Origin of the sequence: Butyricimonas sp. Marseille-P2440 (assembly GCF_900091675.1) — a bacterium.
GTDB lineage: Bacteria > Bacteroidota > Bacteroidia > Bacteroidales > Marinifilaceae > Butyricimonas > Butyricimonas synergistica.
Genome location: NZ_LT594610.1, coordinates 2,156,544 through 2,198,421 on the forward strand (window position 1 = coordinate 2,156,544; position 41,878 = coordinate 2,198,421).

General features: G+C 46.3%; 32 protein-coding genes and 1 rRNA gene. 10 read left to right on the top strand and 23 right to left on the bottom strand.

The genetic code is table 11. The features are described from left to right. Nucleotides 1–83: 83 nt before the first annotated feature. The 12 genes from BN8899_RS20130 to BN8899_RS20185 form a co-directional block, all read right to left on the bottom strand. Nucleotides 84–1,250: a FecR family protein gene (locus BN8899_RS20130; protein WP_018339139.1), complete on the bottom strand. Its 1,167-nt coding sequence runs from the start codon at nt 1,248–1,250 to the stop codon at nt 84–86. A gap of 119 nt (nt 1,251–1,369) precedes the next feature. Then, nucleotides 1,370–1,933: an RNA polymerase sigma-70 factor gene (locus BN8899_RS20135; protein WP_065220675.1), complete on the bottom strand. Its 564-nt coding sequence runs from the start codon at nt 1,931–1,933 to the stop codon at nt 1,370–1,372. A 388-nt stretch (nt 1,934–2,321) separates the two neighbouring features. Then, on the bottom strand, nt 2,322–2,696 hold the full coding sequence (locus tag BN8899_RS20140) for an HsmA family protein (RefSeq protein ID WP_065220676.1): 375 nt from the start codon (nt 2,694–2,696) through the stop codon (nt 2,322–2,324). A 4-nt stretch (nt 2,697–2,700) separates the two neighbouring features. Continuing rightward, nucleotides 2,701–3,831 carry a TlpA disulfide reductase family protein gene (locus tag BN8899_RS20145; protein WP_065220677.1) on the bottom strand — a complete coding sequence of 377 codons (1,131 nt, stop codon included), beginning with the start codon at nt 3,829–3,831 and terminating at the stop codon, nt 2,701–2,703. A 13-nt stretch (nt 3,832–3,844) separates the two neighbouring features. Beyond that, the gene (locus BN8899_RS20150; protein ID WP_065220678.1) at nt 3,845–6,172 is read right to left on the bottom strand and encodes a Gldg family protein; all 2,328 of its coding nucleotides are present in this window, start codon (nt 6,170–6,172) and stop codon (nt 3,845–3,847) included. After that, on the bottom strand, nt 6,172–7,113 hold the full coding sequence (locus BN8899_RS20155) for an ABC transporter ATP-binding protein (RefSeq protein WP_065220679.1): 942 nt from the start codon (nt 7,111–7,113) through the stop codon (nt 6,172–6,174). The genes BN8899_RS20150 and BN8899_RS20155 overlap by 1 nt, the downstream gene beginning before the upstream one ends. 30 nt (nt 7,114–7,143) lie before the next feature. Then, complete coding sequence (locus tag BN8899_RS20160) at nt 7,144–9,381, bottom strand: Gldg family protein (protein ID WP_065220680.1); 2,238 nt, start codon at nt 9,379–9,381, stop codon at nt 7,144–7,146. A gap of 28 nt (nt 9,382–9,409) precedes the next feature. Further along, nucleotides 9,410–10,333, bottom strand: a complete 924-nt coding sequence (locus tag BN8899_RS20165) for an ABC transporter ATP-binding protein (protein ID WP_065220681.1) — start codon at nt 10,331–10,333, stop codon at nt 9,410–9,412. A gap of 50 nt (nt 10,334–10,383) precedes the next feature. Then, nucleotides 10,384–11,379: a hypothetical protein gene (locus BN8899_RS20170; RefSeq protein ID WP_065220682.1), complete on the bottom strand. Its 996-nt coding sequence runs from the start codon at nt 11,377–11,379 to the stop codon at nt 10,384–10,386. Between the two features lie 18 nt (nt 11,380–11,397). Next, nucleotides 11,398–12,906, bottom strand: coding sequence for a RagB/SusD family nutrient uptake outer membrane protein (locus tag BN8899_RS20175; protein ID WP_065220683.1), 1,509 nt, complete (start codon nt 12,904–12,906; stop codon nt 11,398–11,400). Between the two features lie 10 nt (nt 12,907–12,916). Beyond that, the gene (locus BN8899_RS20180) at nt 12,917–16,453 is read right to left on the bottom strand and encodes a SusC/RagA family TonB-linked outer membrane protein (RefSeq protein WP_065220684.1); all 3,537 of its coding nucleotides are present in this window, start codon (nt 16,451–16,453) and stop codon (nt 12,917–12,919) included. 81 nt (nt 16,454–16,534) lie between these two features. Continuing rightward, nucleotides 16,535–17,761 carry a FecR family protein gene (locus tag BN8899_RS20185; protein WP_065220685.1) on the bottom strand — a complete coding sequence of 409 codons (1,227 nt, stop codon included), beginning with the start codon at nt 17,759–17,761 and terminating at the stop codon, nt 16,535–16,537. Between the two features lie 133 nt (nt 17,762–17,894). Between BN8899_RS20185 and BN8899_RS20190 the strand changes: the two genes are divergently transcribed. After that, nucleotides 17,895–18,392, top strand: coding sequence for an RNA polymerase sigma factor (locus tag BN8899_RS20190; protein ID WP_065220686.1), 498 nt, complete (start codon nt 17,895–17,897; stop codon nt 18,390–18,392). Nucleotides 18,393–18,444: 52 nt separating this feature from the next. Here the strand turns inward: BN8899_RS20190 and BN8899_RS20195 are convergent, their stop codons facing one another. Further along, complete coding sequence (locus BN8899_RS20195; RefSeq protein WP_187376979.1) at nt 18,445–20,589, bottom strand: Tex family protein; 2,145 nt, start codon at nt 20,587–20,589, stop codon at nt 18,445–18,447. Nucleotides 20,590–20,994: 405 nt separating this feature from the next. Between BN8899_RS20195 and BN8899_RS20200 the strand changes: the two genes are divergently transcribed. From BN8899_RS20200 to BN8899_RS20215, 4 genes are all read left to right on the top strand, one after another. Continuing rightward, complete coding sequence (locus tag BN8899_RS20200) at nt 20,995–21,642, top strand: ABC transporter ATP-binding protein (RefSeq protein ID WP_018339152.1); 648 nt, start codon at nt 20,995–20,997, stop codon at nt 21,640–21,642. Between the two features lie 69 nt (nt 21,643–21,711). Next, nucleotides 21,712–22,314 carry an FKBP-type peptidyl-prolyl cis-trans isomerase gene (locus tag BN8899_RS20205; protein ID WP_065220687.1) on the top strand — a complete coding sequence of 201 codons (603 nt, stop codon included), beginning with the start codon at nt 21,712–21,714 and terminating at the stop codon, nt 22,312–22,314. 17 nt (nt 22,315–22,331) lie between these two features. Beyond that, nucleotides 22,332–23,033, top strand: coding sequence for an FKBP-type peptidyl-prolyl cis-trans isomerase (locus BN8899_RS20210; protein WP_026207801.1), 702 nt, complete (start codon nt 22,332–22,334; stop codon nt 23,031–23,033). A 69-nt stretch (nt 23,034–23,102) separates the two neighbouring features. Beyond that, entirely contained in the window at nt 23,103–23,480 is a 378-nt protein-coding gene (locus tag BN8899_RS20215; RefSeq protein WP_018339155.1) for a DUF3127 domain-containing protein, read from the top strand. 48 nt (nt 23,481–23,528) lie between these two features. Here BN8899_RS20215 and menA read toward each other — a convergent pair whose 3' ends face one another. From menA to BN8899_RS20230, 3 genes are all read right to left on the bottom strand, one after another. Next, complete coding sequence (menA, locus tag BN8899_RS20220; RefSeq protein WP_231932448.1) at nt 23,529–24,398, bottom strand: 1,4-dihydroxy-2-naphthoate octaprenyltransferase; 870 nt, start codon at nt 24,396–24,398, stop codon at nt 23,529–23,531. Between the two features lie 63 nt (nt 24,399–24,461). Continuing rightward, complete coding sequence (locus BN8899_RS20225; protein ID WP_065220688.1) at nt 24,462–25,301, bottom strand: CvfB family protein; 840 nt, start codon at nt 25,299–25,301, stop codon at nt 24,462–24,464. A 54-nt stretch (nt 25,302–25,355) separates the two neighbouring features. Then, nucleotides 25,356–26,267 carry an AraC family transcriptional regulator gene (locus BN8899_RS20230; RefSeq protein WP_065220689.1) on the bottom strand — a complete coding sequence of 304 codons (912 nt, stop codon included), beginning with the start codon at nt 26,265–26,267 and terminating at the stop codon, nt 25,356–25,358. Nucleotides 26,268–26,423: 156 nt separating this feature from the next. Here BN8899_RS20230 and BN8899_RS20235 point away from each other — a divergent pair, with 156 nt between their 5' ends. Genes BN8899_RS20235 through BN8899_RS20245 form a run of 3 tightly spaced genes read left to right on the top strand, consistent with a single transcriptional unit; the run spans nt 26,424 to nt 31,807 of the window. Then, entirely contained in the window at nt 26,424–27,455 is a 1,032-nt protein-coding gene (locus BN8899_RS20235; RefSeq protein ID WP_065220690.1) for an efflux RND transporter periplasmic adaptor subunit, read from the top strand. After that, nucleotides 27,455–30,514, top strand: a complete 3,060-nt coding sequence (locus BN8899_RS20240) for an efflux RND transporter permease subunit (protein ID WP_065220691.1) — start codon at nt 27,455–27,457, stop codon at nt 30,512–30,514. The genes BN8899_RS20235 and BN8899_RS20240 overlap by 1 nt, the downstream gene beginning before the upstream one ends. Nucleotides 30,515–30,526: 12 nt before the next feature. After that, nucleotides 30,527–31,807 carry a TolC family protein gene (locus BN8899_RS20245; RefSeq protein ID WP_231932450.1) on the top strand — a complete coding sequence of 427 codons (1,281 nt, stop codon included), beginning with the start codon at nt 30,527–30,529 and terminating at the stop codon, nt 31,805–31,807. A 135-nt stretch (nt 31,808–31,942) separates the two neighbouring features. On the opposite strand, the gene BN8899_RS20250 is transcribed toward BN8899_RS20245, so the two are convergent. From BN8899_RS20250 to mazG, 3 genes are all read right to left on the bottom strand, one after another. Beyond that, entirely contained in the window at nt 31,943–35,173 is a 3,231-nt protein-coding gene (locus BN8899_RS20250) for an FAD-dependent oxidoreductase (protein WP_065220693.1), read from the bottom strand. A gap of 106 nt (nt 35,174–35,279) precedes the next feature. Further along, complete coding sequence (locus tag BN8899_RS20255) at nt 35,280–35,630, bottom strand: hypothetical protein (RefSeq protein ID WP_018339168.1); 351 nt, start codon at nt 35,628–35,630, stop codon at nt 35,280–35,282. Nucleotides 35,631–35,640: 10 nt separating this feature from the next. Further along, a complete protein-coding gene (gene mazG / locus BN8899_RS20260) occupies nt 35,641–36,432 on the bottom strand; it encodes a nucleoside triphosphate pyrophosphohydrolase (RefSeq protein WP_065220694.1) in 792 nt (263 codons plus the stop codon). 103 nt (nt 36,433–36,535) lie between these two features. Here mazG and BN8899_RS20265 point away from each other — a divergent pair, with 103 nt between their 5' ends. Beyond that, a complete protein-coding gene (locus BN8899_RS20265; RefSeq protein ID WP_026207804.1) occupies nt 36,536–37,483 on the top strand; it encodes a PhoH family protein in 948 nt (315 codons plus the stop codon). Nucleotides 37,484–37,503: 20 nt separating this feature from the next. Further along, nucleotides 37,504–38,454 carry a phosphoribosylaminoimidazolesuccinocarboxamide synthase gene (locus BN8899_RS20270; protein WP_018339171.1) on the top strand — a complete coding sequence of 317 codons (951 nt, stop codon included), beginning with the start codon at nt 37,504–37,506 and terminating at the stop codon, nt 38,452–38,454. A gap of 32 nt (nt 38,455–38,486) precedes the next feature. On the opposite strand, the gene BN8899_RS20275 is transcribed toward BN8899_RS20270, so the two are convergent. The 4 genes from BN8899_RS20275 to rrf form a co-directional block, all read right to left on the bottom strand. Continuing rightward, a complete protein-coding gene (locus BN8899_RS20275; protein WP_187376981.1) occupies nt 38,487–40,082 on the bottom strand; it encodes a S8 family serine peptidase in 1,596 nt (531 codons plus the stop codon). 55 nt (nt 40,083–40,137) lie between these two features. After that, a complete protein-coding gene (locus BN8899_RS20280) occupies nt 40,138–40,611 on the bottom strand; it encodes a low molecular weight protein-tyrosine-phosphatase (RefSeq protein WP_026207806.1) in 474 nt (157 codons plus the stop codon). A gap of 97 nt (nt 40,612–40,708) precedes the next feature. Further along, on the bottom strand, nt 40,709–41,659 hold the full coding sequence (gene ftsY / locus BN8899_RS20285) for a signal recognition particle-docking protein FtsY (protein ID WP_065220695.1): 951 nt from the start codon (nt 41,657–41,659) through the stop codon (nt 40,709–40,711). Nucleotides 41,660–41,787: 128 nt separating this feature from the next. After that, nucleotides 41,788–41,878, bottom strand: a 5S ribosomal RNA gene (rrf, locus tag BN8899_RS20290); the annotation flags it as partial.

Genomic DNA, 41,878 nt, shown 5'->3' on the forward strand with positions numbered 1-41,878 from the left:
AATTATCAACAAGCCTCGCTCCAATAAGGCTCAATGATGATTAAAAACAAACGGGAGGTGCTTCCAACGCCTTCCGTTTTTTATTATCGTGAAACTATTACAGTACGTCCCTTCACCGAGAACAACACACCCGTTGCATCGGTAATAACATCAAAAATATTTTGTATTTCTTTATACCTTCCCAAGTATCCCGAAAAATGCAATTGCTTCACGGACTCCGTCTGGTAAAACACCTCCACGTCATACCACAAAGAAAGGGTATTCATTATATTCTCCAGCGTTTCCTCCTCGAAAGCAAAAATACCCTTCACCCAAGCCAGATACTGCCGGGGATCAACCTCTCGAATCGCCATAGCACCATCTTTCGGGTCAAAACAAGCAAGCTCTCCCGGCTTCAGGACACATTCATCACCGGAACGAATAGCCTTAATCCCAATTTTCCCGCTTTCCAAAACCGTTTGCACCCCTTCCGGTCGCCGCGTATTCACGTTAAACGAAGTACCATACACCCGCACCTGCACCTCGTCAGTCATCACGTAAAACGGGCGGGCAGAATCCGTCGCCACCTCGAAATAAGCCTCCCCGGAAAGAAAAACCCGACGTTCCCTCTCGTCAAATATCTCCGGGTATCTCAAATCCGTGGCTGAATTCAAAGTAACCCGGGTTCCATCTGACAGAGTTAAATGAAACTCTCCTCCCCGGGGAATTTGCAATACATTATACTTCAACTCAAATTTATTCCCGTTCCCGTTATTCTCGTAAACCAACCCGTCACCCGTCCTGTGCGCCACTCTCCCCGCGTCCAATCTTATCTCGCTTTTCTCGAACTCCTCCAAAGACACTTTCACCCCATCGGAAAGAATCAACGTCGCCTTATTCATCCCGGGATGGATCACCTCACTGACCCGTTCCGGTCCCGAAGCAGTATCTTCACCCGCAAGCCAAACAGCAATCCCGATCGCAACCGGAATAATCGCCGCCGCCACATACCTCAACACACGTGTGAATAACTTAGGCTTTCTCGCTTGAGTCCGACTCAAGAAACAACTCCACCCCTTTTCCATATCGATATCACGGAATTCCGAAAACTCCGAAGCAAAACGTTCATCCCGCAACATCTCTTGGAAAAAACGACGATTTTCTTCCCGTTCTTCCACCCACCGCTCCAACACGACTTTCTCCTCGTCGGAAATCGTACCCGCCAAGTAAAGGCGAATCAATCGAACAACATTTTCATTATACACATTCATACTATATCTCCATTTTAGACATAATACGACAAGGGTATAAAAAAGAGGTAAAAGAAAAATTACTTTTTCACGAAAAAATATCAACGACTTGATTACAAAAAAGAAAAAAATACAAGAAGCTAAATCAACTTAAATAATAAAGCCAAAAACAACACAGTCCCTAAACGCTCTTTCAAAAAACACATAGCGTTCCTCTTGTGCGCTTTCACGGTTTGAACAGACAAGGACAATAATACGGCAATCTCGTCATTCTTTTTGCCTTGCAAATGCAACTCGAACACCTCCCGGCAACGATCAGGCAACTCACTTACGGCTATATACAACTCCCTGTAAATTTCCTCCTTCATCAAACCATACTCCCCATCTTCTCCCTCGTTTTGGTTCTCCATCATGTAAATAACATAACGCTCCTCCACGGCCTTGTGTTTCAAATAATCCAGGCACTTATTATTCACTAAATCATATAAATACGTACGGAATCCATGATAAGAATTAAACACTTTACTCCCCTCCCATATAGTGATAAAAACCTCCTGCACGATATCCTCGGCAACCTCCTTCTGTTGCACCCGACGCGTCGCGTACAACACCATATAACTATAAAATCGTTCAAACAACTCCCGGTAACCCGAAACCTGCTTCACGTTTATTTGCCGAATAAATTCACTATCAACATTACCCATACCAACAACTTATCCAGAATCAATCCGTACAAAAATAATACATAATTCTATTTTTTGGAAGAGAAGCATTAAAAAAACATCCACATACACGACAACTTCTACAAATACCGCTACATGAAAATATGGCGTACACCGCTGAAATTAACTTCCACTTCACACGCCATTGAATCTAAAACCTTACTTTCCCTACCTTCCCCGTCTACGCAACTAAATCACGAGAGCCACCCTTGGCATTAATTAGCTAATTCGGATATTTCCCCTGTTTTGACCGACAAACCTTATTTGTGGGGGAATATCTAAAGATACAAAAAAGCCAACTAATTCACAATAATTTAAGTATGAATTAGTTGACTAATTATATACTATTTACTGAATCTCCCTAAAATGATTAATGAGACATTCCTAATACGATACCTAAAACGTAAGGAATTAACCAAAAAGCCCAAACAAATACGCTAAACTTGCTAAAATTTTGTTTCGCTCGTTGACTTCCTTTCCAATAAGTCCAAATCGCCCACAACGCATGAATTGCCATAAGCAACAGAGCTAAAGCCCCTGTTGATGCATGCAACGAATTCATGTTTTCCCCCGCAATTTCAATCATCACAGTCGTTCCAAAACTATCGGCAAACAAACCAAGAACAAAAAATGTAATATGCCAAAGTTTCAATATCTTCTGAATACGTTCAGCCCAAGTTCCTATAGAATAGAACACCAAAGCCAATGTCATACTTACGATTGCTGTTCCTAAAAAAGTTGTCATCTCTTCACTCTTTGTTTAATAATTCTACTATTTTGTTCTCTAATTCCTCACCTCTTAAATCTCGTGCTACAATCCGATTGTTGATATCCAACAATATCGTGGCTGGAATAGCTCGCACCTTAAACAATTGAGCTGGTGTTGAATTCCACCCCTTCAAATCGGAGCCATGCACCCACGGCAATTGATCCTCTTGGATCGCTTTCATCCATTTTTCCTTATTATCATCCAAGGAAATGCCCAATATTGTCAAACCTCGGTCGTGATACTTATTGAAAACACTTAACACACGAGGATTCTCCAGCCTACAAGGTCCGCACCATGATGCCCAAAAATCAATCAATTTCACTTTTCCCTTCATTTCATAAAGCGTGATTTTCGTACCATCCGGGGTTTCTACTTCAAAATTCGGAGCAATACACCCTTCTGCCACCCGTTCCCGGGCGACAATGTATTCACTGACAAGCTTGCCGTAAGTAGTATTTTTCCCCGTTTCCCCCAACAACATAAACTTATTCCGCAAACACTCGTAGGTCGCATGCGCCCTCAAAGAAACAAGCATAAAATTCTCTACACTCAAAATTTCCAATGTCTTATACACGATATACCCCGACACATACGAATCCGGGTTCATCGTGATAAGTTCATTTTCCTTCGCGTGCATATCGAGAATGACATTATCAATATCTTCTAAAATTTGTTCCTGCAATTTCTCGTCATTCTCCTCTTGGGCACGGTAATATTTCTCTTCCAAATCAGCCTCGGTTTTGGCAGCCTCTTGGGAAAATTGCTGAAAACGCTCCAACAAACTTTGCGCATCCCCTCCTCTTACCTGCAAATTTTCTTTGGAACCGCTCACGGAGAAATGCCCGTTTTCCAACATAAACTCTACGCTCTTTTGTTTATCGAAGAGCAAGGTGGCAAAAACCACTTCTTTTCTCTCTCCTTTTATCTCGAATTTATTCCCTCGCATATCTACCGCAGCCAAGGTATCCCACGACTGTCCCGTTGACACTAAAAGGAACACGCGACCGTCTTGGAAACCTTCAACATTCCCCGTAATTTCAAAGCCTCCACGCGTGCATGAACTCAATAACCACAAGCATATGCAAAATACAAACAATAATCTTTTCATCATTTCTTCAATTTTCTCAACGTCCCCTACGACGAATCCAGATGACGGTCCCGATACTCAAAAAAAACAACGGGTAAATAAACATTAAACTCCATTTCAAGACATTATAGCCCATGCTATTGACATGTACCACCCGATCTTGCGTCATACTCCGCCTTGTGTCAACGGGCATCTCGTTACCTGACAGATAATGGAACACGGACAAAGCCAGCCAATGTCCCCCGGTCCGACCGACAGACAACTCCTGATTTGACAACCAATCGGCATCCCCAAATACCACCACTCGCTGTTCCTTCCCATTCACCTCTCGTGATAAAGCCAAAGCTGTATTGTACTCTTTAGCGACCTCCCCTTTTTCCGGGTTATACTCTAACGGCTTATCCGCGTAATCCAAAGTTCCCGTTTCATTCCATACGCGATAAGAGCGATCTTCTTTCTTTTCCAAATTTTGAGCCAATGTATCGGTTTTCAAAATAGGAGTCGCTTTGAATCCCCGGTCTTCGATAACTTCGACACCCGCAACCGTGGGAATACGCACAAAAGTCAATTGCTGGAAACGATAACTCAACGCGGATGCCTCCGGGGTAATCTCGCAATACAACACTTCCGGACGTTCCTCTATTTCCCGGTACTGTACTAACGTTCCTTCAGTTAGTTGCACGCCGAACAATTCCTGTAAGAAAGGATTTATCGCCTCTCCCCGGCCGGCTTCTCCCAAAATTAAAAAATTACCTCCCCGTTCCGAGTATCTTCTCAATACATCCATCTCTTCTTCCAAGAATACTTCTTTCGGTTCAGGAATCGTCAAAATCGTAATATCCTCCGGAATGTCTGTAGACAAGCCCACTTCTTCCACGTCAAAACCCTGGTTTACTAAAGCCAAGCGAGCGTACTTCACACTCGCGAAACGATTATATCCACCCAACGAACCGTCTTGTATCGAACGACACCCATGCCCTTTCACAAAACCCACCTTCGGCAACACCGTACCCACCTTCTTAAATGCCGCACTAATATCCGCTTCATGAGGAAAAATATCCAACGGGTCATCAAATGTCCGCAACCAAGTCTGCTGTCCATTTCCTCTCTCTATAGACCACACGAATGTACGTTCCCCCGTTAAATCAATCCTTTCCCGGATCTCTTCCGGGGTCTTTACGCTCGTGCTATCTAATCCGTTTTCTTCACACACCTCTTTTGCCAATTGCCGAAGAGTCTTTCCCTTTCCTTTCTCAAAGATACGTAAATACTCGGCTTCGCCTGGAGTAAGCGTGTCATAATAATACACGACCTTCAACTTGGTTTCCGGTTTAAAACGCTCGTAAAGTTTAAACACCCGCCTATTTCTCTGGATAAAATAAGGATAAGCATAACTCCCGTAATCTGGCGACATGATATTCACGTAAGCCGTGATCGTCAAATTTCCCTCCAACGTTTCCACGATCTCCTGACTCTGTGGAGTCAACGTGTTCGACTTCACAGAAGTTGCATCATAATAAGCCATCAACTTCGGTCGAGAAGAGAGATAACCCAAGCAACAAGCCCCCAAAATAAGTATCAAATTATAACGCAACGTGATTAAAAATTTAATCTTCTGCCGCACGGCATTTAAACGGATGATTGTCAATCCCAGGAATAATGCCGTCACCAGGGGAAAATACAACAGATCCTCGCTACAAATCATACCCCCGATAAACGTTTGTGCCCGTCCGTTAATACTTAACCAATAAGTTACATCCCGGACGAAATCATACTCCTGCCACCAGCCTCCGACCAAACTCAACAGCATCAACACGATAAAAGTCCCGATTGCAGCCACGAATTGGTAAGACGTCAAACTCGAAACAAAAATACCCACCGCCGCGTAAGTGCAAGTCAACAGGAACAATCCCAACAAGCCGGACAGAACCATGGGCAACTCGAAATTTTCCACCGTGCACCAGGCTATCACAATATACACGCACAACATTCCACTCATCACGAAAGCGTAACCCACCATAGAGCAGAATTTACCCAAGATAATCTGCGTATTGGTCACCGGTGCGGCATACAACATTTTGATCGAACCACTGCTCAACTCACGACTCACCAACCCCATGGTCAATAAAGGAATATAGAAATACAAATACGTCGATACCTGCCCCCATAATGTCCGCACGAATAAAGCAGACGATACCATAAATTGCAATCCGTCCCCATACTCGTTATCTTTCATGTAACCATGATACTGTCCCACGAACATTATTCCGGCTTGCAAGGTAAATACCAGTAATAAAAACCAGGCCACCGGAGAATAGAACAATAATTGCAACTCCTTCTTCGCTATCTTGAATATCATTTTCATCACTTTCCGTCTTTATGTTTATTTACCTTCGTCAGTTCCTCAAATATACTTTCCAACGAACTACGTTCTATCCGACACTCTGTCATGTTCCACTGACTCCGTGCGCTGGTCCGGATCAAGTTTTCCGTCACTCTCCGGCGATCATCGTAATGAATCCGAAACGAAGCCATACCGATCTCTTCTACCTTTTTCACACCCTCCACTTGTGCCAACTCGTCACTCGACGGTGCGTTTCGTAAGGTTACCCGCAAAGTGGTAGGTGTCACGTAATTATTAAACCGTTCCATTGTCCCCGAGAATACCAGTTCTCCCTGCTCTATCATCAATACCGCATCACACACGGCTTGTATCTCCCGCAGGATATGCGTCGAAAGAACCACGGTACACTCTTGGGCAATCTCCTTTATCAAACGGCGGATATCAAGTATTTGCGTCGGGTCCAAGCCGTTCGTCGGCTCATCCAACACGACTAAAGCAGGTCTATGTACCAACGTCTGCGCGATAGACACCCGTTGTTGATATCCCCCGGAAAGATGTTTGATCAAACGGTCGCGGAAATGCGTGATATTACACAATTCTAAAACCCGCTCCACCGCTCTTTTCACTTCCCGAGTCGGCACTTGGCGTAAATCCGCCGCGTAAGCCAAGTATTCCTCCACCGTGAAATCATCATACACCGGCGGTTGCTGGGGCATAAACCCGACATTACGCTTTGCCTTGATAATATTTTCCCGGGCATTCACCCCGTTAATAAATACTTCGCCTTTGGTTTGCCGAAGCACACCACACATAATATTCATTAACGTAGATTTGCCCGCCCCGTTAGAACCTAATAATCCATAAATACCCCTCGAGGGAATCTCGAAACTCACGTCTTTCACCGCCCACTGTACCGCGTAGCGATGAGATACATAGTCAAATTTTACTATATAATCGTTCATAATTTCCCTTTAAACCATAAACCATATCCTTTATCTTCTCCGCCTCTTCAGCCAGACGATCACCCCGCACACAAAAACAAACAACGGCAATCCCCAGTGAATACACCAGCGGATCACGGAATATCCCCGCTCCGACAAACAAATTTCATCATCCATCGACCGGGGACGGTACATTTCCAACGGAGCCTCCCCGTACGACATCCACGCACAACCTCCTAACAGCAGGTTTTCGTTATGTCCCCCGATTCCTCTTCTTTCCGTAAATTCATTATTAGCCAGACAATCCGCATCTCCGGCAATCATAACACGTTGTTCCTTATCACCCACCTTGCGGGTCAACCCCAATACCGTGGCAAACACTTTGGATATTTCACCCGCTTCGGTCCGGCATGTCAGGGCCGTATCGGTTTGCACCACGGAAAAGGTGGCATATTCTCTATTTTCCATCACCTCCACTCCTGCCACAGTAGGCATCACCACCACCCCGGACGACCGCAATCGGCGCATGGTTTCCCGTCCTACCCTTGTCGGTTCACACGCCAACACATCGGCAGGCAAACTACTCCTATTGCTGTCCACCGCCAACGTTGAAGTCAACTCCACACCGAACAACCGCTGCAACATCGGGTTCACGGCTTCCCGATGACGAGGTTCTCCCAAAAAGAACAGATGATCTCCCCTGTCGATATAGTTTTTCAACCTCTCCTCCTCTTCCGGCGTGAAAGCCTCGCGAGGATCGGCTATAATCAATATATGAATATCATCCGGTACCGTACTGTCCAAATTCACTTTTTCCACGTCGAACCCTTGATTCCAAACGGAAGTCTGCATCTTCTTGTTGCTCGCCACCAATTGATAGCCGTAAGGCGTCCTGTCTTCCATCCCTCTTTCCCCGTGCCCCGTCACGAAACCGATCTTGGGCAATTTCATAATCATACGCTTCAACGCCACGGAAACCTCCGCTTCCGTCGGCTGGACGGCTCCTCCTCGATTATACACCCGCAACCAGGTCTTCTGTCCGTTTTCCCGCTCAATCTGGCGAATAAAAGTGTAACCCTCTTCCGACAAATCAGGCACATCATCGATCGTCTTCAAAATTGTACTGTCCAAATCTTCCCGCTCGCACAATTTTCGGGTCTTCTCCCATGCCAAGCGTCCCGTGGGATCTTGAGCCCGTAAATCAGGGTCCGGCTCGGCATAATAGTACACTGTTTTCAACTCGATCTCGGGCTTGAAACGAACGTAATTACGGAAAAATCGGATATTCTCCATGATAAAGCCCGGGTACTTGTACTGCCAATAAGCCGGATCCAGGACATTCACGTAAGACGTGATCGTCATCCCGCCATCCAGCCGGGAAACAATATCCTGGCTCACCGGAGTCAACGTGTTGCTCTTCGTCGTCGTGGCATCATAATAAACCGTAAACATCGGTCGCGACGAGAAATAAGCCGCCGCTACCACACAAATCACGACCACGAGATTCTTACCGCAAGTGATCACGAAACGTTGCTTCTGCCGCACAGCATTCAAGCGAATGATTGAAAACAACAGAAAAGCGCCGCTCACCACCGGAAAATAAATCAAATCCTCGCTACAAATCATCCCGCTCATGAAAGTATCCGTCCGTCCGTCAAGCGACAACCAATACGTGATCTCCCTGACAAAATCATAATGTTGCCCGAATCGACCGACCATCCCCAACAGGAATAACACGATAAACGTTCCCACCGCTGCGATAATCTGGTACGATGTCAAACTCGAAACGAACAACCCGACTGCCAGGTAAGTGCATATCAACAGAAACACCCCCAAGAACCCCGTCCACACGAGACCCGTTTCCACGTTCTTGATCACGCAAAAACCAATCACGGCATACATCACAAGCACTGTCATCAACACCAAAGCATAGAACACCAACGCCAAATATTTACCTAATATAATTTGTGCGGTGCTCACCGGCGACGAGTACAGCAATTTTATCGATCCCCCGCTAAACTCCCTACTCACCATTCCCATCGTCAACAAGGGAATATAAAAATACATAAATCCTTGCACGTACACCCATATACCGTTCTGTTGAAAGAACAAATCCCGGGTAGCCCCCACTACACCCCCGTACTCTTTCATCTGGTACATCAGATAATCGAACACGTACGTGTATTGGTAGCCGGTTAAAACCACGAAACACAACAACAAAAGCCACGCTATCGGCGAATAAAACAACAGACGCAACTCCGCCCGGGCTATTTTATATATTGTCTTCATAACAATCTCTCTTTTACTGATTCTCGAATTATTTCTTTGACAACTCGGCAAAAATATCATCCAAAGAACTCTTCTCCGCGTACAATTCCGCCAAGGGCCACCCCCTTTCGGACGACAGCTCCACGATACGGTCACTCGCTTCCTGCTGGTCCGTGAACGACAACCGGTATTTATTTGCGCCCAGCGGCTCCACCTTACTCACGCCTTTGATTTTCCCCAACTCCCGTTCAGGGATCTCCCCGTCAAAAGCCACATAGAGGGTACTTGCCGAAATATAATTATCAAAATCTTCCACCTTGCCGGAGAACACCATTTGCCCTTGGTTCAACATGAACAACTGGTCACAAACCGCCTGTACCTCAGACAAAATATGCGTCGAGAGTATCACCGTGTGCTCCTCCGCTATATTTTTAATCAACCTCCGGATATCCAAAATCTGCGTCGGATCCAACCCGTTCGTCGGTTCATCGAATATCACGATGTCCGGGTCATGAATCATGGCTTGGGCAATCCCCACGCGCTGCTGGTACCCTCCGGAAAGATTCTTGATTAACCTTTTCCTGAAATGCGAGATGGAACACATCTCCAATACCCGACCTACCGCACTCTTCACCTCCTTGTCCGACACCCAGTGAATCTCTGCCGCATGTGTCAGGTATTCTTCCACGGTCAACTCCTCGTACAAGGGCGGTTTCTGGGGCAAAAAGCCAATATGTCGCTTCGCTTCAATGGGATTCTTCAACACGTCGATCCCCCGCACCCGCACCACTCCCCGCGTGGGCTTAATGATCCCGCAAATAATACTCATCATGGTAGATTTGCCCGCCCCGTTGGCTCCCAACAAACCATATATACCCCGGTTGGCAATCTCGTAATGAATATCTTTCACCACCCATTGTATATCATAACGGTGCGACAAATCTTTTATCTCAATAATTGGATTTTCTGGCATACATCAAATCTTTTTTTTACAATACACTCCCGCTGCGCAATCACACGATATCACCATTCGAATGTCGGGTTTTGGAAACGCTCCGTCTTTATCCCCAAACTCTTCAAATAACGAATCACGACCTGGTACTTCTTCCCGCAAATCCCGTCAATCCCTGCCGGGTCGCGGCTAAAAGCCCCGATCCAAGACATCGTTTCAACATCCCCGTCATCATCCAGACTCCGGTCCGGCTCCGCGAGCAACGTTTCCAAAGAATAAGCCGCCAATTGCAAGAAAGAAGCGGCATCATTCTTCATCGATTGCTGCAAATCCCCGTCTATTAACGTTTTTTGCCCCAAAAATCCACTCACGAACAACGCATCGCCCGACAATTCCGAGTAAAAATCATAATCGTCATAATCATATCCCCAGGAAAGATCATCCGTTATATCAAAAAACTCCTGCGGAAGCTCCAACAGCCCTTTTGCGCCCAAATATCCCAGGAAAGCGGCATTCACCTCCCGCAAAAACGCTTGCTTGTCTTGCAATGTCATCGTCAAAATATCTTCACTCGCTCCATTGATTGCCAGGAAATCATACCCCGTGTAACTCCATACTGCCGTTGAGTCTAACGTTTCAATCGTCCCGCCCGGAGTCCACTCTCTATAATATTTCGCCTCGTACAATTCCGAACACAACAACATTTTCAAAGGTACAAGTTTCAAATATTTCTCCGGATAAATATCCATAAAAGCACTTTGAATCAATTCAATCTGATTTCCCACGTACGCGGGATCTCCCGGACGGGCGATATGGTGACCCTCCCAACGATTGTCATGAATATCATCCCACATCGACCCGTTCCAGTAAATATCATGATCTTCAAACTCGTATAAAGGGAAGAAACCGTATTGCTCGTGCCAACGGATCAATATCTTATCAAATTCATGATTATCAGGCAACACGAAACTCGGTTCCAATTCCTCTCTCGCCTTGATTTCATCCTCTTTATTGCAACTGAACAACAAGGCGGCAATCACACTTATCACGATCAACCTAACTTTCATAACACTATATAATTCAAATTAATACTGATTTTGTTCCAACAACGGATTTTTCTCCATGACTTTGCGGGGGATAGGCAACGCGTAACGCTTGTCCCCTTGCATCAACGTGTACGTGGTTTCATTACCGGTAGCATTATCCACGAAAACATGGTCAATTTTCGGCATTCCCAAGCGGCGCAAATCAAACCAACGATGATTGGCTTCCCCGCACAACTCCCGGCGACGTTCCCGTAAACAAAAATCCAACAACTCTTGCGGGGTACCAAAAGCCTCCAATGTCTTATCCGCATATCCGGCATAAAAACGGTTCCGACGCAACTCGTTCAAATCTGCCAACGCTTTCTCCGCGTCAGCCGACGCCCCGCTTTCCACGTATCTCCGACAATAAACTTCCGCCCGGTTCAAATACATTTCAGCCACGCGCACCCCTCCGTTATACGGGGTACTCGGGTTACCTTTATCCAACCCGACCGGATGATAAGCATAACTTCCCGTTCCGTCCTGCATGTAAGCCCCGCGTATAAAACCGTTCAAATCCTGGTCATTGTAATCATCCCACTCGCAACGGGCATCCCCTATTCCCCCGTCAACATCCTGGTCGTACAACTGGCACAAATCATTTGACACCACATAGGGGTCTACCGCCGCGTAATCATACTCTGAATAACTCGGACTCCACGGCATGATCCACAAAGCTTCAACCAAATTCTTATCCGAGTAAACACTGTAAGAAGACCACGAATTTTTAGGCTGTTCTCCCAAATTCAACAATTTGGACTTCCGATCAAGTACCATATCCGCATATTTCAACGCGTTATCCCAATCCTCCATATACATATACATCCTTGACAACAAAGCGTAGGCGGCTATTGCGTTCAAACGGTCATCATACAACTCCAACTCGTTCTCTTCCAAAATTTCGACCCCTGCAAGCAAATCTTTCTCGATTTGGGCATACACCTCTGCCACCGTGTTCCGTTTGAAATAATCATCATTTACCCCGGAAATCAACTTCAAAGGCACACCCGGATTCGTGTTCGGATCCCCCTCGTTATACGGCAAACCGAAGCAATTCACTAAAAACATATAATAAAATCCTCTCAACACGAGAGCCTCTCCCATCAAATGCTCGCGTTTCTTCGCGTCACCATCCATCTGCGGAGCATACTCCAATACCAGGTTACACCCCTTGATCAACTCGTAAGGACGAGTCCACAAGGTCAAATCCTCAACCCCGCTCGACTCGTCAAACATATCCACCTCCCACCGGTAACGAGGGGCATACCTCTTCTTCATCTCCTCTTTGGCGGCAACCACTCTAAGAACTTTTATATTATCCGTAAAATAATCGGTTATCGTGTTAAACAAAACACCATCCTCTTTCTCGAAATAAGCATTTCCTTCCAGTATTTTTTCCATATCGGAAACAGAAGAAGGCCGCACCTCGTCCTGGCTTTTCTCCTCCAGAAAATCGTTGCAGGCTCCCAAGAAAAACGACAATATACCTATCAAATATATCTTTTTCATAACATTCTATTTAAAAACTTGCATTAATACCAAAGGATATCGTTCTTGACAAGGGCTGGCTTCCCAAAGCAACCTCCGGGTCACGTCCTAGAAAATCCTTGCTTACAATAGAAAACGGATTCGAAATCGAACAATTGAAACTCAGATTCTGGAATATTTTCGGCAACTTCTCTGCGGGCAACGTGTAAGAAAGCTGCACATTGCCGCATTTCAAGTACCATGCATCCACCACCCGCGCCGTGGAATAGGCGTACAATTCATAGGGACTGATGCCATTCGTGTAATCCAGGAATTCAAGCGGTTTGGCACTGGTAATCCGGTTCGGCAAGGAAGGCACCTTCGTGTACTTCTCGTCGCCCGGCTTACGCCAGCGTTTCAACCATTCCGTCGACATATTCTCGTACTCGCTCGGGATACTGGAATACGAGGTCGTCAAAGGCGCCAAAAACTGCTGATTACCCGTGCTCAAGTAAAAAGAAGTCGTGAGTATCAACGTCTTGTAATTGATCGAAAGGTTCAATCCGGCAGTAAAATCCGGTTCCATTTTACCGGCATAATCCATATAGAGCGTGGCATCACTCTTCGCACCCTCCAGTTCCGAACCGGTCAAATCGAATAACGGTCCCCCGTGCTCGGGGCTCAATCCCGTGTAACGGAATGCCCAAAAACTAGATACCGGATAACCGTTTTTATTCAAGTTCCCGCTCGTTGCCTCACTCCAAGCCCCCGTCGGGTCAAGCGTGGATTCCACCTTGTTATACACCTTACCCGTGGTCATTCCCACGGCTATCACGAAATCCTTGGTCCGTACGGGCACAAAATTCACGCCTAAATCCCAACCGCTATTGCTCATATTACCGCCATTCACCGGACGGGAAGACACTCCATTCGCGTAGGGCACATCCTTGTTCACCACCATATCTTTGGTCTTCTTCCAATAATACTCGAAAGAACCCATAATTTTGTTTCTAAACAAACCGAAATCAACACCGAGATTCAAATTCTGCACCTTTTCCCACTTCAAATCCGGCGCAGGCAAATTCTTGATCGTCAATTTATAATCGCCGCTATCACCTACATTGATCTCGGCAATCAAATCCGGGCTGACCGTGGTCACCACGTTTCCCTGCCAACCGTAAGAGAAGCGGAACGACATATCATTGACCAAATCCTGTCCCTGCATCCAATGCTCGTAACCCAAGTTCCAACGCACCCCCAAAGACCACACAGGCAAATAACGCGTGTCCTTATTCTGGCCGAAACGATTCGAGGCATCCATACGCACGCTGGCATTAAAAGCATAACGGTTATCGAACATATAGCTCATCGTTCCGTAATAGGACACGTAATTCTCCTCCGAATCGACAATATTTACCGGCTTACTCCTTAAATACGGATTCACGGTATTGCCTACCATCTTCGGCAGATTCACGAAAATCCTTCCCCGCGTATGCAAATAGCCATACTCTTGCTTGTCCATCCCGTCTTGTTTCACGCTCCGGATCTCCTGCCCCACGGAAGCGGTCACGGAATGCAACCCGTTGAACACATTCGTGAAATCAAGTTGATTACGAAGTGTATAATTCATATTCTTGTTCTCCCGGTGATTATACTCGCCGCCATGAGGCAAGAAAGAAGCTTTATACCGGTCAGACCCCTCTGCAAACTCTTCGTAATTATACCCCCGTTTCCCGGAAATATAATGCGACTGTTCCGTGAACCACGACTCCCCGATAGAACTGGAAGTACCGAAACCTAATGACAAATTGTAACTCAACCACTCTTTAATTCTCCAACGCGCCGCAAGACTGGCACTCACCGAGGTCAACGTGTTTTGGTTGCCGCTCTGTCGCAACTCATTCACCACGTTAAACAAATAACCATCCGACTTATGGGCATTATAAGCCAAACTCCCGTCCGGATTATAACACGGGATCGCCCGATTCGTCTGGCTCGCGTAAGTATAAGGATCCTCACCGGCAAAAGCCTGTGTCTTTGCATAACTGACACCCAAGGAGAAATTCAACGTCAATCGCTCCCACATGGTCTGAGCGATAGAAAGATTACCGGTATACTGGGTTTGCTCGTTCCCCTTAGCCGTGTTTACCGTATTGTTAATACCCATGGAAGCATGGTAAGTTCCCTTGTCCGATCCGCCCGACACGCTTACCGTGTGATTGTGGCTAAAAGCGTTACGGAAAAGGATATCAAAATAATCCGTGTTATTCCTCTCCAACTGCTGCGCCTGTTCCGAGAATTCTTCCAACGTGATTTCCTGCCGCTTGTAAGCGTTAGCCAAAGCCGTGTAACCTATACTGTAATTTCCCGACTCATCCAATGGAATACCCGTTTCGTAAGCCTCGCGGGATACCTCCACCCGTTGTTGTGAATTCATCAACTCCATCCTGTTATAATTCAAGCGGGGAGTCACGGAAAAGTTACCGTTGTAACTCACGGACATACGTCCGGCTTTTCCCTTTTTCGTGGATATCACGATCACGCCGTTAGCTGCCTTCACCCCGTAAATGGCCGTGGATGCGGCATCCTTCAACACCGTCACGGTCTCTATATCATTCGGGTTCAACCAAGAAATCGCCCCGCCCACGAAATTGCGGATCATGTCCATGTTATCCGGATTCAAGTTATTCAGCTCGTTCGTTTCGAAAGGCAACGGGTCCTCCTGGATAATTCCGTCCACCACCCACACGGGCTCCGCGTTACCCAGCAAAGTCGAAGTACCCCGCACGCGTACACGCTGCCGGGTACCTGTCAAACCGCTACGGCTCATCACCATCATGCCCGGCACCTTGCCTTGCAACGCTTGTTCCAGCGTCTGCGTTCCATTCAACACCAAATCCGACGACTTCACCGTGTTCGACGAACCCACCTGCGAACGCTTCTTCAACGTCTGGTAACCGGTGACTACCACCTCGTCCATGTCCATCACATCCTCCCGCATGACCACGTTTATGGTATCTTTCCCCGCGTACACGACCTCCCGGGTTTCCATTCCCACGAAAGAAAACAACAAAGTTAGTTTCTCCATCGCCGGCAAATTCAATACATATCTTCCCTCTGCGTCCGTCACCGTCCCCAGCGTCAACCCCTTCACCAACACCGTCACTCCCGGGAGCGGACGTTTCTGCTCATCCGTCACGACTCCCGTGATCCTCAACGTCTTCACCCCCTCAACCGTGATGATAATCTTTCCATCCTTCTCCACGCATCCCAAAGCCGTCCCCTTCAGGCACGCTTTCACCACCTCCAACACGGACTTGTTTTTCACATCTAGTGTAACTCGTCCCTTCTCCTTCATAACCTCTTCGGAGCGGAACATCACCAAATTATCACACAAACGATTCACTTCATGTAATGCCCGCAAGACAGACACATCCGTCACTTTAAGAGAAATTCGCTTCGTCTTTTCTTGTCCATAGACTTCCGTATTCATAAAAGACAATATCCCTACGACACAAACGATAAAGGATAATCGCCTGAAATAACAGGAAAGCCTACAAAACATTTTCAGTTTCGCATTTTTTTTCATAGATTTGTAAATAATTTAATTAAACGATTTGCCTTGTTTCTAACAAGGTTTTTTCCCGAAGCTGCTCCAACAGCTTCGGTTTTATTTTTTCGTTATATACACGTTCTTACCTACAACGTTAAACAACGGTCCACCCGTCAAAGTCAAATTCTCCAACACCGTCTCCAACTTCTCGTCCTTGTTGATCAGACCGTTAAACGTATACTTTTCCATCCGCGAGTCCTTGCAAATAAAATTCACCCCGTACCAACGGGACAACGTCCGCAAAACCACCTCCATATCCTCCTCCGTGAAAATAAACCTACCATCCTTCCAGGCTACAATATTAGCGGCATTCACCGGCTGCACGGAAATAGCCTTGCTACCTTCATGCCACATGGCTTGCATCCCCGGTTCAAGCACGATCCTGGAAGCAGGCACATTTCCACCATCAGCAACCTCCACGGCGACACTTCCCTTCACCAAAGTCGTGAAAACACTTCGCTCGTCATGATAAGCTTTCACGTTAAAAGAAGTACCCAACACCCGCGTTCTCAAACCATTCACCTCCACGATAAAAGGCTTGCGCGCATCCTGTTTCACCTCGAAATAAGCCTCTCCCCGTAATTTCACGACCCGCTCGTTTCCCACGAAACTAACCGGGAACTCCAGCTCCGAATCGGCATTCAACCACACCCGGGTGCCATCACTTAGCGACAAAAAATAATCGCCCCCGACATAAGTAATCACCCGGTTGAAAGTCTCCTCCACAACCTCGTCGGTCAAAAGAGAATCCCGTTTCACCTCATACGAAAGTTTACCACTCTCTCCCCGGATAATCGCCTGCTCCTGCTCCACCACTCCCGGAATATCATTAACCAAATCAATTTGAGCCCCGTCCGCCAATATTAACATCGCCCGGGTATTCATCTCCGGCTTCGCCGCAACGATCACGTTCTCCTCCACCGGGGTAACCCGAGTTCCCTCATCCGGTTTATTATTCAGCATAAACAACACGGCACCCGCCAAACACGCGGCAGCCACACTCCCGCTCCCCCATCTCAATAATCTCCTTGTCTGCCGTTTTCTCACCAAACGCCGGGCAATACTATTCCGCACAAGTACAAAATCAACCGATTCGTTGATTTGATCCTCCTTCCTCAATCTTTTAGAGATACTCTCCCCCCGCACGATTCGTTTATACAGTTGACGATTGTCCTCGCTTTCCCCCAACCAATCAGCCAGCACAGCCCGTTCTTCAAACGTCGCGCTCCTCAACCTGATCTTGACGATAATCTCTGCTAACTGTTTTGCTTTTGAATAATCCATAATAATCTTCTATTCGTTTATATAAAGACGTCGTGAAATAAAAACGGGATGAATCAAAATCAATTTTTTTTGAAAAAAATATCTTTTACGAAAATTAATACTATACTTGCAACTGGAAATCACACGATAACCCATGGAAGATTATTCAGCTTTAGAGAAATTTATTCGCAACCATTACGCATCCCTATGCGCGGTGGCTAGTCGTTTTGTCGATAATGACACCGCCCAAGACATCACCCAAGACGTACTTTTCAAGTTCTGGGAAAAACGGGAGAAATACGTGAATATCGACTCGATCGACAACTTCCTTTTCATCATGATTAGAAACGAGGCAATAAGTCATCTTCGTCAAATGAAGCACGAGAGAGAACGATACGCCAAACTTCCGCAAGAAGAAAGTGAAGAACCGGCAATACTACACATTCTAATCGAAGAAGAATCCAACCAGATCCTGGTCAACGCCATCAATCAACTTCCACCCCAGGCAGCCCTCATCATACGCCTCGTCCTCTCCGGCTACGACAACAAAGAAATAGCACGCTTGATCGATGTCTCAATCAACACCGTCAAAACACTGAAATATGGTGCCATCCGCAAACTACGGGAATACTTCAATCATCACAAATTCTAACCCCTCCCCGGCATTTCATCGATCAGTTCCTATTCGCGGTAAAAACGTATTTTTAGGAACCGTGCGGACATTGCTTCATTGACAACCCGATCCGTTTCCGGGCTTTATCCACTTGAGTCACCTTCACCATCACGTGCTGATTCAGCGAAAGCACCTCTGCCGGATTGGAAACATACTTGTCGGCAATCTCCGAGATATGCACCAACCCGTCCTGCTTCACGCCGATATCCACGAACGCCCCGAAATTCGTCAGGTTCGTCACGATACCCGGCACCACCATTCCCAATTCCAGATCATCGATCGTGTGAATATTCTCGGCAAAACTGAACACCTTCGCCACCGAACGAGGATCACGCCCCGGCTTTTTCAACTCATCCACGATATCCTTCAAGGTCGGCAACCCGATCCGCTCATCCACGTAACGGGACAAATCGATCTTATCACAAGCCGCCTCGTTACCGATCAACGAGGTCAACGGTAATCCCAAATCTCTCGCCATACGCTCCACTACGGCATACGACTCCGGATGCACGGACGAATTATCCAACGGGTTCACCGCCCCCTCTATCCGCAAGAACCCGGCGCATTGCTCGAATGCCTTTTCCCCCATTCGCTTCACTTTCTTCAACTCGTTGCGACTGCGAAACGCTCCGTTCTCCTTGATGTAAGTAACCACGTTCTCTGCCAGCGAGGGTCCCAACCCGGAAACATACGTCAGTAAATACTTGCTCGCCGTGTTAACATTCACGCCAACCCGGTTCACGCAAGACTCAACCACCCGGTCGAGACTTTCTTTCAATTTCACCTGGTCGACATCATGTTGGTACTGTCCCACCCCGATAGATTTCGGGTCAATCTTCACCAGCTCGGCAAGCGGGTCCATTAAGCGGCGCCCAATAGACACGGCACCCCGTACCGTCACGTCATATTGCGGGAACTCGTCACGGGCGATCTTTGAAGCGGAATAAATAGACGCCCCGCTCTCGCTAACCACGAAAACCTGTATATCCCGGTCGTAGCGCAGGTTTTGGATAAAACGTTCCGTCTCGCGTCCGGCAGTCCCGTTCCCGATAGCAATAGCCTCTATCCGGTAAGAATTTACCAGATTCGTGATTTTGTTCGCCGCCTGCTTCACCTCGTTCTGGGGCGGATGCGGGTAAATCGTTTCATTATGCACCAAATTCCCGGTTTCATCCAGGCAAACCACTTTACATCCCGTACGGAACCCCGGGTCTATTCCCAGCACCCGTTTATTGCCTAACGGCGGGGCTAGCAATAACTGCCGAAGGTTCTCGGCAAACACCTTGATTGCCTCCTCGTCGGCTTTCTGTTTTCCCGCTTGCAAATATTCCGTTTCTATCGACGACAACAACAAGCGTTTATAACCGTCTTTCACCGCCACGGCTACTTGCTCGGCACTATCATTACGCGCTTTCACGAAAATTCGCTCCAACGATTCCAACGCCTCGTCATCCGGAATCTCTATCGCGACCTTCAATATCCCTTCCGCCTCTCCCCGTCGAATAGCCAACATCCGGTGCGAGGGAACCCTGCGTAACGGCTCGGAATAATCGAAATAATCGGTAAACTTCTCGCCCTCCGCCTCCTTGCCTTTCACCACTTTTGCCTTCACGACGGCAACCCGGTCAAAGAAACGGCGGACCGAATTGCGGGCTCGTTCGTTCTCGCTCACCCACTCGGCAATAATATCCCTTGCCCCCTGCAAGGCATCTTCCTCGCCTTCCACGTCGCCCTTCACGAAACGGGCAGCCTTCGTCCACACGTCCCCGTGTTCCTGCCGCATCAAAATAGCCGCCAAAGGCTCCAACCCCTTCGCTTTTGCCTTCGATGCCCGGGTCTGCTTCTTCGGTTTATAGGGCAAATAAATATCCTCCAATACCCGCGCATCCGTGCATTTCTCGATTTGCCCTTTCAATTCGGGGGTCAATTTATCTTGTTGTTCGATACTTTCCAGTACCGTCTTTTTCCGTTTTTCCAGTTCCTTGAATTGCTCGTAGATTTCCCGTCCCAACCCGACCTGCACCTCATCCATGCTCCCGGTCATCTCTTTCCGGTAACGGGAAATGAAAGGAATCGTGGCTCCCTCGTCCAGCAACCCTAACAAATTTTTCACGTATCTACTCTCAAAACCACTCTTTTGCGCCACGAAAGCGATCGGATCTATATAATATTCCATACATCATTTATTTTAGATGGCTAAGATACACACTCTTTATTTTAATCGATGCGTTTCTTGGCAAAATTATAAAAACATCGATCGACATACCTCTCTCACGGTATATTTCCCCGTGTCTTCTCCGACTCTTCCCCGACACTTCTCTATACATTATCAATTTTATCAACCTTTATAAAAGCATTATTATACCATTTTACTCGTATGGTAATCGAATAGCAATCGAATAACAAGCGGTTAGTAGATAGGGAAGAGTTAGGGACGTGTCGGAGAAGACACGGGGAAAACATAGGGAAAAGTCATATTTTTGATAATTAAAAAAGCAAGAATTATTCATCTCACTCTTTATTTTAATCACTATCTTTACCGACAAAATAATAAAAAACATCGGTTAAGGCGAACATTACCATGATTGAGATCAAAAATATAGTCAAGAGTTACGGGGAATTAAAAGTACTAAAAGGTATCGACCTCTCGATAAAAGAAAAAGAAATCGTCACCATTGTCGGGGCGAGCGGGGCGGGTAAAAGCACGCTGTTGCACATCTTGGGCACGCTGGACACCCCGGACGAGGGTGAGATTTTTTACGACTCGGTCAACGTGGCACGGCTTGCCCCGAACAAACTATCCGCGTTCCGCAATAGTAACATCGGATTCGTCTTCCAGTTCCACCACCTGCTGCCGGAATTCACCGCACTAGAGAACGTGTGTATCCCGGCGTGGATAAAGGGTACTGGTAAAAAGGAAGCAGAACAACAAGCCCTCGAGTTATTGAAAATGCTCGGATTGGGCGACCGCACAACACACAAACCCAATCAACTCTCCGGGGGAGAACAACAGCGTGTATCCGTGGCACGAGCCCTTATCAATCATCCTCGCGTGATTCTTGCCGACGAGCCTTCCGGGAATCTCGATACCCGGACGAAAAACGAGTTGCACCAGCTTTTCTTCACCTTACGGAAAGAACTCGGGCAAACTTTCGTCATCGTCACGCACGACACCGAATTGGCAACCATGTCGGACAGGCAGATAAAATTAAATGACGGTATGATTTGAGATTTCGCTCAATGTTCGTACATTTGCACCCTAATGAACAAAATATTTATTTATTAATTAAACCTTTCAATGAAATATACCGAAGAGTTAGACAAAGTGAGTTATTGTTTGGGACTAAGTTTCGCGAGTAATCTCCTTTCATCAGATGTCAACACCATCAATCCGGAAGCCCTTCTAGATGCGCTGAAAACAGTTTACGCCGGTCAAATGCCGGAAATCACGCCGGAAGAAGCAAATAAAATCTTACAAGATTTCTTTACCAAATTGCAAGAAGACAGAGGTAGCGCCGCTAAAGAAGCCGGCGAGAAATTCTTGAACGAAAACAAAGGACAAGAAGGTGTAATCACTTTGCCTAGCGGATTGCAATACAAAGTAATCTCCAACGGCAACGGGGCTATCCCGAAAGCGAGCGATACGGTGAAATGCCACTACGAGGGACGTTTGATTAACGGAGCCGTGTTCGACTCTTCCTATCGCCGCGGAGAGCCTGCCGAATTCCCGGTAAACGGGGTGATTGCCGGATGGGTAGAAGCATTGCAATTGATGCCTGTCGGTTCAAAATGGCAACTATTCATTCCTTCCGACTTGGCTTACGGCGCTCACGGCGCGGGGCAAGCTATCGGTCCGAACGAAGCTTTGATTTTTGATATAGAATTACTAGATATAGTATAATTAAATTACGAAAAACTATGAACGCAAAAAATCTATTTTTAACTTTAGCGGTAGCCTCTTTAGGTTTGGCAAGCTGCTGCAATTCTAATACTCAAACCAGCGTTTCCATGAAGAACGAAAAAGATTCGGCAAGTTTCTACATGGGATGCTTCTACGGGAAAAACATGACACAAAGCGGTATGCAGGATCTGGATATGAATGCAGTGATCGCCGGTATGAATGCAGCCCTTCAGAATAAAGAAATTCCCAGTGACATGGAAATTCGTATGTTCCTGAACAAATACGCTCAAAAAGCCATGATGGCTAAAGCTGAACAAGCATTGAAAGACGGACAAAAATTCTTGGAAGAAAACGCTAAAAAAGACGGAGTGAAAACTACCGAGAGCGGTCTGCAATACAAAATCGAGAAAGAAGGTACAGGTGCAATGCCTGCTGACACGAGTGTAGTGAAAGTACATTACAAGGGTACTTTAATCAACGGAACTGAATTCGATTCTTCATACAAAAGAGGAGAGCCGACTGAATTCCCCGTTAACCGCGTAATCAAAGGTTGGACGGAAGCGTTGAAGATGATGCCCGTTGGTTCAAAATGGACTCTTTACATCCCGTCAAACTTGGCTTACGGACAAATGGGAACCCAAGGCGGACCTATCGGACCGAACGAGACTTTGATTTTCGAGGTTGAGTTATTAGACATCGTTACCCCGGAAGCTAAATAACGAAAAAACGTTAATATAAACAGCTATCAAGCCCAAGGATTCTTGGGCTTGTTTCTAATAAAAAAAGAGATGAATTACGAAGTTACCGGAAAATTAATTTACAAAGAAGCCACTCAAAAGATCAGCGATCGTTTCCAGAAGAGAGAATTCGTGATAGAAGTTGAAAACGAGAAGAACCCACAATGGAACGACTTCGTGAAGGTTCAATTAATCCAGGACAGGTGTGATCTATTGGAGAATATTCAATTGAACGAAAATATTAAAGTATATTTCAACCTTCGCGGAAGAAAATGGGAAAATAACGGACAAGTTTCCTATTTCACGAACCTCGAAGGATGGAGAATCGAAAAAATGCAGGAACAAGCTCCCGCGGCTGGTGCCCCGGTTCCGGAATACCGGGTAGAGGATATTCCTCCCATGCCGGAAGCGGACGACCTACCGTTCTAAAATAGTTAAAGTTATAAGGTTCATAAACCTTATAACTTTACAAACCAATTACCGTCCAACAATCTGTCCGAATCCCAACAAAAGGGTTAGCAACAACGTGGTAATAGAAAGGAATTTCAACTGAGAATCCAAAGCCCGTCCTTCCCCGTCACGCACGTGTTTTAAATGAATCCCCAACAAGGGTAATGCCATCACGAAAAGATAAGCCGTCCACCCGGCAGGATGAAACACAGTATAAACAAACAGGCAAGCCACGGCGGAGAGGATCAAGATATAATGATACACTTTCGCCCCTTTCACTCCAAGCATAACGGGTATCGTGCGTTTCCCGCAAACCGCATCATTCTCGATGTCCCGGATATTATTCATATTCAACACCCCGGCAGAGAGAAACCCGATGGCAGATGCCGGAAATAGATATATCCACGGCAGCATACCCGACATGGCAAAATAACTTCCCATCACGCTGACTAACCCGAAAAAGAGAAACACGAAAAGATCACCGAGTCCCCTGTAACCGTAGGCGTTATCGCCGACAGTATATTTTATTGCCGCCACGATAGAAGCACTTCCGGCGACAAACAAACTGATACTTTTCCAATTCAACAAATCTCGGAAAGCCTCGTAAATCAACAGACTCCCGGTTACCACGGCAATCCCTCCCACGACAATCATCGCCCGAACCATCTCATTCCCACTCAAAGCACCACTCTGCGCGCTTCGGATAGGTCCCAAGCGATGCTCGTTATCCGTACCCTTGCTCAAATCACCCACTTCGTTTGCCAAGTTCGATAATATCTGCAAAGCCGCGGCCGTCAACATCACCCACACGAACGTACATCCTTCAAAATATCCGTCGCTCGCTGCCAACAACGATCCCAACAATACCCCCGATAAGGACAGGGGCAATGTTCTCAATCGAAAACTTGTTATATACGCTTTGAATTTACTCACCGCCGTCAATAATCAATAAATCGAAAATCACTGAATCAATTTCAATTCTTTCTCCTCGATCATCACCCGATGTTGCCTGAACAATCCCCCGACTGCCTTCTTGTAATTCTTCTTGCTGCAACCGAAAAGTTGATAAATCTCCGCCGGATCGCTCTTATCGGACACGTGAAGCACTCCGCCGTTCTCTTCCAGTTTCTTCAAGATTATCGCGGACAAACGATCGACCTGCTCGTGCCCGTCATTTTTCTGCAATATACAATCGATCTTGCCGTCCTCCCGGACCTGCTTGATATATCCCGTCACGTGCTGACCGATAGATAAAGGTTGAAATATCTCGTTGCGATAAATAACCGCCTCGTGGCTCTTGTTCACGATCACGTTGTACCCTAAATCCGTTCTCCGGGAAACAATCAATTCCACTTCCTCCCCGGGTTCGTAATCCGGCAGGGTCTTATCCATAAACCGGTGTAACCGGGTAGAAGCCACAATACGATCGGTCGTCTTATCCACGTAAACGTAAACCAGATATTCTCTCCCTACCTGCATTTCCTCCCGCTGTTCCCGGAAAGGTACCAACAAATCCTTACGCAATCCCCAGTCCAAGAAGGCTCCCACACGGCTCGTTCCCACCACTTTCATCAAGGCAAAATCTCCCACGACTGCCTTAGGCTTCGTCATCGTGGCAATGACCCGGTCTTCCGAATCAAAATAAATAAACACGTTCAACTCGTCACCTTCCTTGCATTCAGCAGGTGCCGTTTCCTTTGGCAATAAAATCTCTCCCCAGTACTCTCCACCATCCAAATAAACCCCGAAATCGACAGTCTTCACGACCTTCAATATATTGTATTCTCCTAACTTTATCATATTCTGTAATTTTTGGGGCAAAGATAAGGAATATATCCGGAAATTTGCATAAAATTATTCCAGCATCTTGTACACGCTTGGGGATACACCCGCTTGCTTTTTAAAGTACTTCCCGAAAAACGATTGATCGGAGAAATTCAAATAATAAGCGATTTGCTGGATACTCATATCCGAGTATTTAAGCAGATTCTTCGCCTCCAACACCACGTACTCGTCAATCCACTCGGCAGCCGAACGACCGCTGACTTTCTTAATCAAGGTAGTCAGATATTTGGGTGTCAGGTTCAGACGGGAAGCATAAAAACCGACGGAACGCTCTGACCGGTAATGCTCCATGAGCAAAGACAGGAACATTTTGAAATATTCCTCACCATGCTTCTGGCTCTCGGGATTATTAGACAATTTCATCAGGAAATAATCGATAAAGATATTCAACACCTTGTATGCCGCGGAATAAATCAGCGTCTTCACCAAATCGTGATAATACGGTTTGGAGGAGGAATTCACAATTTCCGATGCCGCCTTCGCCAATAAATCCTGCAAAAAAGCACTCTCCGCCGGGGATAAATCGATCAAAACCATCTCCTGCATATGCGGGTAAAAAGGAAGAATCCGCTTCACGTCGATTGTCAAGTTCTTCAAAAACTCTTCCTCGAGGATAATCACTTCCAAGCGGCAGGCAGTAGCAGATTTTAACTGAACAATCGTACCGGAATGACAAAAAAATAAGGTATTTTTCTTGATCTCACAGGAATTCAAATTACAAGTCAACGAAACTTTCCCTTCGGAACAAATGACCAACACGAAAGCATTGATACGACAAGGATATTTAAACAATTCTATTCCATCCCCCGGGTCACACGACACGATAAAACACTCCCGGTTATACAATGCTCCCACTTGAGTAAGGTCGTTTACCGCTAATAATTTTTCCAACGAGAAACTCCCGATTTGATTCTGTTCCATCTCTAATTTCTTTTTCTGACAAAAGTAAAAGATTTATTTAGATAATCTCCCCGTGAAAGATCAAAATGCGACGAATTGACCAATCGTACCATAAAAACAACCTTTATAAATCGATGCCGAAGAGAGAATTTTGTAGCGGAAATAAAACGAAAAATCATGACACAATTTATCAAACGAACCTCGCAATGCTATTGGCTTGCTATCATTACGATTCTCACGGGTTGTTCCGACCGGAAAGCCGCCACGAACCCAGAACCTAAAAAAGTGGTGACCGAAGTCGTTGTCTCCTCCGAGAATATCATGCAACGTTCTTACGTGGGCGTGATCGAGGAAGAAGCCGGGGCTTCCATCAGTTTCGGGATAGGCGGAAAAATTGAACAAATACACGTCCGGGAAGGAGAAGCCGTGCAAAAAGGAAAACTGTTGGCACAATTAAACGACGCTTCGGCCAAAGACCTTCTGGATGCGGCTTCAGCCACGCTCGAACAAGCCAAGGACGGCTACGTCCGATTAAAACAAATGTACGAGGGGGAAAGCCTGCCGGAAATAAAAATGGTGGAAATAAACACGAAACTGCAACAAGCACAGTCCACATACAATATTGCCCGCAAGAATCACGAAGATTGTATGCTCGTCGCCCCCTTCGACGGCGTAATCGGGAAAAAAATCTTATCCGTGGGGGAAACCGCCATTCCGGGACAACCCGTGTTCACGTTACTGCAAATAAATCACGTGAAAGCCAAATTTGCCGTACCCGAAACGGAAATATCCGGGCTGACCGCTTCTTGCCGTTCACAGGTGCAGGTGGCAGCATTAAATAACCGGAAATACGAGGGCGAAAACCTTGAAAAAGGAATTGTCGCCAATCCCGTGACCCGAACTTACGACACCCGGGTTGTCCTGCCGAATCCCGACAAGGAATTATTACCGGGGATGGTTTGCTCCGTCGCCGTATTTACAGACAATGATGCGCGGATAACGGTTCCGTTGACTGCCGTACAACGGGATGCAGACGGACTATCTTTCGTGTGGAAGGTTTCAGAGAACAACACGGCACTCCGCGCTCCCGTCACGATCGGTACTCCTATTGGCAACCGAATAACGATCGTTCATGGCCTGACGGTAGGCGAACGCATCATCACGGAAGGGTATCAAAAAATAAGCGAAGGCAATAAAATCATATTCTAATGAAAAAGAAATTCAATTTTGTCCGTTGGGCAATGGAAAATTACCGGATCTCCATGCTGATTGTTATCCTTTTGTTTATTTTCGGCATACTCGGCATTAACAAGATGCCCAAGCAGGAATTCCCGGAATTTACCGTTCGGCAGGGTGTCGTGGTAGGCGTGTACCCCGGAGCATCGGTCAACGAGGTCGAAGAACAACTGACCAAACCGCTGGAACGGTTCCTGTTCACGTATAAAGAAGTAAAACGAGCCAAAACAATCTCCACCTCCCAACACGGAATGTGCTATGTCATGGTAGAATTGAACGATGATATAAATAACAAGGACGAGGTATGGTCTAAGATCAAACACGGGCTTTCCCTGTTTAAATCTCAATTGCCATCGGGGGTACTGGCTGTCATCGCTAATGACGATTTCGGTGATACTTCTGCCCTGCTGATTGCCGTCGAATCTGACAAACGTTCCTACCGAGAACTGCAAACCTACGTCGACGATCTAAGCGACCGCCTCCGCCAGGTAGAATCCGTATCGAATATCCGTCCCTACGGCATCGTAAAAGAACAAATCACGATTCATGTAGACCAGGAGCGAATGGCTGCCTATGGCATCAACGAGAAAATACTGTCGGGCATCCTGTTCTCGCAAGGATTCACGACAAGTGGCGGTTCACTTGAAAACGACGACATGAATATCCCGTTGCACCTCGCTCCCGCGCTGAGCAGTGAAGAAGAAGTAGCAAACCAAATCATCTACTCCGATCCACAAAACAACGTTGTCCGCATCAAAGATATAGCCCGTGTCACCCGTGAATACGACGCTTCCGAAAGTCATATCAAAAATAACGGGCATCCCTGCGTGATCCTTTCCCTTGAAATGCGAGGCGGATTCGATATCGTGGAATACGGGAAAAACGTGGATAAGGTACTCGACAATTACCGGGAACAGGTGTTGCCCGACGACGTATCTATCAGCCGCATAGCCGATCAAGCAAAAGTAGTCGGGGAGTCCGTTTCCTCCTTCCTGCACGAGCTAATCATCGCTATCGTGATTATTATTCTGGTTATGATGATTTTATTCCCCTTCCGTTCCGCCCTCGTTGCGGCAATCACGATTCCTTTCGCCACATTCATTTCCGTGGGTATCATGTATATATGCGGCATACCCTTGAACACGGTAACTCTGGCAGCGCTTATCGTGGTACTGGGAATGATCGTGGACGACTCCATTGTCATCATCGACGGCTATCTGGATTATCTTAACAAAGGATATTCACGCTGGCACGCCGCTATCAAGAGTGCCAACCAATATTTCCTGCCGATGTTGCTGGCGACAGCTTGTATTTGCGCTATATTCTTCCCGATATTGTTCACGCTGACGGGACAGATCGGAGATTTCGTGACTTATTTCCCCTGGACGATCACCATCAACCTGATGGTTTCGCTGGTACTCGCCGTCACGATCATCCCGTTGCTGAACACGTGGATTATTCGGAAAAGATATATCAAGACCAACAAAAAAAGCCTTACCGATCACGTGCAGAGACTCTACGAACGAGTGTTGGTATGGACCTTCCGCCACCCTTGGATCACCATCGGTTCGGGCGTGGCATCCGTTCTGATCGCGATAATGATCGTTCCCCTGTTGCAATATCGGATGTTTCCGGTAGCTGACCGGGATCAATTTGCCGTGGAGATATACCTGGCAGAAGGAACACCTTTATCCCGCACGGAACAAGTTGCCGATTCTGTGTATTCCTTGCTCAAAGCGGACAAACGTGTCACTTCCATCACCTCCTTTATCGGTTGTTCCTCCCCGCGTTTCCAAACTTCATACGCCCCGCAGATGCCGGCAAAGAATTACGCGCAGTTTATCGTGAACACCACCTCCATCAAGGATACCGAGGACATTTTGGATAAATACACGAATCAATACGCCGATTTATTCCCCGACGCTTACGTGAAATTCAAACAGCTGGATTTCCAAGTCGTACCGGAATTGGAATTTCGCTTCCAGGGAGAGAATATCGATTCTTTACACCGGGCTGCCAATATCTTAATAGATCACTTGCGCACCATGCCGGAACTGGCACATGTCTACACGAATTACGACATTCCCCGTCCCGTGATGGAAATCACGCTTGATCCCGTTGCCGCTTCCCAGCTGGGAATCACCCGCTCCTCGATGGCACTCAACCTTTCGATAGCCACCGCGGGCATACCGATCGGTTCCGTGTGGGAAGGAGATTACGCACTTCCGGTTGTCATGAAAAACGCCCGTAAAGACAGCCTTACGGCACAGAATATCAAAGACCTTTACCTCCCGGCTACAACCTCTCCGACATCTGTTCCGACACGCCAGATAGCAAGCGTCAAGCCCGTGTGGCACGAGAGTAAAATCGTGCATCGCAACGGTACGCGTTGCCTTTCCGTGATAGCCGACCAGCGGAGGGGTGAAAATACATTGGAAACCCTAAGCAAAATTAACAAAGCGATAGCCGGGGAATTGCAAGGACAATTCCCCGCGGGATTGACCCCGGAAGTCGGCGGAGAATACGAATATGATATGGAAACCCTTCCTCCCATCATGTCCGGCTTGGGGATCGCAATGGTCATCATATTCTTTTTCATCTTGATTAGTTTCCGAAAATTCGGGATTACCGCCGTAGCCATGCTCTCCATGTCGTTGAGCCTGTTCGGTGCTATGATCGGGCTATGGATTGCCGGTAAAACGATTAGTATTACTTCCGTGTTCGGATTTATCACACTGCTGGGAATGATCGTGCGAAACGTTATACTGATGTATCAACACGCGGAAGACCGCCGTATAAATCATCGTGAATCCGCACGTGAGGCAGCATATGACGCAGGCAAACGGCGCATGATTCCCATATTCCTGACAACAACGACCACTGCCACGGGAGTAATCACCATGATCGTCAGCAACAGCACCTTCTGGACGCCCGTGGGTGTTACCATTTTCGCGGGAGGTATCGGTTCCCTGCTACTGGTCATCACCATCCTCCCCGTGGTGTACTGGAAACTCTATTCAAAAAAACGATAAACGATTGAAATCATGAAACATATCTACCTTTTACTATTCTGCATGGTATTCCTGCCTTTTATGACACGTGCTCAAGTGTACACGCTGGAAGAGTGCCTCACCGCCGCACTCGAGAAAAATAACAAGATTAAAAACAGCCTGCTGGAAATGGAAATAGCTCGGCAAACCCGTAAAGAGGCTTTTACCTTTTATTTTCCGCAAGTTTCCGCATCGGGGATGGCGTTTCAAGGTAGCCGCAACTTGTTGCAGGCAGACTTGGATCTTTTCGGTATAGCAAATGTACCTTTATCTTTCCTTAAAAAAGGAGTATTCGCAACAGCCACAGCCGTACAACCTGTTTTCGCCGGACTGCAAATCATCAATGGCAACAAGCTGGCAAAATTAGGCGAAGATGTCAGCGTACTGCAACATCGTTTGACGGAGAACGAAGTAAAACAAAAAACCGTGGAATACTACTGGCTGATTGCCACGCTGAATAACAATCTCTCCACTCTCGACGTTGTAGACAAATTACTAACAGAAATTTATCGGCAAGTAGAATTAGCCGTTAAAACCGGACTCACAACCCGGAATGATTTGCTACGAGTCGAACTCCGGCAACAAGAAATCGCCAGCCAACGCCTGAGAGTCGAAAACGGTCTGCGAGTTTCAAAAATGGTGCTGGCACAATACATCGGGGCTGATTTCACTTCATTTGATATTGCCACGGATGAGTTCGTGCAACCCGAACCGCCCCTCGGCTATTACATCGCTCCACAGGATGCCGTACAACAACGGATTGAATACCTTCTGGCTCAAAAAAACGTGGATGCCCAAGGCTACCAAATCCGGATGGAACGCAGCAAACATCTTCCCCAAATAGGTATCGGCGTGGGTCATGTCTACTACAACATTCTGAAAAAAGACGTGAACACGGAACTCGCCTTCGCCAGCGTATCCGTTCCCATCTCTTCCTGGTGGGGAGGTTCACACGTGATTAAAAAAGCCCGTGTAAAAAAGGAACAAGCCGAGAACGATCGCAAAAATGCAGAAGAATTACTCATGGTAGAAATCGAACAGCTATGGAGCGAACTCACGGAAGCCTACGCCCAAATCGAACTGGCACGGAAATCCATCGCTTCCTCCACCGAAAATCTACGGTTGAACAAACAACATTTCAGTGCCGGAACGTCCTCGTTGAGTGATTTATTGAATGCCGAAACCCTGTACACGGAAAGCTGCAATAATTACACCTCCGCCTGTGCCGAGTATCAAACCAAACTATCCAACTATCTGACACATACACGTCCTTGAGATTTGCCTTCGGCAAAGTTGCAGGTTACAGGTTGAGCCTTCGGCTCTGTAAGTTGAATATTCAACCGATATCAACTTGTAACCTGCAACTTGCCGAAGACAAATGCAACCTGCAACAGAGCCCACAGGACTCTCTCATTTAAACGCTTTCTCCGACAATCCCGGGGCGTTCAATTTTAGTTTATCAAAATATTCCGGAACCGGACGTCCCATTAATTTGTCTACATACATCTTGGCAAGATACTGCGACAACATGAACCCGTGTCCTCTCATCCCGACGAATAAGCCCAATTCGGGATCTATAATATAGCGAGGTTCCGTGTAATATCCCGACCATGTAGCCTGTATGCTTACGCCTGCCAACTTAGGCATCCAATCCACGAAGAACTCACTGATAATCTCAATAAACTCCTTCGTGTTTAGAATCAAATTCTTGTCCGTCCGCAAAGCATCCACCCGCGGAGAAGCACACCCGATAATCTGTCCCGTGTGTACCAACTGTTGTCCGTACACGGCAGAGAATCCCTTGTACTCTTGGCGATCGATCAACATATCCAGACTATCTCCATTCTTACCCAACATCGGCAGGCGACGGGTGATAAATGCTTGATGGCGCACTGGATACAATCCGGCATGGATACCCAATCCCTCGCATATCTTACCAGCCCCGGCTCCCAAAGCATTCACGAACACATCTGTGCGGAACTCCACGTATTTCTTATCATGAGTCAATACCAGAATACTATAAGCAGACCCTTCCTTCATCACCTCGAGCACCTTGCAATCTTCCACAACACGCCCTCCCGCATGAATCCCTATGTTCCGAATCAAATCAACCACTTTACCCGGCGTAGCCTGCCAACAATCATTCGTAATCAAAGCTCCTAGATAACGTTTGGATTTCGTGTCAAAATAGGGAGATATTTCCTTTTGGAAATTCTTCGGCTCTACCATATAAGCATCCGACCAAGCTCGGCTGGCATCCAAAGCCTCGAATGTAGCCTCGTCATGTGCCAGATTAATATATCGGGTTGTCTTGTAATCAATATTAGAAAGCCCCTGTAATTCCTTAAATATAGCGTGATTGTGTTCCGCGATCTCTGCCAGTTCCGACAAAGAGAACGCCGTACGACCTCCGCCGATATTTCTCCACGACGAACCCCTGTTGGCATTCACAAGCACGGGATTCAATCCCGCTTCCGCCATATAACGGAACAACGCACTACCCGCAATACCACCTCCGGCAATCAACGCACCGACCTCCACTTTCTTGAAATCGGAACGGTTAGCCACCCGGTACTCTTCCCCTCGCTTCGGCGGATACAACTCACCCAAGTTCAATTGATTGGACAACGGGGCTCTCGGCGTGGCATCTCCCACGATCTCGATTCCCTTTGCCCGCAAAGCTGTCTTCAAACGGGGAATACAACGTTTACCGCGACAGGGCCCCATCCCCAGACGAGTCGTGTGCTTGATCTCATCAATAGAGATAAACGTGCGGTCGCCCACGATTTTCATCACGTCATCCAAAGTCACGTCATCACAATGGCAAATAAACGTAACTCCCTTCTCATCCTTCAACAAAGGTTCTAGTTCCAAACATTCCGGGTAACGCTCTTTCAGCACAAAGCCTCTTACCTTTACCAACTCTTCGTCGTGAATATTCAATGCTTTCACCCGGGCAATATTCGTCTTATTCGGTTTGTGCAGAACTTTCTCGACAATTCCATCCCCTAACCTCTCTCCGTAATTATTCACGAGATAAACCACTTCTTTTTCCTTCACCTCGTACTCGATCGGCAGGAATAAACTGTCTTTCCGCAAATCATAACCGAAAATAGCCAATCCCGGACATTGATACACACACTCCATACATCCGATACATTTGTCGTAATCCACGTGCGGAACCGTCGAAGTCGAACTCTTGGTGATCGCCCCGTGCGGACAAGCGAATGAACACGGATTACAAGCAAAACCGTACAAACAATCCATTTGCACGAAGCCTCTCTTTCGCATACGCTCCGTATCCGGCAGACAGGGAGCTTCCAGTATCCGAACCGGATGTTGTTGCGCATCGATATATTCTTTGGATAAAACTAAATAATCATCATAACTCACACGGGTACCCATATCCAACATGATCTCCGTGGCAGCCTGTTTCCCTCGCAACACGGCACTCGTGCCTTCCCCGATACGCACGGCATCCCCGGCTGCATAGCAACGTTCGCCAAACACGGCACGTCCTTTCGTCAACAACTGATTATCCGGAATCAACCCGGTACAAATATTAATCACGTCAATGCCTTCCAGAATCTTCTCCGTACCCGGCACCGCCTTGAAATTCTCGCATTCGGCAATCACCGCCCCTTTGATCCCGGTATGGTCTTCATTCGGGATTGCCTTCAACAACACGTGCGAGGTCATAATAGGGATAGCCAATCGGCGCACCCGGTTTGCCTGAACGGGGAATCCCCCTTCTTTCGGCATTGCCTCGATTATCGCTTTCACGTTGGCTCCCGCCTGCATCAACTGATAAGAAGTCAAGTACCCGATATTTCCGGCTCCCACCGTCAGGACATTCTTCCCTAACAGTGTCAATTCATTATTCATCATTTTCTGCACTACTGCGGCAGTGTACACGCCGGGCAAATCGTCATTCTCGAAAGCCGGCATAAACGGAACCGCACCCGTGGCAACAACCAGATACTCGGTATCCACGAAGAAAACCGTATCCGTTTCCAAATTCTTCACGGCAATTCGTTTCCCCTCCAAAACATCCCACACCGTGGAATTCAGATAGATTCCCTCCATATTCTCCCCCGCCAACGTCTTGGCTATATCGAAACCGCGCATACCGCCAAAACGTTTCTCCTTCTCGAAGAAAAAGAACTGGTGAGTCTGCATATTAAACTGCCCCCCGATCTTGTCGTTATTATCGATCACAATATTATCCACGCCATATTTATTAAATTCCTCCCGCACTGCCAATCCTGCCGGACCGGCTCCCACGATAACCACCGTGGTACGAAGGATTTTCCGGGTTTCCTGTCCATGCGCATCACAACGTTCGGGCATCTCCCCTTGTGCAAGTTCCCTCACCTCTTTCACCCCGTCCACTTTCGTTACACAAATACGCCGAACCTTACCGTCGACCAACATCTCACAAGCACCGCATTTCCCTATACCACAAGCCAACGAACGCCCCCGCCCGTCTATACTATGGCTATGCACGGGAAACCCCGCCTGATGTAATGCAGCCGCAATGGTATAACCACATTCTCCTTCTACTTTCTTTCCGTTAAAAGTGAACACCACTTTATTTCGTTTCGGCACATCCAGAATAGGATGCAAATTAATTTTCGACATAAGTATATTATTAGTTAGGTTATTAGATTCTTCTGCAATATAGAATATAGAACAAAAAAAAAAGCTGACAAAAGTCAGCTTTTCAAATTTATCACTCTTTTAACATTTAATTCTTCTCTCTGGAAAACGTAAATTTACCCTCTATTCCTTGCCCGTCCTTACTCAGACCGACAATCGTATCATCATCCACCAACACTCCGAACCAACTGTCTAATTCGTAATCTATCTCGTGTTCGGAATGAATAATATCAAATTCCTCGGCATCCAGTTTCACCTTATGTCCTTCCAACGATCCGATTAAAAACTCTTGCAACATATATGCGTCGTCATCATTCAACTTATCCGTAAAAATAATTCTTCCGGACAATTCATTCCCTTCCTGCTTCAAGAATAACTCTCCTTCGGCTACACCGTAACCGTAATCCTCCTTGTATTTCCACTTACCCGTTAAATCCACCTTAGTAATTTTAGATTATTTCCTGTTTCTTCGCCTCGTTCCAATACTCGTCCATTTCTTCCAACGTCATATCGTTCAATTTCTTTCCGGCTTCATTCGCCTTTTCCTCGATAAACGAAAAACGGCGGATAAACTTTCGGTTTGCCTTTTCCAGTGCATCTTCCGGATTAATCCCGTACAGACGTCCGGCATTAATCATGGCAAACATGACATCACCGAATTCCTCTTCCATATGTTCTTGATCTGCTTTCGCCACTTCTACTTCCAACTCTCCAAGTTCTTCCCGCACTTTCAGCCACACGTCCTCCTTCTGGTGCCAATCAAAGCCAACTCCCCTCACTTTATCTTGTATCCGATAAGCCTTCACCAATGCAGGCAAGGCATCGGGTACCCCTTCCAACACCTTATGATGCCGTCCCTTTTCCTTCAATTTCAATTGCTCCCAGTTACGACTCACGTCATCCTCGTTCTCAACCTTCACATCCCCGTATATATGAGGATGCCGGTAACGCAACTTCGCACAAATCTCTTCCAGCACCCCGGTAATATCAAATTCGCCTTTCTCCTCGCCGATCACAGCATAAAAAACAATATGCATAAGTAAATCCCCCAACTCCTTTTTCACCTCCTGCATATCCCCCTTTACGATGGCATCACCCAACTCGTACACCTCCTCCACGGTCAACGTCCGCAATGACTCTAACGTCTGTTTATGATCCCACGGGCACTTTTCCCGCAGTGTCGACATTATATCTAATAACTCGGCGAAAGCCTCTTCTTGTTTACTAAAATCCTTCTCCATGTTTAACTTCACGCTAATGAAAAATTTTCAATTCTCAACTTTTAATTTTCAATTGTTTTCCCTACTTTGCACCTGCAAAAATAAGCTATTTATTTTAAGTTTCATGATAGAGAAAAGAATAAGTATTGGAAACATTGATCCGATTGACTTTTACGGCATTAACAACGCAAAATTCATCACGTTAAAAGAATTTTTTCCAAAATTGAAAATCACAGCCCGGGGGGATGAAATCATTATTCAGGGAGAAGAAAGTGATATTAACGTCCTCGTGGCAAAAATTAATGCCCTCTTGGAACATTATAATAAATACAATATGCTCACGATAGCCAACCTCAAAAGAATCATTCTTGAGGATGAAATCGTAGAGGACCCTGAAGACCCGGCATCCATCATTGTTTTCGGAAACAATGGGAAAACCATTCGTGCCAGAACGGCAAATCAGCGAAAATTGGTTGATTTAGAGAGGACGAACGATTTACTTTTTGCCACGGGACCTGCCGGATCGGGAAAAACCTATACAGCAATAGCACTAGCTGTCAAATCCTTGCGTAACAAAGAAGTAAAACGCATCATACTCAGCCGCCCCGCCGTGGAAGCCGGCGAAAGCCTAGGATTTCTGCCGGGTGACATGAAAGAAAAAGTAGACCCCTACTTGCAACCCTTGTACGATGCTCTTTCCGATATGATACCACCCAAGAAACTCTCGGAATACTTGGAAACGGAAATCATACAGATTGCCCCGCTGGCGTACATGAGGGGACGCACCCTGAATGATGCTTTCGTTATTCTCGACGAAGCCCAGAATACGACAAAGAACCAATTAAAAATGTTCCTGACACGTATGGGTGTCAATGCCAAATTTGTAGTCACGGGTGACATGAGTCAAATCGACCTGCCCCGGCACAGCGACTCGGGACTTATCCATGCTTTCAAATTACTGCATGGCATCAAGGGCATCGCCTTTGTCGAGTTCGACACAAGTGACATCGTGCGCCACAGGCTGGTAAAGGATATTGTCAACGCGTATAATAACGAAGAAAAAACTAAATAACGGATCTTAAAGCAAATAACATGGAAGCGATTGTAAAAACAAATTTCAAATTTCCGAAACAGAAGGATGAATACGTCGGCAAAGTACGCGACGTGTATAACATCAACGACGAATACCTCGTTATGCTGGTATCCGACAGAATTTCCGCTTTCGACGTGGTACTCCCGAAAGGAATACCTTACAAAGGACAAATCTTAAACCAGATTGCCGCAAAATTTCTGGATGCGACAGCAGACATCGTGCCGAACTGGAAAATAGCCACACCCGATCCGATGGTAACCATTGGTCACAGATGCGAGCCTTTCAAGGTTGAAATGGTCATCCGTGGTTATTTGGCAGGAAGCGCATGGAGAGAATACAAAGCCGGAAACAGAACCCTTTGCGGTTTGCCTTTACCTGAAGGTATGGTAGAGAATCAAAAATTCCCGACGCCACTCGTTACCCCGACCACCAAAGCAATGGAAGGACATGACGAGAATATCTCTAAAGAGGAAATCATCGCTTCCGGATTGGTAAGTAAAGAAGATTACGAGGCTATCGAGAAATACACCCTTGCCCTTTTCCAAAGAGGTACTGAAATTGCAGCTAAAATGGGATTGATTCTAGTAGATACCAAATACGAGTTCGGTAAAAAAGACGGTAAGATCTATTTGATCGACGAAATACATACGCCGGACTCTTCTCGTTATTTCTACGCAGAAGGTTACGAAGAACGTCTTGCCAAAGGGGAAAAACAACGCCAATTATCCAAAGAATTCGTACGCGAATGGTTAATGGAAAATGGTTTCCAAGGAAAAGCCGGTCAGCAAGTACCTGAAATGACCCCGGAAGTGGTAAACAATATTACCGATCGTTACATTGAATTGTACGAACATATCACCGGAACGAAATTCGTGAAAGCAGAGAACACCAACGTTCTCGCCCGTATCGAAAAGAACGTGAACGACTGCCTTGCCTCGTTATTGAAATAAACAAAAAGCCCGCTCGTGAGCGGGCTTTTATTTTACTTTGCCATCTCCTCCGCTAACTTCATAGCTTCATACCCGTTCAACATTCCCCCGCTAATACTCATATCACTGAATTTAAGAGGAATCCGAACAAACTTACACGTCTGGTTACAAGGAGTTACAGTCTTCATTAAAATGTCTTTCACTTGAGCCGCTGTCAAACTCGGGTAATACATACGAATAAGAGCTGCAACACCCGCACATACCGGAGATGCCATACTTGTCCCCGATTGTTGAGCATAGCCACCCGGCACCTGGCTATATATGTTATGACCGGGAGCGAACAAATCAACCGACTTCTTTCCGTAATTGGAAAAAATCACCAACTTGTTATTCTTATCTACAGCTCTCAAATTAGACCCGTGTGCCCCGACACATATATAACAAGCCTGTGTTTCCGGTTTGGAGGGTCGTCCGGGATAAACGTTCACTTGATCTATATTCTTACTATTATTCCCGGCTGCACGTACAATCAAAACATCATGAGCAGCCGCATAATCCATCGCTTCTTCTATCCATTTTTGCGTACTGCTAAGAGCTGTATATTTCCCGAAGCTCATGTTTATCACCTTCGCCCCGTTATCCACAGCATAACGAATCGCTAAAGCAATATCTTTATCTTCCTCGTCGCCCCCGGGAGGCACCACTTGCAACAACATAATCTGTACCCCCTGGGCAATACCGTACACCCCCGAATTGGGCTCCTGTACACCTCCAATCGTGGAAGCGACGTGAGTACCATGCTTGCTACACGAGGCTATCGGAAAATAAGGATGACCATATTTTCGATCGTTCATATCATAAGGATCGTCCCCTATCACTTTACGAATATCAAAAGCAATTGTAAATAACTCTTTGTCCGACTCTATTGTCCGCAGAAGGATGCGTTCCTGCGTGAGAATCTTTTCCACTGTATCCAGCTCTACCCGGGGCAATGGCTTCCCGGCTTTAAGCATTTCTATTTTCTCCTCGTTCGTCAATACCGGCTCCGTGGCTTTTCGAACCATATGCTCCTTATACGCCTTTTTAAACCAAGCTTGCTTCTTGATTCGCTTGATCTCTTTCAATTTCTCTTGCGCCTCTATACTCTCTCGTTCGTATTCAACTTTTCTGATACCATAAGTACGATATAATGAAACAAACAAATCCCGTTCCTCCTGGGGCATCTTTCTCATATCGCCTTTGTAAGTCTTCAGCAGCCAACTGTACGTGCGCAATTCTTCAGGGACACCCCGAGATTGGGAATCTCCATCCCGGGTTCCCATGAAATTCCACCCGTGAATATCATCCGTGTAACCGTTATGGTCATCATCTTTTCCATTTCCGACAATTTCTCCCAGGTTACGCCATAACACGGGACGTAACATTTGTGCTGTCGTGTCAAATCCCGAATCGATCACGGCAACAATCAGGGATGCGGGCTTCTTTCCCGGTAACAATTCCTTGTAAATACGATGTACCCCGGTTCCGAACATACTGTCCTGCTCGACATCCCGCAAGAACCAATCTAAAGGATAGCTTTCCCTTTGTGCCTTACTTATTTCCGGCAACACGAAAAGCATCAAGAACGCCAACAATTTCATTTTATTCATCATTCCACTTTTAAATATTATCTTGATATTCCCCAAAACACCTCGTCGATAATCTTTAATCTTCCAATCGTTCCAATAATCCTTCCACGGCATCTTCCAGCAAATCCAACACCAGTTCAAATCCCGCATCCCCTCCATAATAAGGATCGGGCACACTATCCCGGTAAGAAAAACGCTGACAGAAATCCGTCATCTTGTAAATCTTCTCCCTCTCTTCTTTCGTACTTGCCATCCGTCGCAAATCCCGTACATTCTGATCGTCCATTCCGATAATCATATCAAAGTTCTCGAAATCCGCATCAGGATAAAACTTTCGCGACAAACTGGTTAACTCGTACCCCCTCCGGATTGCGTGCCGCTGCATACGTTCATCTGCTGGGTCCCCCGAATGATAACCACTAATACCAGCCGAATCAATATAAAACTGTTCCTCCATTCCCCTCTCCTTCACGTAATGCTTCATAATTGCCTCGGCGCTAGGAGAACGGCATATATTTCCCAAACAAATAAATAATATCCTTCTTTTCATACCAACTCGTTTAAAAATAAAAGGTTTATAAAGTTCATAAAGCAGAACGGCCACCCGTAACTTTACAAACTTTATAAACCTTATAAACTTTAAGAACTCAATTAAACAAGGAATCTACAAACTCTTCCCGGTTAAATACTTGTAGATCATCTATCTTTTCCCCTATACCGATATATTTTACCGGAATCTTAAATTGATCCGAAATACCTATAACGACTCCCCCTTTTGCAGTACCGTCCAATTTCGTGATTGCCAAAGCATTCACCTCCGTTGCCAGAGTAAACTGTTTAGCTTGTTCATATGCGTTCTGCCCGGTAGACCCGTCAAGGACAAGCAATATTTCGTGCGGGGCATCAGGGATAACCTTTTGCATCACTTTCTTGATCTTGGTCAACTCGTTCATCAAATTAATTTTATTATGAAGCCGACCTGCTGTATCAATCAACACGATATCTGCATTTTCCGCTTTTGCTTTGCTCAAAGTGTCAAACGCCACGGATGCAGGGTCAGCACCCATCCCTTGTTTCACGATAGGCACCCCGACACGCTCTGCCCAAATCACCAATTGATCGACAGCCGCAGCTCTAAAAGTATCAGCGGCACCCAAGACAACCGACTTCCCGGCAGCTTTAAATTTATGAGCTAACTTCCCGATTGTCGTCGTTTTCCCAACACCATTCACCCCGACAACCATAATCACGTAAGGTCCGTGTCCTTCAGGCAAACTCAAAGAATTATAATCCGTCGAATTGTTTTCTTTTAACAAATCAACAATCTCTTCTTTCAAAACCCGATTCAACTCGTCCGTACCTATATACTTGTCACGTTGTACTCTTTTTTCTATCCTCTCTATAATGCGAAGAGTCGTATCTACACCCACGTCAGAAGTAATTAATACTTCCTCCAAATTATCCAGCACTTCGTCATCAACCTTTGATTTTCCGACAATTGCCCTGGATAACTTTTTGAATACACTCTCTTTTGTTTTCTCTAACCCTTTGTCAAGGCTTTCTTTCTTCTTGCTATTAAATAAACCAAATAATGCCATTTCCACGTAAATTGATTCAGAGCACTAAGGTAGGAAAATAAATTGAAAATTGAGAATTGAAAATTGAAAATGATTCGGATACTATAAAGATAAAAAAAGAGCGAGTCATTTGAACTCGCTCTCTCTAAATTTGGCATCGACCTACTCTCCCACCTTTCGGCAGTACCATCGGCGCTAACGGGCTTAACTTCTCTGTTCGGGATGGGAAGAGGTGGATCA

Coding starts and splice junctions, on each gene's coding strand:
- BN8899_RS20130 (WP_018339139.1), bottom strand. CDS start 1,250: ATGAATGTGTATAATGAAAATGTTGTTCGATTGATTCGCCTTTACTTG.
- BN8899_RS20135 (WP_065220675.1), bottom strand. CDS start 1,933: ATGGGTAATGTTGATAGTGAATTTATTCGGCAAATAAACGTGAAGCAG.
- BN8899_RS20140 (WP_065220676.1), bottom strand. CDS start 2,696: ATGACAACTTTTTTAGGAACAGCAATCGTAAGTATGACATTGGCTTTG.
- BN8899_RS20145 (WP_065220677.1), bottom strand. CDS start 3,831: ATGATGAAAAGATTATTGTTTGTATTTTGCATATGCTTGTGGTTATTG.
- BN8899_RS20150 (WP_065220678.1), bottom strand. CDS start 6,172: ATGAAAATGATATTCAAGATAGCGAAGAAGGAGTTGCAATTATTGTTC.
- BN8899_RS20155 (WP_065220679.1), bottom strand. CDS start 7,113: ATGAACGATTATATAGTAAAATTTGACTATGTATCTCATCGCTACGCG.
- BN8899_RS20160 (WP_065220680.1), bottom strand. CDS start 9,381: ATGAAGACAATATATAAAATAGCCCGGGCGGAGTTGCGTCTGTTGTTT.
- BN8899_RS20165 (WP_065220681.1), bottom strand. CDS start 10,333: ATGCCAGAAAATCCAATTATTGAGATAAAAGATTTGTCGCACCGTTAT.
- BN8899_RS20170 (WP_065220682.1), bottom strand. CDS start 11,379: ATGAAAGTTAGGTTGATCGTGATAAGTGTGATTGCCGCCTTGTTGTTC.
- BN8899_RS20175 (WP_065220683.1), bottom strand. CDS start 12,906: ATGAAAAAGATATATTTGATAGGTATATTGTCGTTTTTCTTGGGAGCC.
- BN8899_RS20180 (WP_065220684.1), bottom strand. CDS start 16,453: ATGAAAAAAAATGCGAAACTGAAAATGTTTTGTAGGCTTTCCTGTTAT.
- BN8899_RS20185 (WP_065220685.1), bottom strand. CDS start 17,761: ATGGATTATTCAAAAGCAAAACAGTTAGCAGAGATTATCGTCAAGATC.
- BN8899_RS20190 (WP_065220686.1), top strand. CDS start 17,895: ATGGAAGATTATTCAGCTTTAGAGAAATTTATTCGCAACCATTACGCA.
- BN8899_RS20195 (WP_187376979.1), bottom strand. CDS start 20,589: ATGGAATATTATATAGATCCGATCGCTTTCGTGGCGCAAAAGAGTGGT.
- BN8899_RS20200 (WP_018339152.1), top strand. CDS start 20,995: ATGATTGAGATCAAAAATATAGTCAAGAGTTACGGGGAATTAAAAGTA.
- BN8899_RS20205 (WP_065220687.1), top strand. CDS start 21,712: ATGAAATATACCGAAGAGTTAGACAAAGTGAGTTATTGTTTGGGACTA.
- BN8899_RS20210 (WP_026207801.1), top strand. CDS start 22,332: ATGAACGCAAAAAATCTATTTTTAACTTTAGCGGTAGCCTCTTTAGGT.
- BN8899_RS20215 (WP_018339155.1), top strand. CDS start 23,103: ATGAATTACGAAGTTACCGGAAAATTAATTTACAAAGAAGCCACTCAA.
- BN8899_RS20225 (WP_065220688.1), bottom strand. CDS start 25,301: ATGATAAAGTTAGGAGAATACAATATATTGAAGGTCGTGAAGACTGTC.
- BN8899_RS20230 (WP_065220689.1), bottom strand. CDS start 26,267: ATGGAACAGAATCAAATCGGGAGTTTCTCGTTGGAAAAATTATTAGCG.
- BN8899_RS20235 (WP_065220690.1), top strand. CDS start 26,424: ATGACACAATTTATCAAACGAACCTCGCAATGCTATTGGCTTGCTATC.
- BN8899_RS20240 (WP_065220691.1), top strand. CDS start 27,455: ATGAAAAAGAAATTCAATTTTGTCCGTTGGGCAATGGAAAATTACCGG.
- BN8899_RS20245 (WP_231932450.1), top strand. CDS start 30,527: ATGAAACATATCTACCTTTTACTATTCTGCATGGTATTCCTGCCTTTT.
- BN8899_RS20250 (WP_065220693.1), bottom strand. CDS start 35,173: ATGTCGAAAATTAATTTGCATCCTATTCTGGATGTGCCGAAACGAAAT.
- mazG (WP_065220694.1), bottom strand. CDS start 36,432: ATGGAGAAGGATTTTAGTAAACAAGAAGAGGCTTTCGCCGAGTTATTA.
- BN8899_RS20265 (WP_026207804.1), top strand. CDS start 36,536: ATGATAGAGAAAAGAATAAGTATTGGAAACATTGATCCGATTGACTTT.
- BN8899_RS20270 (WP_018339171.1), top strand. CDS start 37,504: ATGGAAGCGATTGTAAAAACAAATTTCAAATTTCCGAAACAGAAGGAT.
- BN8899_RS20275 (WP_187376981.1), bottom strand. CDS start 40,082: ATGAATAAAATGAAATTGTTGGCGTTCTTGATGCTTTTCGTGTTGCCG.
- BN8899_RS20280 (WP_026207806.1), bottom strand. CDS start 40,611: ATGAAAAGAAGGATATTATTTATTTGTTTGGGAAATATATGCCGTTCT.
- ftsY (WP_065220695.1), bottom strand. CDS start 41,659: ATGGCATTATTTGGTTTATTTAATAGCAAGAAGAAAGAAAGCCTTGAC.